General features: G+C 61.4%; 49 protein-coding genes, 1 tRNA gene, 2 pseudogenes and 1 riboswitch (1 of these 53 running past the window's edge). Of the genes and pseudogenes, 25 read left to right on the top strand and 27 right to left on the bottom strand.

Annotated features, from left to right (window positions below):
- Positions 1–444: 444 nt before the first annotated feature.
- The 17 genes from HJB84_RS16165 to HJB84_RS16245 all read left to right on the top strand — a co-directional run bounded on the left by HJB84_RS16165 (position 445) and on the right by HJB84_RS16245 (position 20,127).
- The gene (locus tag HJB84_RS16165) at positions 445–783 is read left to right on the top strand and encodes a hypothetical protein (RefSeq protein WP_164007994.1); all 339 of its coding nucleotides are present in this window, start codon (positions 445–447) and stop codon (positions 781–783) included.
- Between the two features lie 139 nt (positions 784–922).
- A complete protein-coding gene (locus HJB84_RS16170; protein ID WP_007631295.1) occupies positions 923–1,129 on the top strand; it encodes a hypothetical protein in 207 nt (68 codons plus the stop codon).
- 152 nt (positions 1,130–1,281) lie between these two features.
- Positions 1,282–2,088 (top strand): pseudouridine synthase, encoded by an 807-nt coding sequence (locus HJB84_RS16175; RefSeq protein ID WP_207581619.1) that lies wholly within the window; start codon positions 1,282–1,284, stop codon positions 2,086–2,088.
- 14 nt (positions 2,089–2,102) lie between these two features.
- On the top strand, positions 2,103–2,789 hold the full coding sequence (locus HJB84_RS16180; RefSeq protein WP_221116435.1) for a phosphoribosyltransferase: 687 nt from the start codon (positions 2,103–2,105) through the stop codon (positions 2,787–2,789).
- 102 nt (positions 2,790–2,891) lie between these two features.
- Positions 2,892–4,634 (top strand): SLC13 family permease, encoded by a 1,743-nt coding sequence (locus tag HJB84_RS16185; RefSeq protein ID WP_221116347.1) that lies wholly within the window; start codon positions 2,892–2,894, stop codon positions 4,632–4,634.
- Positions 4,635–4,716: 82 nt separating this feature from the next.
- Positions 4,717–5,661 (top strand): phosphoribosylaminoimidazolesuccinocarboxamide synthase, encoded by a 945-nt coding sequence (locus HJB84_RS16190; protein ID WP_207584367.1) that lies wholly within the window; start codon positions 4,717–4,719, stop codon positions 5,659–5,661.
- Positions 5,662–5,767: 106 nt separating this feature from the next.
- Entirely contained in the window at positions 5,768–6,370 is a 603-nt protein-coding gene (locus HJB84_RS16195) for a TetR family transcriptional regulator (RefSeq protein WP_207581620.1), read from the top strand.
- Between the two features lie 157 nt (positions 6,371–6,527).
- Positions 6,528–7,739, top strand: a complete 1,212-nt coding sequence (locus HJB84_RS16200) for an efflux RND transporter periplasmic adaptor subunit (protein WP_221116348.1) — start codon at positions 6,528–6,530, stop codon at positions 7,737–7,739.
- Between the two features lie 47 nt (positions 7,740–7,786).
- Positions 7,787–10,897: an efflux RND transporter permease subunit gene (locus tag HJB84_RS16205; RefSeq protein WP_221116349.1), complete on the top strand. Its 3,111-nt coding sequence runs from the start codon at positions 7,787–7,789 to the stop codon at positions 10,895–10,897.
- Between the two features lie 151 nt (positions 10,898–11,048).
- Positions 11,049–12,488: an efflux transporter outer membrane subunit gene (locus HJB84_RS16210; protein ID WP_221116350.1), complete on the top strand. Its 1,440-nt coding sequence runs from the start codon at positions 11,049–11,051 to the stop codon at positions 12,486–12,488.
- 173 nt (positions 12,489–12,661) lie between these two features.
- Positions 12,662–13,705: a LacI family DNA-binding transcriptional regulator gene (locus tag HJB84_RS16215; RefSeq protein ID WP_221116351.1), complete on the top strand. Its 1,044-nt coding sequence runs from the start codon at positions 12,662–12,664 to the stop codon at positions 13,703–13,705.
- Between the two features lies 1 nt (position 13,706).
- On the top strand, positions 13,707–14,729 hold the full coding sequence (locus tag HJB84_RS16220; protein ID WP_221116352.1) for an ABC transporter substrate-binding protein: 1,023 nt from the start codon (positions 13,707–13,709) through the stop codon (positions 14,727–14,729).
- A 67-nt stretch (positions 14,730–14,796) separates the two neighbouring features.
- Complete coding sequence (locus HJB84_RS16225; protein WP_221116353.1) at positions 14,797–15,624, top strand: ABC transporter permease; 828 nt, start codon at positions 14,797–14,799, stop codon at positions 15,622–15,624.
- On the top strand, positions 15,621–16,400 hold the full coding sequence (locus tag HJB84_RS16230) for an ABC transporter permease (protein WP_221116355.1): 780 nt from the start codon (positions 15,621–15,623) through the stop codon (positions 16,398–16,400). The genes HJB84_RS16225 and HJB84_RS16230 overlap by 4 nt, the downstream gene beginning before the upstream one ends.
- Positions 16,393–17,418 carry an ABC transporter ATP-binding protein gene (locus HJB84_RS16235; protein WP_221116356.1) on the top strand — a complete coding sequence of 342 codons (1,026 nt, stop codon included), beginning with the start codon at positions 16,393–16,395 and terminating at the stop codon, positions 17,416–17,418. Before HJB84_RS16230 ends, HJB84_RS16235 begins: the two co-directional genes overlap by 8 nt.
- Positions 17,419–17,422: 4 nt before the next feature.
- Entirely contained in the window at positions 17,423–18,343 is a 921-nt protein-coding gene (locus tag HJB84_RS16240; protein WP_221116357.1) for a nucleoside hydrolase, read from the top strand.
- Positions 18,340–20,127 carry an adenine deaminase gene (locus HJB84_RS16245; protein ID WP_221116358.1) on the top strand — a complete coding sequence of 596 codons (1,788 nt, stop codon included), beginning with the start codon at positions 18,340–18,342 and terminating at the stop codon, positions 20,125–20,127. The genes HJB84_RS16240 and HJB84_RS16245 overlap by 4 nt, the downstream gene beginning before the upstream one ends.
- A gap of 144 nt (positions 20,128–20,271) precedes the next feature.
- On the opposite strand, the gene HJB84_RS16250 is transcribed toward HJB84_RS16245, so the two are convergent.
- The 8 genes from HJB84_RS16250 to HJB84_RS16285 all read right to left on the bottom strand — a co-directional run bounded on the left by HJB84_RS16250 (position 20,272) and on the right by HJB84_RS16285 (position 29,163).
- Positions 20,272–21,441: a M20 aminoacylase family protein gene (locus HJB84_RS16250; protein ID WP_221116360.1), complete on the bottom strand. Its 1,170-nt coding sequence runs from the start codon at positions 21,439–21,441 to the stop codon at positions 20,272–20,274.
- A gap of 92 nt (positions 21,442–21,533) precedes the next feature.
- The gene (locus HJB84_RS16255) at positions 21,534–23,039 is read right to left on the bottom strand and encodes a tripartite tricarboxylate transporter permease (RefSeq protein ID WP_221116361.1); all 1,506 of its coding nucleotides are present in this window, start codon (positions 23,037–23,039) and stop codon (positions 21,534–21,536) included.
- A 9-nt stretch (positions 23,040–23,048) separates the two neighbouring features.
- A complete protein-coding gene (locus tag HJB84_RS16260) occupies positions 23,049–23,510 on the bottom strand; it encodes a tripartite tricarboxylate transporter TctB family protein (RefSeq protein ID WP_221116363.1) in 462 nt (153 codons plus the stop codon).
- A gap of 212 nt (positions 23,511–23,722) precedes the next feature.
- Positions 23,723–24,706 carry a tripartite tricarboxylate transporter substrate-binding protein gene (locus HJB84_RS16265; protein WP_221116364.1) on the bottom strand — a complete coding sequence of 328 codons (984 nt, stop codon included), beginning with the start codon at positions 24,704–24,706 and terminating at the stop codon, positions 23,723–23,725.
- A gap of 211 nt (positions 24,707–24,917) precedes the next feature.
- A complete protein-coding gene (locus tag HJB84_RS16270; protein WP_207581635.1) occupies positions 24,918–25,367 on the bottom strand; it encodes an SRPBCC family protein in 450 nt (149 codons plus the stop codon).
- A gap of 167 nt (positions 25,368–25,534) precedes the next feature.
- Positions 25,535–25,858: a helix-turn-helix transcriptional regulator gene (locus tag HJB84_RS16275; RefSeq protein ID WP_207584368.1), complete on the bottom strand. Its 324-nt coding sequence runs from the start codon at positions 25,856–25,858 to the stop codon at positions 25,535–25,537.
- Between the two features lie 156 nt (positions 25,859–26,014).
- The gene (locus tag HJB84_RS16280) at positions 26,015–27,373 is read right to left on the bottom strand and encodes a sigma-54 dependent transcriptional regulator (protein WP_221116365.1); all 1,359 of its coding nucleotides are present in this window, start codon (positions 27,371–27,373) and stop codon (positions 26,015–26,017) included.
- On the bottom strand, positions 27,370–29,163 hold the full coding sequence (locus tag HJB84_RS16285) for a sensor histidine kinase (RefSeq protein ID WP_259671108.1): 1,794 nt from the start codon (positions 29,161–29,163) through the stop codon (positions 27,370–27,372). Before HJB84_RS16285 ends, HJB84_RS16280 begins: the two co-directional genes overlap by 4 nt.
- Before the next feature lie 191 nt (positions 29,164–29,354).
- On the opposite strand from HJB84_RS16285, the gene HJB84_RS16290 reads away from it, so the two are divergent.
- Positions 29,355–30,017: a sulfite oxidase-like oxidoreductase gene (locus HJB84_RS16290; RefSeq protein ID WP_207581637.1), complete on the top strand. Its 663-nt coding sequence runs from the start codon at positions 29,355–29,357 to the stop codon at positions 30,015–30,017.
- Here the strand turns inward: HJB84_RS16290 and HJB84_RS16295 are convergent.
- From HJB84_RS16295 to HJB84_RS16305, 3 genes are read right to left on the bottom strand one after another with little or no spacing between them, the layout of a single operon-like run.
- Positions 30,002–30,634 (bottom strand): hypothetical protein, encoded by a 633-nt coding sequence (locus HJB84_RS16295; RefSeq protein ID WP_207581638.1) that lies wholly within the window; start codon positions 30,632–30,634, stop codon positions 30,002–30,004. The two genes, HJB84_RS16290 and HJB84_RS16295, sit on opposite strands and share 16 nt — an antisense overlap.
- A 51-nt stretch (positions 30,635–30,685) precedes the next feature.
- Positions 30,686–31,432 (bottom strand): CbtA family protein, encoded by a 747-nt coding sequence (locus HJB84_RS16300; protein WP_221116366.1) that lies wholly within the window; start codon positions 31,430–31,432, stop codon positions 30,686–30,688.
- A gap of 13 nt (positions 31,433–31,445) precedes the next feature.
- Positions 31,446–31,655, bottom strand: coding sequence for a CbtB domain-containing protein (locus HJB84_RS16305; protein ID WP_065692515.1), 210 nt, complete (start codon positions 31,653–31,655; stop codon positions 31,446–31,448).
- Between the two features lie 13 nt (positions 31,656–31,668).
- A riboswitch (adenosylcobalamin (AdoCbl) riboswitch) is annotated at positions 31,669–31,811 on the bottom strand.
- A 77-nt stretch (positions 31,812–31,888) separates the two neighbouring features.
- Between HJB84_RS16305 and HJB84_RS16310 the strand changes: the two genes are divergently transcribed.
- On the top strand, positions 31,889–32,443 hold the full coding sequence (locus tag HJB84_RS16310) for a histidine phosphatase family protein (protein ID WP_207581640.1): 555 nt from the start codon (positions 31,889–31,891) through the stop codon (positions 32,441–32,443).
- A 452-nt stretch (positions 32,444–32,895) separates the two neighbouring features.
- Positions 32,896–34,467 (top strand): bifunctional diguanylate cyclase/phosphodiesterase, encoded by a 1,572-nt coding sequence (locus tag HJB84_RS16315; RefSeq protein WP_221116367.1) that lies wholly within the window; start codon positions 32,896–32,898, stop codon positions 34,465–34,467.
- Positions 34,468–34,534: 67 nt separating this feature from the next.
- Here HJB84_RS16315 and HJB84_RS16320 read toward each other — a convergent pair whose 3' ends face one another.
- On the bottom strand, positions 34,535–36,136 hold the full coding sequence (locus HJB84_RS16320; protein ID WP_221116368.1) for an inorganic phosphate transporter: 1,602 nt from the start codon (positions 36,134–36,136) through the stop codon (positions 34,535–34,537).
- A gap of 138 nt (positions 36,137–36,274) precedes the next feature.
- Here HJB84_RS16320 and HJB84_RS33605 point away from each other — a divergent pair.
- Positions 36,275–36,592, top strand: a pseudogene (locus HJB84_RS33605) (acetate/propionate family kinase); the annotation flags it as partial.
- A 34-nt stretch (positions 36,593–36,626) separates the two neighbouring features.
- Here HJB84_RS33605 and HJB84_RS16330 read toward each other — a convergent pair.
- The gene (locus tag HJB84_RS16330) at positions 36,627–37,517 is read right to left on the bottom strand and encodes a helix-turn-helix domain-containing protein (protein WP_221116369.1); all 891 of its coding nucleotides are present in this window, start codon (positions 37,515–37,517) and stop codon (positions 36,627–36,629) included.
- A 116-nt stretch (positions 37,518–37,633) separates the two neighbouring features.
- On the opposite strand from HJB84_RS16330, the gene pobA reads away from it, so the two are divergent.
- From pobA to HJB84_RS16340, 3 genes and pseudogenes are all read left to right on the top strand, one after another.
- A complete protein-coding gene (pobA, locus tag HJB84_RS16335; protein ID WP_221116370.1) occupies positions 37,634–38,806 on the top strand; it encodes a 4-hydroxybenzoate 3-monooxygenase in 1,173 nt (390 codons plus the stop codon).
- Positions 38,807–38,858: 52 nt separating this feature from the next.
- Positions 38,859–38,996: pseudogene (locus HJB84_RS34115) on the top strand (ABC transporter ATP-binding protein); the annotation flags it as partial.
- 356 nt (positions 38,997–39,352) lie between these two features.
- On the top strand, positions 39,353–40,186 hold the full coding sequence (locus tag HJB84_RS16340) for a VCBS domain-containing protein (RefSeq protein ID WP_221116371.1): 834 nt from the start codon (positions 39,353–39,355) through the stop codon (positions 40,184–40,186).
- Between the two features lie 104 nt (positions 40,187–40,290).
- Here HJB84_RS16340 and HJB84_RS16345 read toward each other — a convergent pair.
- The 5 genes from HJB84_RS16345 to HJB84_RS16365 form a co-directional block, all read right to left on the bottom strand.
- Positions 40,291–40,367 (bottom strand) — tRNA-Met (locus HJB84_RS16345).
- Between the two features lie 135 nt (positions 40,368–40,502).
- A complete protein-coding gene (gene mnmA, locus HJB84_RS16350) occupies positions 40,503–41,702 on the bottom strand; it encodes a tRNA 2-thiouridine(34) synthase MnmA (protein ID WP_221116372.1) in 1,200 nt (399 codons plus the stop codon).
- A 417-nt stretch (positions 41,703–42,119) separates the two neighbouring features.
- Complete coding sequence (locus tag HJB84_RS16355; RefSeq protein ID WP_221116373.1) at positions 42,120–42,611, bottom strand: SRPBCC family protein; 492 nt, start codon at positions 42,609–42,611, stop codon at positions 42,120–42,122.
- On the bottom strand, positions 42,611–42,961 hold the full coding sequence (locus HJB84_RS16360; protein ID WP_207584371.1) for a helix-turn-helix transcriptional regulator: 351 nt from the start codon (positions 42,959–42,961) through the stop codon (positions 42,611–42,613). The genes HJB84_RS16355 and HJB84_RS16360 overlap by 1 nt, the downstream gene beginning before the upstream one ends.
- 132 nt (positions 42,962–43,093) lie before the next feature.
- A complete protein-coding gene (locus HJB84_RS16365) occupies positions 43,094–45,178 on the bottom strand; it encodes a bifunctional diguanylate cyclase/phosphodiesterase (protein ID WP_221116374.1) in 2,085 nt (694 codons plus the stop codon).
- A gap of 231 nt (positions 45,179–45,409) precedes the next feature.
- Here HJB84_RS16365 and HJB84_RS16370 point away from each other — a divergent pair, with 231 nt between their 5' ends.
- Entirely contained in the window at positions 45,410–45,673 is a 264-nt protein-coding gene (locus tag HJB84_RS16370; protein WP_207581657.1) for a hypothetical protein, read from the top strand.
- A 79-nt stretch (positions 45,674–45,752) separates the two neighbouring features.
- On the opposite strand, the gene serA is transcribed toward HJB84_RS16370, so the two are convergent.
- From serA to tolB, 9 genes are all read right to left on the bottom strand, one after another.
- A complete protein-coding gene (gene serA / locus HJB84_RS16375) occupies positions 45,753–47,348 on the bottom strand; it encodes a phosphoglycerate dehydrogenase (RefSeq protein ID WP_221116375.1) in 1,596 nt (531 codons plus the stop codon).
- Between the two features lie 83 nt (positions 47,349–47,431).
- Complete coding sequence (locus tag HJB84_RS16380; RefSeq protein ID WP_221116376.1) at positions 47,432–48,610, bottom strand: phosphoserine transaminase; 1,179 nt, start codon at positions 48,608–48,610, stop codon at positions 47,432–47,434.
- A gap of 183 nt (positions 48,611–48,793) precedes the next feature.
- The gene (locus tag HJB84_RS16385; protein ID WP_207581660.1) at positions 48,794–49,630 is read right to left on the bottom strand and encodes an outer membrane protein; all 837 of its coding nucleotides are present in this window, start codon (positions 49,628–49,630) and stop codon (positions 48,794–48,796) included.
- A gap of 283 nt (positions 49,631–49,913) precedes the next feature.
- Positions 49,914–51,266, bottom strand: coding sequence for a phosphoglucosamine mutase (gene glmM, locus HJB84_RS16390; RefSeq protein WP_221116377.1), 1,353 nt, complete (start codon positions 51,264–51,266; stop codon positions 49,914–49,916).
- Between the two features lie 243 nt (positions 51,267–51,509).
- Entirely contained in the window at positions 51,510–53,438 is a 1,929-nt protein-coding gene (gene ftsH / locus HJB84_RS16395; RefSeq protein ID WP_207581661.1) for an ATP-dependent zinc metalloprotease FtsH, read from the bottom strand.
- Between the two features lie 97 nt (positions 53,439–53,535).
- Positions 53,536–54,903, bottom strand: a complete 1,368-nt coding sequence (tilS, locus tag HJB84_RS16400) for a tRNA lysidine(34) synthetase TilS (RefSeq protein ID WP_221116378.1) — start codon at positions 54,901–54,903, stop codon at positions 53,536–53,538.
- An 11-nt stretch (positions 54,904–54,914) separates the two neighbouring features.
- Positions 54,915–55,898 carry a tol-pal system protein YbgF gene (gene ybgF, locus HJB84_RS16405; protein ID WP_221116379.1) on the bottom strand — a complete coding sequence of 328 codons (984 nt, stop codon included), beginning with the start codon at positions 55,896–55,898 and terminating at the stop codon, positions 54,915–54,917.
- A 159-nt stretch (positions 55,899–56,057) separates the two neighbouring features.
- On the bottom strand, positions 56,058–56,591 hold the full coding sequence (gene pal / locus HJB84_RS16410; protein ID WP_221116380.1) for a peptidoglycan-associated lipoprotein Pal: 534 nt from the start codon (positions 56,589–56,591) through the stop codon (positions 56,058–56,060).
- Positions 56,592–56,743: 152 nt separating this feature from the next.
- A protein-coding gene (tolB, locus tag HJB84_RS16415) for a Tol-Pal system beta propeller repeat protein TolB (RefSeq protein ID WP_207581665.1) crosses the window boundary here: on the bottom strand, positions 56,744–57,671 show its 3' portion. The gene runs 380 nt beyond the window's last position; the window shows 928 of its 1,308 coding nt (coding positions 381–1,308); its start codon lies off the right edge, out of view; the stop codon is at positions 56,744–56,746.

The following is a 57,671-nucleotide window of genomic DNA, read 5'->3' on the forward strand; positions in this document are numbered from 1 at the left end:
GAACACAAACCAGCAATCGCCAATCCGCTTGAGTTTCTTTAGAACGAAAGACTTCGTCGCCAGCAGCGCCGCCGCCCTCGTTCAGTGAGTGGGCTTATAGAACTAACCCTCCCAAACAGTCAACAGCCATGCCGAAAGTTTTTTGACAATTTTGTAACAGGCTGATTCGGCTGGCATTTTTGTCGGTGGACATTATCCACAAGGGGCTGTCGCGGGGCGGATTCCTGAAAATTTGTTTATCGTCTGGTCAAAAATCCGTCGGAAAGTCGCTTTCAACTGGGGAAAGATAACGAAAAACAGTGGCTTGCGCGAATTTATAGTTAATGAAGGATCAAACGCCCTCAATTGGCGAGCTTTAAATTTCCGTCACAAATCAACGGCGGGCATTTCGGAACCTATCTCCGTCTGAGGTGTTTTCTCTCCCATTGAAGGAAGGAGACCGACATGGCTGCCAACACCGATGATATCAGAGCATCTGTCAGCAAGGACATCGCCGCACTCCAACAGGAAGTCTCGCGCCTGCAGAAGATGATTTCCGCTCAAGGCGCCGAAGCCTATTACGAAGTGCGCGGCCGCGCCGGCAAGGCTTATGAAGAAGCCCTGCCCCGGGCAAAGAACGCCGTCGCACAAATCAAGGCTGAAGGCGTCGCTGCCGCCGACGCCGCCCGCGAGCATCCGGCCGCAACGACCACCGCGCTGGCGCTTGCAGGCGCCATCGGATTCCTCGCCGGATATCTGCTGTCCGGCAGTCAACAGCCGCAACCTCGGCAATGGTGGCGCTAAGTCGCCACATCCACGCATCAACCGGTTCTTTACGCACCCGCCGATCTGTCTTTCGGTCGGGTGCGTAAACGCTTATGTCTTACAAAAACCAATTTTTAATGCCAGCTATGGGAACATAAAAAACGAAGGGAGGACTACCATGGAAAACAAGAGGGCCAACTGCATCATCGAAGTCAGCGTCGACGGCGCCAATGGTCGTCACGCCGTCGGCATCATGAATATGCGCCAGGCACTCGACCTGCCGGAAATGCCAAGCCTGTCATACACACATCCGGACCCGGTCAAGGCCGCCGCCGGCATCGTCGTCAGCCGCAAGGAACTGGCCGGCTTCATGGTCTGCCGCTGAGGCGGTCAGATCCCAGCAAGCCCCCCACGGCGCTTTGCCCTTAAGCGCTGAGGCCTTTTGCGGCATTTCATTCCCTCCGTTTTTCTTTGCGTCGCTGGTATCCGTGCGCCGTTCATGCCAAGAGAGGGCACGAGGAAAGACAAGGACGTCAGATGAGGGAGCGGCGCCCACCGCATAAGACGCGTGAGCGGACAAAGCCCGCCGATAGCGCTGCAGGTAAACGGGTCACTCTTCCCCGCGCCCTCTCCAAGCTCGGTTATTGCTCCCGAACGCAGGCCGAACGGCTGATTGCCGAAAACCGCGTCGCCGTCGACGGCCGCACCATCACCGATATCGCCGCATGGGTTGATCTTGCAACTGCGCGGATCAGCGTCGACGGGCTCGTTGTCGCTGCAGAGGCGAAAATCTATCTGATGCTCAACAAGCCCCGCGGTCTCGTCACGACCCGCCATGATCCCGAAGGCAGGCCGACGGTCTATGATTGCCTCCGGGATTTTGACATCCCGCATCTCTCCCCCGTCGGCCGGCTCGACAAGGCAAGCGAGGGGCTGCTGCTGTTCACCAACGACACCGAATTCGCCCAGATCCTGCTCGATCCGATCACCCATGTCACGAAGACCTACCATGTCCAGATCGGCGGCGTCATGGACGATGAGGGTATCGCCGCCATGACATCGGGCATCCGCGACAACGGCGAATTGCTGACGGCGACCGCCGCGCGGCGCTTGCGCCAGGGTGACAGGAATTCATGGATCGAGGTCGAGCTCGACGAGGGCCGCAATCGCCAGATCCGCCGCATGCTGGAGGCACTCGGAACCGAATGCCTGCGCCTGGTGCGCGTCGCAATCGGCGGGCTCGAACTCGGCGAACTGGCGAAAGGCGCCGTGCGTCCGCTGAGCGAGGCGGAACTGCAGGTGCTGCGTCGTAGAACCGGTGTGGAAAGGTCGAGACGCAATTGACCGATGTGATGGCGATGGCGCCGCATGATTTCTGGCAGGAGATTCATCTTCCCGGCACCTTTCCCGACGACCAGGAATTCACCTCCTTTTATGTCGCCGCGCTGGAGGATGGCCGCCAACTTCGCCTGCCGATCCGCATACTGGCAGATGGCGATCACGCCCTCGCCTCGCTGATCGTCAACCAGGCGAGCTTCGCCGTGCTCGATGCGCTCGCCGAAAGCCTCGTCGAAAAGATCAGGCCCATGCGCATCGATGTTGTCGCCGGCCTGCCGACGCTTGGCCTGACGCTTGCCGCCGCCGTGGCCCAGAAGCTCGGTCATAGCAGGTACGTTCCGCTCGGTACCTCACGCAAATTCTGGTACCGCGACGAGCTCTCCGTTGCCTTGTCCTCGATCACCACGCCGACGCAACAGAAACGGCTCTATATCGATCCGCGAATGCTGCCGCTGCTGACCGGACGGCGCGTCGCTCTGATTGATGACGTCATTTCCAGCGGCGCCTCGATCGCCGCCGGTCTTCACCTGCTGACGGCCTGCGGCATCGAACCCGCCGCCATCGGTGCGGCGATGCTGCAATCGGAGCGCTGGCGCGAGAGCCTTGCGGCCGTCGCACCGCAATGGATCGCGCGCACCGTCGGCGTTTTCGCAACGCCCATTCTGGAGCGGAACGCAGCGGGCCGGTGGCAGGCTTCGCCAGCTTGATGCGAGATATGGGAATTGTCCAATCTTTGCCTGAAGGCACCTCTGTACAGCGCATGAGGAACGATTACAGTCCGCCTCGTCGATGAAACACCGGATCCATGCATGACGTTCGAGCAAGCATCCCTGCTGATCCTTCTGCTGGCGATGCTCGTTCTCTTCTCACTCGATCGCTTCCGCATCGAGGTGGTCTCGATCGCCGGTCTGCTTGCCGGCCATGCACTCGGCCTTTATCCCGCCGATCAGATCTTCACGGGCTTCGCCAGCCCCGTCGTCGTCACCGTCGTCGAGATCCTGCTGATCGTCCAGGTGCTGGCGCGCGCCAGGCTCTTCGACGGTCTTGCTGCCCGTTTCGCGGCCGCGGGCCCCTCGGGTTTCCAGGTCATATCAGGCATTTCTTCTCTTACCGGCGTCATCTCCATCTTTATGAACAATATCGGTGCCTTTGCGATCACCCTGCCGGTGGCGCTGCGGCTCGGCACGGCTCTGGCCATCCCCCGCCGCCAGCTCGTCATGCCGGTCTCATTCGCAGCCCTGCTCGGCGGTCTCGTTTCGCTGATCGGCACGCCGGCCAACCTGCTCGTCAGCGATGCGCTCACTAAAGCGACCGGCGTGAGCTTTCGCTTTTTCGATTTCGCCTATGTTGGCCTGCCGGTCGCAATCGCCGGCATTTTTATCATCGCCTTTCGCGTGCAACGGCTGTTTCCATATCTCGACGAGGCGCCGGCGACGACCTTTCCGGCCACGCGCCGTATCGTCGTCGAGCGTCGCATCCCCGATGTTTCGCCGCTGATCGGCGTGCGGCTTTCCGATTGCCCCCCGCGTTTCGGCATCAAGCCGCATGCGCTGATCCGTGGCGACAATTTCGTCTTCGGACCGCTCGACCAATCGGTGATCGAAGCCGGCGACGTGCTGCTTGCCGAAGGCGGCGATACGGTCTTTGTCGGCCTTGCCGCCGCGCAGGCGCTGATGGCTGATGCCCATCCGCACGGCCTGCAGCCGGATTTTACCCGTGTCGAAGCCGTCGTCATGCCGGAAAGCACGCTGGTCGGATCGCGGATCCGTTCGCTCGAAATCTTTCACAGTCGCGGCGTCGCAGTCACCGCTCTTTCCATGCGCGCGCCGCGCATAGAGGGCCGATTCCTCGACCTGCAGCTGTCGATTGGCGATATACTGACGTTAGAGGGGCCGCGCATAGCGATCGCCGAAGCGCTTGAAGAAAGCGAGTGCCTGCCGCTCGCTTCGGCTGCTTCGAGCGAACCCGCTTCGCTCTCCTGGCGGCCCTTCGCGCTCTTTGCCTGCGGCATCGCCGCCTCCGCGGCCGGCTTGCGTCCTGATGTTTCCTTTGCCGGCGTCGTGCTAGTGCTTGCCCTGCTCAATCATCTGAACATCCGCCAGGCGATGGCCGATCTCAATTGGCCGATCATTATCATGCTGGCGGCAATGATCCCGATCGGTCAGGCGGTGGCAACCACCGGAGCGGCCGAAACCATCGCCGGCTGGCTGAGCCTCGTCGTGCCGATCACCCATCCGCTCTTCGGCATTGCTCTGATCCTCTTCCTCGCGATGGCGCTGACGCCCTTCGTCAACAACGCGACGGTCGCAATCGTCCTGGCCCCGATCGCATTGGAATTCGCGAAAGCCGGCAACCATGCGCCGCACGCCTATCTGATCGCTGTCGCAGCCGGCGCCTCGCTCGATTTCCTGACGCCCTTCGGCCATCATAACAATACGTTGGCAATGGGCATTGGCGGCTACCGTTTCAGCGACTTCCTGCGCGCCGGCTGGCCACTTGCCGTTACAAGTTACGGCCTCGCTTTGTTTCTCCTGGCTCTGTTCTGGCTGTGATGCGATACTTGGGCGCCACCTTGACTTCCCGGCAATGAAACGACAGGAAGCCTTCACCCAATCACAAGGACAGTCGAGCGCCGTGCGAATCCTCTCCGAAGCCCATTTCCCGGAACTGCCGAACTATTATCGCGGCAAGGTGCGAGAGAATTATGATCTTCCGGACGGACGCCGGATTATCATCAGCACCGACCGGTTGAGCGCTTTCGACCGCATTCTCACCTGCATTCCCTATAAGGGCCAGGTGCTCACGCAGACGGCGCGCTACTGGTTCGAGGCGACAAGGGATATCTGCCCGAACCACGTTCTCGACTATCCCGATGCGAATGTCGTCATCGGCACGCGGCTCGACATCCTGCCGGTCGAAATCGTCGTGCGCGGTTATCTCGCTGGCACCACCGGCACGTCGATCCTGACACTCTATAAGAAGGGTGAGCGCGAGATGTACGGCATGCGCCTGCCCGACGGCATGCGCGACAACCAGATCCTGCCCGAACCCGTCATCACCCCGACCAGCAAGGAATTCGATGGCGGCCATGATGAGCCGCTGACCCCTGACGAAATCGTCACGCGTAGCCTTCTGACCAAGGAGCAGTGGCAGACCCTATCGCGATACGCGCTTGCGCTCTTCGCCCGCGGCCAGGAGATGGCCGCGAAACGCGGTCTGATTCTGGTCGACACCAAATATGAATTCGGCACCGATGGCGACGGCAATATCATCCTCGCCGACGAGATCCACACGCCCGACAGCAGCCGCTACTGGCTTGCCGAAAGCTATCCGGCAAGCTTCTCCGCCGGAAAACGTCCGGAAAGTTTCGACAAGGATTTCGTCCGCGCCTGGGTGGCCGAGCGCTGCGATCCCTATAAGGATGAGATCCCTGAAATCCCTGCTGAACTGATTGAGCAGACCTCGGCCGTCTATATCAAGGCGTATGAGGCGATCACCGGCCAGCGCTTTGTGCCCGACGATAGTGGCGAGACGCCGCTTGCCCGTGTCCGAAAGAACCTCGCCCCCTACTTCCTCTGAGATGGCGGCGTGCGAAAGCGGCTGGCTAATCACCGGCTTGCTGCGTTTCGTGCAATCGCGCTAACATCAGCCGAAAGAAGGATCGGGCTCGCCCGGCGGGGGACGGATGGCAAGAAGGCCGAGACGCAAGGCCGAGGAAACGCGAGAAGACATCCTCTCCATGGCGGAGATGCTGTTTCGCGAGCGCGGCTATGTCGCGGTGTCGATTGCCGACATCGCCGGCGCGCTCCACATGTCGCCGGCCAATGTCTTCAAGCATTTCCGTTCCAAGGTCGCGCTGATCGATGCGATTGCCGGGCGCCATCTCGACAATGCGACCGAGCGTTTCGCAGCCTTCGACCAGGACCTGCCGCCGAAGGAGCAACTGCTTCGCTTCGTCCTTCGCCTGCTGGAAGGCCATCTGCAGGACATCCAGAAGAACCCTTACATCTTCGAAATGGTGCTTTCGACAATCGAAGCCAAACTCGAGGCCGGCAACCGTTATCGCGCCCGTATCGAAGAAAAGCTCGGTGAGATCATCCGCGAAGGAATGGCGGAGGGACGTTATCATTGCCGCGATCCCGAGAGCGCGGCACGCACCGTCGCAGACGTGCTCGCCTGCGTGCTGCACCCTATCCTGATCGCCCGCGACGACAAGGAAACACTCGTACACCGCGCCGAGCACATCGTGGGCTTCGTCGATGCCGCACTGCAAAATAACGCTTGCTAAGTGACGATTGCTGACTTACGTCACTTCGTAAAGCTTTTGTTAAATTCGGATGATGGCATTTGAATGCCGAACCAGTCCTGACGCTTATATAAGCCTGCGCTCGGCTGAGCCGAGCCCGTGGATCGAACGGCCATTGCCACCGCACAGGGAATTCAGAATGATACGGCGTGCCCTCCTCATCTCCTCGGCGCTGGCGTTCGGCGCATTGCTCGCAGCCTGCAGCGATGACGCCAGCAAGCCCGCCGGCAATGCAGGTGCCGGCGCGGCCCAGCAGGCCTCGCCCGTCGGTGTGATCACGCTGAAAAAGGGTAGTTTCCCGATTACCACGATCCTTCCCGGCCGCGCCGAGACCTTCCAGACGGCCGATATCCGGCCGCAGGTGAGCGGTCTCATCCGCGAGATCGCCTTTAAAGAAGGCGGCGAGATCAAGAAGGGCGATCTTCTCTACCAGATCGAGGATGCGCCCTATATCGCTGCCGTCGAGCAGGCGAAGGCAGCAATCTCCAAAGCCGAGGCGAGTGTGCCGAGCGCTGAAAGCAATCTCGACCGCTACCAGCGCCTCGTCGGCAGCGGCGCCACCCAGATCGAATTCGAAACAGCCAAGACGACACTTCTCCAGGCCAAGGCCGAAGTCGAGTCGGCAAAGGCAGCGCTGTCCGCCGCACAGATCGATCTCGACCACACCAGAATCATCGCGCCCTTCGACGGCATCAGCGACCAGACGGCCTATAATGTCGGCAACGTCGTTTCAGCCAATCAGACGACGGCGCTGACGACGATCCGCCAACTTGACCCGATCTATATCTCGCTGACGGAATCGAGCACCAACCTACTGAAGCTGCGCGATGCGGTGGCCGCCGGCGACATCAAGGGCGCCGCCAATGTCGTCTTCCACCTGATCCTCGAAGACGGCAAGGAATACAATCAGCAGGGCAAGCTCGACATGTCGAAGCAGGTGGTCAGTGAGACCACAGGCACCTTCATTATCCGCGTACTCTTTCCAAATCCCGACCGTATCGTGCTGCCCGGTATGTATGTCCGGGCAACCGTCGAACTCGGCGCCGAGGCGGGTTATGCGCTGCCGCAGCTGGCGACGAGCCGTGATGCCAATGGCCGGCTGACGGCACAGTTCGTTTCCGCCGATGGCAAGGTCGAAACCCGCGCTTTCGAGAACAGCTCGCCCTCCAACAATTCCTGGCTCGTGACCGAAGGCATCAAGGACGGCGATCAGCTGATCGTCAGTGGCCTGCAATCGATCACCTCAGGCATGCCGGTGAAGCCGGTTCCGATGAAGATCACCGACAACGGCGTGGTCGTGGCTGCCGACCAGCCCGCGGCCGGTGACGCACAGAAGCCCGCAGCGAAGTAATCGCTTCGAGCCCCTACGTCACCGTCTCAGCCGCACAGGAACAACCGATGGCCAAGTTTTTCATCCGACGTCCGATTTTCGCCTGGGTCATTGCGATCACCATCATGCTCGCCGGCCTGCTGGCGATCTCCACCCTGTCGATCTCGCAATATCCCGACATCGCGCCGACGACGGTCCGTATCAATGCCACCTATCGGGGCGCGAGTGCTGAGACCGTCGAGAAATCGGTGACGACGATTATCGAGGACGGCATGACCGGCCTCGACGATCTCACCTATATGACCTCAACCTCGTCGACGGGTTCGGCCAGCATCCAGCTGACCTTCGGGACGAGTGCCGACCCTGATATCGCCCAGGTACAGGTGCAGAACAAGCTGCAGCTGGTTCAGTCGCAGCTTCCGAGCGACGTCATCGATGCCGGGATCAGCGTCACCCGCTCGACCTCGAGCATTCTTCTCGTCGGCTCGCTCGTTTCCACCGACGGCAAGCGCAATTCGGTCGACCTCGGCAACATCGTGTCGACCTCGATCGAGGACCAGATCCAGCGCCTGGAAGGCGTCGGCAGCATCAACGTCTTCGGCTCAGGATACGCCATGCGCGTCTGGCTCGACCCCTTCAAGCTGCTGAAATACCAGTTGACGCCGAGCGACGTCACCGCAGCCATCCAGGCGCAGAACACCCAGGTCTCGGTCGGTTCGCTCGGTGCCCAGCCGGCGATCCCCGGCCAGCAGATCAACGTTACCATCACTGCGCAAAGTCAGCTGACCACCGTCGCCGATTTTGAGCACATCATCCTGAAGGTCGAAAAGGATGGCGCGACGGTGCGCTTAGGCGATGTCTCGCGCATCGAGATCGGCCAGGAAAGCTACGGCGGCAATTCGCGCTACAATGGCCAGCCCTCGACCGGTTTTGCCGTCAATCTGGCGATCGGCGCCAACGCCATCGATACCGCCGCCCGCGTGCGCTCTGCCCTCGCTGTCATCGGCCGCGGCCTGCCCGCCGGTGTGGAAATCACCTATCCCTACGACACGACGCCCTTTGTCGAGCTGTCTATCGAAAAGGTGGTGCACACGCTGATCGAGGCGATCGTGCTCGTTTTCGCGGTCCTTCTTATCTTCTTGCAGAACCTGCGGGCTACGCTGATCCCGACGATTGCCGTTCCCGTCGTCCTGCTCGGCACCTTCGGGGTGCTGGCGGTCACCGGCTATTCGATCAATACGTTGACGATGTTCGCGATGGTGCTGGCGATCGGCCTTCTCGTCGACGACGCCATCGTCGTCGTCGAAAACGTCGAACGCATCATGTCCGAAGAGAAGCTTTCGCCGCTCGAGGCGACGGAAAAGTCGATGGGCGAAATCACCGGCGCCATTGTTGGCATCGCCCTCGTCCTCACCGCCGTCTTCATTCCGATGGCTTTCTTTGGTGGTTCGACCGGCATCATCTATCGTCAGTTCTCGATCACCATCGTCTCGGCCATGCTGCTGTCGGCGCTCGTCGCCCTCGTGCTGACGCCCGCACTTTGCGCCACGATGCTGAAGCCGGTCGGCGAACACAGGAAACACCGCGTCGGCGACTGGTTCAACCGCAACTTCACGCGCTCGACCAACGGCTATGTCAGCACCATCGGCTATCTCTTGAAGCGGCCGATACGCGTCATGCTGGTCTTCCTGCTCGTCGGCGCCGGCTGCGCCTATCTCTTCACCCGCCTGCCGAGCTCGTTCTTGCCGCAGGAGGACCAGGGCGTGCTGCTGACCATCGTCACCACGCCGCCGGGCTCGACCACTCAGCAGACCCAGGCGGTTGTCGAAAAGGTCGAGAAGTACTATCGGGAAAATGAGAAGGATGCGGTCGAATCCGTGTTCGGCGCGCTCGGCTTCGGCTTTAACGGCTCCGGCCAGAACAGCGCCATCGTCTTCACCAAGCTCAAGGATTTCTCGCAGCGTACCGATCCGGCGCTGAGCGCCCAGTCAGTCGTCAACCGTGCGCTTGGCAGTTTCTTCAAGATCCGCGAGGCGCAGGTTTTCGCGCTTCTGCCGCCGGCGATCCAGGGCCTCGGCGTGTCGAGCGGCTTCTCCATGTATCTCGTCGATACCGGCGGCCACGGCAATGACGCCCTGACGGCCGCCTCCAAGCGGCTGATCCAGATGGGCAACACCTCGGGCAAGATCGTGGCGCTGCGCAGCAGCAACAAGGAAGTCGAGCCGCAGATGCGAATCGTGCTCGATCAGGAAAAGATCGGTGCGATGGGCGTCGACATCGCTGCGGTCAATTCGATGCTGTCGATCATCTTCACCGGCCGCGACGTCAACGATTTCACCCTGAACGGCGAGATCAAGCCCGTCTACGTTGAGGGCGATGCGCCCTTCCGCATGCAGCCGAGTGATCTCGACCACTGGTACGCACGCAACAATGACGGCGAAATGGTGCCATTCTCCGCCTTTACCCGGACTGAGTGGGTGAAAGGTGCGCCCTCGCTTGCCCGCTTCAACGCCGTCAGCGCCATTCCGCTCGACGGAGCTTCCGCACCCGGGATTTCTTCCGGCGATGCAATGAACGAAATGGAAGCGCTGACCGAACAGCTTGGCGGCGGTTATACCGTCGCCTGGCAGGGCATTTCCTATCAAGAGCGCCTTTCCGGTTCGCAGGCGCCGATGCTCTATGCGATCTCCGTTCTCGTCGTCTTCCTCTGCCTTGCAGCACTCTACGAAAGCTGGTCGATCCCCTTCTCGGTGATCATGGCGGTGCCTGTCGGTATTCTCGGGGCGCTGACGGCAGCAACCTTGTTCGGTCAGGCCAACGACGTCTATTTCAAGGTCGGCCTGCTCACAACCATCGGCCTGGCGGCAAAAAACGCGATCCTGATCGTCGAATTCGCCAAGGACCGCATGGAAAGCGGCATGGGCCTCTACGAAGCGACGCTGGAAGCAGCGAGATTGCGCCTGCGGCCGATCATCATGACCTCGCTTGCCTTCATTCTGGGCGTCGTGCCGCTGGCGATCGCGACAGGCGCGGGTTCGGCGGCACAAAACGCCATCGGTATCGGCGTTCTCGGCGGCATGCTGGCGGCGACGATGCTCGGAATCTTCTTCGTACCGTCCTTCTTTGTCGTCATTCGACGCATCTTTGCCACACGCGGAAAAAATGCGGCGGGAGTGTGATATAAATGCACTGTGATAATGCGGTTCTCGTTGCTACATTGCGGCCGACTGCTTCGGCATGGTGTTTTTTGGTAGGGCGAGGCGCGACGGCCGTTAGTGAAGCATGAAGCTTCGGACAAGAATTGACTTGCTCGAGTACAGGAAGAAATGAATGGTATCTCTTCGTATTGCCACACCGGCATTATTGTTATTGTTGTCGGGCTGCGTTGTTGGCCCGGATCATGTTCCTCCTGAGATGCCACTGCCCGCCAAATTCGGAGAGGGCAACACCAAGAGCGACGGCGATGTCACCACTGTGGCCTGGTGGAATGCGTTCAACGACCGCAAGCTGGACGGCTATGTCCAGAGCGGCCTCGACCAGAACCTGTCAATCCAGCAGGCGATCGAACGCATCAATGCGGCTTCCGCCAACGTTACCGTAGCAGGAGCCGGCGGCCTGCCGAACCTGACGGTCGGCGCCTCGCACACGATCAGCGGCCAGAAGGGTGAGTTGCGCACGCAGTTTGACACACGCAACACCAGCGGCGGCGAAGCACAGCTGAGCTGGCTGCTCGATATCTTCGGCCTCTACAAACGCAGCACGGAAGGCGCTCTCGCTTCGCTCGATTCCGCTTACGCATCCGCGGACGTTGCCAAGCTCACTCTCGTGCAGGACATGGTCTCGAGTTATATCGACGTCCGCTATTTCCAGCAGCGCCTGGCGCTTTCCAAGGCTAACCTGAAGTCTCGCCAGGAGACCTACGAACTCACCAAATTCCAGCTTGAAGCTGGTGCCGCCTCGCGTCTCGACGTCGTTCAGGCGGAAGGCTTGGTACAGTCGACGCTCGCCGAAATTCCCGGCCTCGAAACCAATATCCGCATTTCCGCCCATCACATCGCCACGTTGCTCGGCCTGCCGGCATCAGCTCTCGTCGATGAGCTGCTAAGGGGCGCCGGTCAGCCTGTGTTCCGCGGCAGCATCACCTCCGGCATCCCCGCGGACCTGATCCGTAACCGTCCTGATATTCGCGTAGCGGAACGTGACCTCGCTGCCGCAACGGCCAATATCGGCGTTGCCCAGGCGCAGCTTTATCCAAGCATCTCGCTCAGCGGCTCGATTTCGCCGGCCTATATTAATCAGCGCGGCATCCATGGCGGCCTGTCGCCCTGGTCCTTCGGCCCGACCCTCAACCTGCCGATTCTCGATGGCGGCCGCCTGCGCGCCAACGTCAAATCGGCACAGTCGGATGCTGCTACGGCCTATCTCAACTGGAAATCGACCGTGCTGACCGCGATCGAACAGGTCGAGAACGCGCTTTCGGCCGTCCGGCGTGACGCCCGCACGGTCTCGGCACTCCAGGCACAGGTAAAGACCACGCAAGAGACGCTCGAACTTTCCACAGCATCCTACAAGGACGGCGCTTCCTCGCTGCTCGACGTTCTCGACGCCCAGCGCCAGGTTTCGCTTGCCCAAGCAAGCCTTGCCGCAGCCGTCCAGCAGATGGCCAAGGACTATGTCTCGCTGAACGTCGCGGTCGGCGGCGGCTTTGCCCCCGGCGGCAAGACGACCGTAGCCAACACCACGGTCGTGGTGAAGCCCGCGAAGACCTGATCGGCTGCCTTGTGCCGTCTGACATACAGAGCCCCGCGATCGTCTCGCGGGGCTTTTTTCATGTCGACCAAATTTTGTATCCGGATAACCCACATAAGATGAATTGGGAATCGACAAGCGAAAAGAGCTAGGGTAAAGCTTGATTAAACGATTAATCAAGAGCGCCGTCGATCATGGCTTCATCGCGTTCGGGACCGAACCTCAGCAGGATAGCGACGTCGCTCGGCGTGTCCGTCGCCACCGTCTCCAATGCGTTGTCCGGCAAGGGTCGGGTATCGGGCCAACTGGTTGAAAGGATCCGCGAGCATGCGGCCGAACTCGGTTATGTCCCGAGCCAGGCCGGGCGGGCCCTGAGGACCGGCCGCAGCGGCGTTCTCGGCCTGGTGCTGCCCGATATCGCCAATCCGCTGTTCCCGAAGATTGCCCAGGCGATCGAATTCGCCGCTTCCGCCGCCGGTTACGGCGTGCTGATCGCCGATTCCCGCGGCGATGTCGCCAAGCAGACCGAGGCGATCAATCGGCTGGTCGAGCGCGGCGTTGACGGCATGATCATTATTCCCCGCCGCGCCACTCGCATTTCCTCCGCCGCCTGTCCGGTCGCCGTTATCGACACCGCGTCGACGCCAGGCAATACGGTTGCCGCCGACCACTGGCAGGGCGGGTGCGAAATCGCCGGCCATCTCGCCAGCCTCGGCCATCGCCGCATCCTCATCATCGGCAACAATCAGGAATCCAACGTCCAGAATGACCGCGCCGGCGGCATCCGCTCCGGCATGCGTCCGGGCATGCATTCGGAAACACTGTGGATCGAGAGACTGGAGCAGGATGGTGGCAGCGGCTGCCCGCTCGGTCTCGCCGAAAAAGTCAGGCAGGGGTTCACCGCCTTCGCAGCCCTCTCCGACCTGCAGGCGCTACGCGCGCTGACGGAGCTGCAGCAGGCCGGCGTCAACATTCCGGCCGACGTCAGCGTCACCGGCTTCGACGACCTCATTTGGTCGCCGGTCGTCACGCCGTCGCTGACGACGGTTCGTATGGACATGGACGCTATTGCCGGGATTGCCGTGTCGGCGCTGGTGGATACCATAAGAAAAAGCAGCATCCGGCAAGGCATGCTGGTTACCGCCGAAATCGAGCGCGTCGCCATGCAGCTGATCATCCGCCAATCATCCGGGCCTGCGCACCCGGCACCAAAAACCTCAGAGATGGAGAACATGTAAGATGAAAAAAGCTCTCATTGCCTCGGCAGCGCTCGCCGTCCTCTCCCCGCTCGGAGCGGCCGCAGCCGATCGCACGCTGACCATTTCCGTCTATGCCTTTGCGCAGGACGATTTCAAGACGCTGGTCTACGATCCGTTCGAAGCCAAATGCGGCTGCAACCTGGTGGTCGAGACCGGCAACAGCGTCGAGCGTCTGGCCAAGCTGCAAGCCAACAAGGCCAATCCCGTCATAGATCTCGCCGCCGTTTCCATGGCCGATGCGCTGGCCGCCTCACGCGCCGGCCTGATCGACAAGATCGACACTACCAAGCTCGCCAATTTCGCCAAGCTCTACGACATTGCCAAGGACCCGAACGGCGACGGCATGAGTGTCGGTTATACCTTCTACGCCACCTCGATCGCCTATCGGTCCGACAAGATGAAGATCGATTCCTGGACCGATCTCTTGAAGCCGGAATATGTCGGGCACGTCGCCTTTCCGAACGTGACCACCAATCAGGGCCCGCCGGCGCTCTACATGCTGGGCTTGGCGCTTGGTAAGGATACGCCCGATCTGAAGGGACCCATCGAGGCGCTGGGCGAAAAGAAGGACGAGGTCGTCACCTTCTATGAAAAATCCTCGCAACTGGTGCAGCTGATGCAGCAGGAGGAGATCTGGGCAGCGCCGATCGGCCGTTTCTCCTGGGCCAGCTTCACCAAGCTCGACGTGCCGGTCGCCTGGGCGACGCCGAAGGAGGGCCAGACCGGCGGCATGAATGTGCTGGTGCTGACCGAGGGTTCGAAGAACCAGGACCTCGCATTGCAGTTCATGGATTTCTGGCTCTCGACCGACATCCAGACCGAGCTCGCCGAAAAGCTGATCGACAGCCCTGCCAACCGCGAAGTCAAGCTTTCCGAGGCAGCAGCCAACAACCTCACCTATGGCGAGGAAACCGCCAAGAGCCTCAAGCTGATCCCCTCCGCCGTCGCCCTCGATAACCGCGCCGGCTGGCTGAAGACATGGAACGAAAAGGTCGGCCAGTAAGGCCTGTCTGAGAACCGGTCCCGGCGCCTCTGCCGGGACCATCCTCTGTCCGCTCGAAAGGCGCCTCATGTTCCAGAACCGCGCAGAAGCCCTGGCGCTTGCCCTGCCGGCAGCCGTCTTTGCAACCCTGGTCTTCCTGGTGCCCGTCGCGATCCTGCTGTCGGAGGGCTTGCATGCTGGCGGCGGCTGGACGCTGTCGGCCTATGCCGGTTTCTTCTCTGAGACGCTGAACCGCACCGTTTTCCTGCGCAGCTTCCGGCTCGGCCTTGAAGTCACCGCGGTCTCGGCGGTCATCGGTTATGCCGCGGCCTTCGCCATCGTCAACCTGCCACCGAATGGCAAGGGCCGCATGATCGGCCTCGTCACTTTGCCGCTGATGATCTCTCCGGTGGCGCGCACCTATGCCTGGATCGTCATTCTCGGCCGCACTGGCATCGTCAACCAGGCGATAACGGGCCTGGGTCTCAGCGCCGAGCCGCTGCGGCTGCTGTTCACCGAAACCGCCGTCTTCATCGGTCTCTTGCAACTCTTTCTGCCTTTGATGATCCTTTCCTTAATCAGTGCGCTCGAGAACATGCCGAAGGATGCGATCCCCGCCGCCCGCGTCCTGGGTGCCAACTGGTTCCAGGTCTTCTGGAAGGTCATCCTGCCACTGACCAGGGAAGGCCTCGTCGTCGGCGGCACGCTTGTCTTCACCGGATCGCTGACCGCCTACATCACCCCGGCCGTGCTTGGCGGCTCCAAGGTGCTGATGCTGGAAACGCTGCTGTATCAGCAGGTTTCCGTCGCCAATGATTTCGTCTCGGCAAGCGTCATTGCCTTCATTCTGATCATCATGAGCTTTGCGGCCAACATCCTGCTGAAACGCCTTGCGACGGTGAGGAACCGCCGATGAGCCTGCGCCTGTTTTCGCCCATCGTGCTTTTCCTGCTGCTGGTCTTCCTGATCGGTCCCTTCCTGATCATCATCGCCGCTTCACTATCGGCCGGCGATACGCTGGCCTTTCCCCCACAAGGCCTGTCACTGCGGTGGGTCGTGAAGGTGTTTACCATCGAGAGTTTCCGCGACAGCTTCGCCATGTCGATGTTCCTCGCCGTCTTCGGAACGCTCGCAGCCCTCATCCTTGGCATCCCGGCCGCCTATGCCCTGTCGCGCTACCGGCTGCCGGCGGCCGAGACCGTCCGCACCATCGTCTCGCTGCCGATCATCGTGCCCGGCATCATCGTCGGCCTGTCGCTGCTGCGTTATCTCGTCGTGCCTTTCGGTTTCGACATCACGTTGGCACTCTTCTTCGCCCATACGGCCCTCATACTGCCCTATGCCGTGCGCGTCGTCTCGGCGAGCCTCGACAATCTGCGCTCGGACATCGAGGAGGCTGCCGTCCTGCTCGGCTCCTCCAGGTTCGGCGCTTTCTTCCGCGTGGTAATGCCGAATATCCGCGGCGGCATCCTTGCCGCCTTCATTCTCGGCTTCGTCACCAGCTTCAACCAGGTGCCCGTCTCGCTCTTCCTCTCTGGTCCCGGCGTCCGCACGTTGCCAATCGACATGCTGGGTTACATGGAAACCACCTACGACCCGTCGATCGCGGCGCTTTCCGCCCTCCTCGCCTTTCTCTCGATGGGCATCGTCTTCCTCGCCGAACGTTTCCTGGGATTCTCGCGCTATGTCTGATGCCTATCTTCAACTCGACAAGCTGACGCTTGCCTATGGCGACACGGTCGCAGTCGGTAATCTCGACCTTACGATCGGCAAGGGCGAGCTCGTTGCCCTTCTCGGCCCCTCCGGCTGCGGAAAGACGACGACGATGCGGGCCATCGCCGGCCTGCTGAGGCCTACCTCCGGCCGTATCAGCCTCGATGGAGCCGATATCACTCGCATCTCGGCCAACAAGCGGGCCGTCGGGCTCGTCTTCCAGTCTTACGCCCTCTTCCCGCATCTGACGGTTTATGAGAACGTCGCCTTCGGTCTGCGCCTCAAGGGTATCTCGGGCGCAGATCTCGACGCCCGTGTCGCCTCCGGCTTGAAATCGGTCGGCCTGCCGGCTTTCGCCGGCCGCAAGCCCGCCGAACTCTCCGGCGGCCAGCAGCAGCGCGTGGCGCTCGCCCGCTCGATGGTGATGGAGCCGAAAGTTCTGCTGCTCGACGAGCCGCTTTCCAATCTCGACGCCCGCCTTCGCCTTGAGATGCGCGCCGAATTGCAGCGGGTACAGAAGGAGACGGGCGTCACCATGATCTTCGTCACCCACGACCAGGTGGAGGCCTTGGCGCTTGCCGACCGCATCGTCGTGATGTTGAACGGGGGCATCGAACAAATCGGCACGCCGGAAGAGATCTACAACAATCCGGCCTCTGCCTTCGTCGCCGATTTCGTCGGCTTCGAGAATGTCTTCGCGCTGAAGGATGGAAAGCTTGTGACAACGAACGGCCCGATCGCCCTTTCCGGCCCCGCACCGCAAGCTGCGGCGGGCCTCGCCTGGCGGCCACGCAAAGTGATCCTCGGCTCGGGCACCTTTCAAGGCACCGTGCGCGGCACGTCTTTCGCAGGCAACACACGCGAATATCTCCTCGATACCGCGCTCGGCCCGATCAAGGCCGAGATTGATGCCGGTCTGCCGCCGCATGAGATCGGCAGCGCGCTCGCCTTCGATCTGCCGGTTGCCGGCGCGGCCAGCCTCAAGCGGTTCGGGTGAGATCATGGGCGTCTGGATCGACACCGACATGGGCTTCGACGACATCGCCGCCATTCTGGTGGTGGGTCAATCGGAATTAGAAATCGACGGCGTATCGCTGGTCTTCGGCAATACGCCGCTGCCGCAGGTGAAAACCAATGCCGCCTCCGCTGCCAGTGCCTTCGGCTGGAAATTCCCGATCCACACCGGTCGCGCCATGCCTGTTATCGGCAAGCTCGAAACCGCACAGGCGATCCTCGGCGAAACCGGCATCCCGACCATCGGCAGGAGCCTGCCGGAGGCCCCCGCTCTTGCTGAAAGCGATGCCTTTGCAGCGCTTTGCCGGTGGTTGGAAGATCAGGGCCAGCACCGTATGCTGGCGCTCGGGCCCCTCACCAATATCGCCGCCGTGGCGCTCGCTCGCCCCGATCTTGCCGCCCGTATCAGCGAACTCGTCTGGATGGGCGGCGGCGTCACTTCGGGCAACCATACGGCGTCTGCCGAGTTCAACGCGCTCGCCGATCCGGAAGCGCTGTCGATCGTCATCGCCCATGGCTTGCCGCTGCGCATGGTCGATCTCGATCTCTGCCGCAAGGTGCTGGCAAGGCCGGAGGATGCCGAGCCGGTGCGCAGTGCCGGCGGCACCAATGCCAAGCTGATCGCCGATATATTTGCGGGTTATATCCGCATCGGCACCAGCCGCGGCCGCCCGAGCATGGCGATCTACGATCCCACAGCCGCGGTGGCCTTCGTCGCTCCCGATCTCGTCAGCTTCCGGCCCGCGCGTATCGACGTCGAGCTGCAGGGCGCCTTGACCCGTGGCCGCACCGTCGTCGAGACCCGCGCTACGCATGCAGCCTTCAATGCCCAATTTGCCGCCGACATCGATGCCGACAGGGCGCGTGTCATTATCCTTGAAGCCCTGGTCAACGAGGCCCGGAAATGAACGCCATCCCTCACCAGGAACCCGGCGATCTCAACGATCCCACCATGCGCGCGCGGGCCGTCGCCGCCGCACGCGGTGATGCTCCCTTCGATATGCTAATTACCGGCGGCCGGCTGCTCGACGCGGTGACGGGCCTGATCCGCGAGGCCGATATCGGCCTCGTTGGCGCCCTGATTGCGAGCGTCCACACCTCGGCAAGCCGCACGGATGCGGTCGAGATCATCGATGCGGCAGGCGGCATCGCAACACCCGGTCTGATCGACACCCACATGCATGTCGAAAGTTCGATGGTGACACCGGCGGAATATGCGAGCGCCGTGCTGGCGCGCGGCGTCACCACGGTCGTTTGGGATCCGCATGAATTCGCCAATGTCCATGGCCTTGACGGTGTGCGCTGGGCGATCGAGGCGGCACGCTGCCTGCCGCTGCGCATGATCCTGCTCGCTCCCTCCTGCGTGCCGTCGGCGCCCGGCCTGGAACTTGCCGGCGCCGATTTCGATGCCTCCGTCATCGCCGAGATACTGCGCTCCTCCGCCGTCGGCGGCGTCGCCGAGGTGATGAACATGCGTGGCGTCATCGACGGCGATCCGCGCATGATGGCCATCGTCAATACCGGCCTTGCCTCCGGCAAGCTCGTCTGCGGTCATGCCCGCGGCCTCAAAGGCCCCGAACTCAACGCCTTCATGGCCTCGGGCATCACGTCCGACCACGAACTCACTTCCGGCGGCGACCTCGCGGCCAAGCTTGCCGCCGGCTTGACGATCGAGCTGCGCGGATCGCACGACCATCTGCTCCAGGAATTCGTCGAGGTGCTGAATGGTCTCGGCCACCTGCCCCCGACCGTGACACTCTGCACAGACGACGTCTTTCCCGATGAACTCTACGAAGGCGGCGGCCTTGACGACGTCGCCCGCCGGATGGTGCGCTACGGAATGAAGCCGGAGTGGGCGATCCGTGCCGCAACCTTCAACGCCGCACAGCGGCTGAAGCGATCCGATCTCGGCCTCATCGCCCCCGGCCGCCGCGCCGATATCGTGCTCTTCGAGGACCTTACGGAATTCCGGTCGCGGCTGGTCATCTCAAGCGGTCGCGTCGTCGCCCGCAACGGCAGCATGCAGGTTGACATCCAGCAGCTCGATCCGGCGCCGCTTGAAAATTCGGTGAAGCTCCCGCAATTTGCCGAAGATGATTTCCGCATTCCGTCGAGCTGCGAGCGCGTCCGTGTCGCCACCATCGACCGCCCGCGTTTCACGCAATGGGGTGAGGCGGAGACAGAGGTCAGAGACGGGTTCGTCGTACCGCCGGCCGGCAGCGCCATGATCGCCGTCGCCCATCGCCACGGCAAAGCCGACGGCACCCCGCGCATCGGCTTCCTCACCGGCTGGGGTGAATGGCGCGGCGCCTTCTGCACCACCGTCTCGCATGACAGCCACAACCTCACCGTCTTCGGCGGCAATGCGCGCGACATGGCGCTTGCCGCCAACGCCGTCATATCAGCCGGAGGCGGAATGGCCGTCGCCAAAGACGGAAAGATCGAGGCGCTCCTGCCGCTGCCGCTTTCGGGCCTAGTGACCGACGCATCGCTAAAGGACACCGCTTCGGCCTTTGCCGGCATCCGCAAGGCCATGGAAAAAATCGTCGACTGGAAACCGCCCTATCGGGTCTTCAAGGCCTGCTTCGGCGCAACGCTCGCCTGCAATGTCGGCCCGCACCAGACGGACCGGGGAATTGCCGATGTGGTGACGGGCGAGCTGCTGGAAAGTCCGGTGCTGGAGGTTTTGTAGGGCCGATTGAAGGGAGTGCCGTGCGGCCGCAAGCGCGGGTCTAAAGCGCGTCGGATTAGACTTGATTCATGTGACGCGCTTTAGCTCTTTGTTTTTATGCATGTCGTTATCCCGAAACCGCTGCACACTTCCGGGCGACATGCGTTAAATCCTCAACTCCCGCTCCACTAACGCCACCCAGTAAGCCGCCCCATATCCAAGCGCCCCATCGTTGAAATCATAAGCTGTGTTGTGATGCAGCGCCCCATCCACCGCTGGCCCGTTGCCGAGCCAGACGTAACAGCCCGGCGCATTCTGCGCGAAGAAAGCGAAGTCGTCGCCTGCCGTGGACGGCGGATAGTTTGTCCGCACCTTCCCGCCGAACACCGGGCCGGCGGCTGCGAGCGCCCGCGCTGTCGCATCCGCATCGTTGATAACAGGCGGAATCCGCCGCTCGAATACGTAGTCGACGGCAACCGCGTACATAGCCGCAGTGCCATGAGCCAACCGACCGATCTCAGTCTCCAGCTGATCGCGTACCTCGGGTGAATAGGCCCGCGCCGTCCCGCCGATCTCCACGATATCGGGAATGACATTCAGCGCCTTCGGGTCACCGGCCTGCAGGGAACACGCGCTGACGACGGCCGGCTGCAGCGGATCGACCACCCGTCCGACGATGGTCTGCAGCGATGACAGGAAGGTGCCGGCGGCCGTGATCGGATCGCGGCCGAGATGCGGCTTGGCGCCGTGGGTGCCGATGCCGCGAAAAGAGATGCGCCAGCTGTCGGAAGAGGCGAGCTGCGGCCCCTCGACCACGGCGATCTGGTCAATCGCAAGTCCAGGCATGTTATGCAGCCCGTAGACGGCATCGCAGGGGAAAAGTTTGAACAGCCCCTCCTCGACCATGCGCCTTGCCCCGCCTCGCCCTTCTTCCGCCGGCTGGAAGATGAAATGCACCGTGCCGGAGAAGCCTCGCGTCGCCGCAAGATGCCGCGCGGCACCGAGCAGCATCGCCGTATGACCGTCATGGCCGCAGGCATGCATCTTGCCGGGCACCGTCGATCTATAGGGCCGCTCCGCCGTTTCAGGCATGGCGAGCGCATCCATATCGGCCCTGAGCCCGATCCGGCGCGTGCCGTTGCCGACCTGCAACGTGCCGACCACACCGGTACCGGCCAGCCCGCGATGCACGGCGATGCCAGCCTCTTCGAGAAGTCGCGCGACGATACCGGCAGTGCGCTCCTCCTCGAAACCGAGTTCGGGATGGGCATGAAGATCGCGGCGCAAGGCCGTGAGGAACGGCAGATCGTCCTTGATCCGGGCGGGAATGCTCATGGGCCTGGAAATCCCTTCATGCGAAACGGGCCCCCAACCGGCGCCCGCGTCAGATCATCCCTTGTTTATCAAACGGTTCGCAAATTCAATCATCAAGTCTCTTCGACGAACACCTCTTCGCGCTTCTTCTTCACGCTTGGCAGGAAGACGATGATAAGCACGGCAAGCGCGATGGCCAGAAGAGTGGCGCTGATCGGCCGTGTGACGAAGGTCGTTGGATCGCCGCGCGACAGGATCATCGCACGTCGCAAATTCTCCTCGAGCAGCGGTCCGAGCACGAAGCCGAGCAAAAGCGGCGCCGGCTCACAGCGAAGCTTTGCCAGCACATAACCGATGAGCCCGAAGAAGGCGACGGCATAGAGGTCATAAACATTGGCGTTGACGCTGTAGACCCCGATCGAGCAGAAGGCCATGATGATTGGGAAGAGCACGTAATAAGGCACGGTCAGGAGTTTCACCCAGAGCCCGATCAGTGGCAGGTTGAGGATGACCAGCATCAGGTTGCCGATCCACATCGAGGCGATGATGCCCCAGAACAGCGCCGGCTGCTCGGTGGCGACGTTCGGGCCCGGCACGATGCCCTGGATGATCATCGCGCCGACCATCAGCGCCATGACGGGATTGGCGGGAATGCCGAGCGTCAGCAGCGGAATGAATGAGGTCTGCGCCCCGGCATTATTCGCCGATTCCGGTCCGGCGACACCGGCAACCGCGCCCTTGCCGAATTCCGCCGGCGTCTTCGAAATCCGCTTTTCCACCGTATAGGAGGCGAAGGAGGCTAGGATCGCGCCGCCGCCCGGCAGAATGCCGAGCGCCGAGCCGATCACCGTGCCGCGAATAATCGGCGCGATCATCTCCTTGAATTCCTGGCGAGAGGGCAAAAGGCTGGACACCTTGGCCATCAGTACCGTGCGTGTCGACTCGCCCTCGAGGTTGCGCAGGATTTCCGCCAGCCCGAAGACCCCGACCGCGAGCGCCACAAAGTTCAACCCGTCCGCATATTCACGGATGCCGAGCGTGAAGCGCGGCGTGCCGGTATAGATGTCGGTGCCGACGAGACCGAGCAGCAGCCCGAGTGCCACCATCGCCAGCGCCTTGACGACCGAGCCATGCGCGAGAGCAATCGATGAAACGAGGCCGACGATCATCAGCGAGAAATATTCCGCCGAGCCGAATTGCAGCGCGATCGCGGTCAGCGGCGGCGCGAAGATCGCAACGAGGAAGGTCGAGACCGTGCCAGCGAAGAACGAACCGAGCGCCGCGATCGCAAGCGCTGCCCCCGCCCGTCCCTTGCGCGCCATCTGGTAACCGTCGATCGCGGTTACGGCGGAGGAGGATTCACCCGGCATGTTGATGAGGATCGCCGTGGTTGAGCCGCCATACTGCGCGCCGTAATAGATGCCGGCGAGCATGATCAGCGAGGAGACCGGTTCGAGCTGGAAGGTGATAGGCAAGAGCATGGCGATCGTCGCCGTTGCGCCGATGCCGGGCAGCACGCCGATCAGCGTGCCGAGCAGCACGCCGATCAGGCAGAAGAGCAGGTTTTCCGGAGTGCCGGCTGTCGCAAAACCGAGCGCGAGATTGCTGAAAAGATCCATCATCGCCTCCTAGAACCGGACCCAGGGGCCGAAGCGCTCGAACGGCAGCCCGAGCCCGTAGCTGAAGACCGCCACCGAAAAAACCGTCAGCAGCAGCGAAAGAATGATAGCGAGCAACACATTCATCTTTTGCGATGCGAAGCAGGCGACGAATGCGGTGAAGAACAGCGCCGGCGCAAATCCGAGCCCGCGCACCGTCAACCCGAAGAACACCGGCGCCGGCAGGATGAAAAGCATGCCGCGCCAGGCGAAGGGATCGATCGGCTCACCCTCGACCCGGAGGGCCTGAATGAAGATGACGGCGCCGAGAAGCACGAGCACGCAGGCAAGCACCAGCGGAAAATAACCCGGCCCCATTCGCACTGCCGTGCCGAGGTCGAGCTCCAGCGACTGGAGGGCGAAGAAGGCGCCGGTCGCGACGAAGAGCGCTCCGCAGATCGCATTGGTGGTATCGAAACTGATGGATTTCATGGTGTCTCCTGGAGTTGGAGATGGAGCGTCGTTACTGCAGCAATTACCGCTCATCCGCCTTCCGACACCTTCTCCCCGCAAGCGGAGAGAAGGGGATATGCCGCAAACCTCTCAGCTTTGCCACCATTGTAATGGGCAAGTCCCCTCTCCCCGCGTGCGGGCAGAGGATTAGGGTGAGGGGCTCATCCGGCATGTCCTGGACGAGACAAGTCTCAGTCCGCATATTCGCCGGCAGCCTCGATCACCGGCTTCCAGCGGGCAATCTCGCTTTCGAGCTTGGCCTTCAGCGCAGCCGGCGTCGCATCGGCATCCGAGGATGGCGCCGTGCCGAGTTCGGCGAAGCGTGCGGCGACATTCGCGTTCTTCAGAGCGACCTGCAGCGACTTCGACAGACGTTCGTTGATCGCGGCCGGCGTGCCCTTCGGCGTGTAGATGCCGTGCCAGATGCCGACTTCAAAACCCGGAAGGCCGGCTTCGACTGCAGTCGGAACGTCCTTCAGCACGTCGAGGCGGTTGGGCGAGGTCACGGCATAGGCCTTGATGGTGCCGCCCTGGATCTGCTTCGTCGTGTTGGTCGTCTGGTCGCACATGACGTCGACCTGGCCGCCGAGCAGATCGGTCATGGCAGGGCCGGTGCCTTTGTAGGGCACGGTCGTCAGCGGTGTCTGGATGGCGCTCATCAGCATCATACCGCAGAGATGCGAGGCCGCACCGATGCCGGCATTGGCGACCGTCACCTTGTCCTTGTTGGCCTTGATATAATCGATCAGCCCCTTGAGGTCAGTGGGCTCCATATCCTTGCGTGCAACGATTGTCATCGGCACCTCGGTGACGAGGCCGACATAATCGAAGGCGCCGAGCGTGTCATAGGCGAGCTTGCGGTAGAGCGTGGCGCTGGTCGCCATGCCGATATGGTGCAGCAGGATGGTGTAGCCGTCGGGATCGGCACTCGCCACCCGGCCGGCGCCGAGCGTGCCGCCGGCGCCGCCGACATTTTCGACGACGATCTGCTGGCCGAGATCCTTCGACATGGATTCGGCGACGAGGCGCGCCACGGTGTCCGTCGGGCCGCCGGCCGCAAACGGCACGACCATGGTGATGGTGCGCTCGGGATAGGTCTGCGCCGAAGCGACGCTGACGAGAAGAGAGACCGCGGCAGCCGCGGTCAGGCCGAGCATGGCCTTCTGGATTTTCATCGTTTCCTCCCTGATGAAATAAGCAAGCCCGCCGCCGCATCCTCCGCGCCGGTTCGGATCACTCATTTGCCGCCAGGAAAAATCGACCTGCAATCATCGCCAACGCTTTCGAAAGACGATTTTGCGATAGTGCGATGCGGCATGGGTCCATTTGGAAACAAACGGCCTGCGCAATGGGTGGAAATCCACCCATTGCACCATGACCACCGGCTTATTTTTTGGGAGGCAGCACGACTTCACCGGTCTCGATCAGCGACTTGAGGTTGGAGAGAATGCGTGGCCAGCCGCCGGAAACGGCATCGATGAGCTTGGAGTTCTCGACTGCGATGGAATGGGTGACCGTCAACTTGGTGGCCGTATCATTGACCGGCTCGATCTCCATCACGCATTGCGAATAGCCCTCGGCCTTCAGCTCGGGCATGAACTCGTTCCGCCACTTCAATACGAGCCGTTTCGGCGGATCGCATTCCAGGATCTCGCCGGTGTCGGCGACCGATCCGTCCTCAAACAGAAGCTTCCAGGCAGCGCCTGCCCTCCACTCGGTGTCGAAATGTGCGCCGAGCCAGAATTTCTTCATGAATTCGGCTGTCGTCAACGCCGCCCAAAGCTGCTCGGGCGTCGTGCGGATAAAGGTGACATAGTTGTATGTACTGCCAGCCATGATGATACTCCCTTGTGGCCAGGACAAGAACAGGATGATTCTAGGCCGGGTCGGCCTAAAATCTGAATCCTGCTCTCAATTAGATAGTTAGAGCATGATGTCGTCCGAAAACCGCTCACACTTTTCGGCATCGTGGTCTAAGTACTCCCGATGGCCAGGCCGCGGATCTAGTTGCCGCCCTTGCCTTCGAGGGTCTTCTTCAGATCGGCGAGCGCATTCAGCTGCTGCCGCTCGAATTTGTTGATCCAGCGTTGCGCGATCTCGTTGATCGGCACGGGATTAATGAAATGCAGCTTCTCCCGACCTTGGCGCTGCGACGAAACGAGGCTCGCCTCCTCCAGGATCGCGACATGTTTGGCCACTGCCTGGCGCGTCATGGCGAGCCCTTGGCAGAGCTCGGCCAGCGTCTGGCCGCTTCTGGCATGCAGCCGGTCGAGCAATTGCCGCCGGCTCGCATCCGCCAGAGCCCGAAAAACCGCATCGTCATCCATGTCTTTATACGGAACCATCTGGTTGCCTGTTATTGTTTATAGGCAACCAAACAGTTGCCTGTCAAGCGGCGATTTATCGATTGCGAACCACCCGCCGACGCTGGACAGTGAAATTGAAATCGGGAAACCTCGTCCGGCAACCACGCCGCGCTCGGCTCAAGGCTCGCGCTGGACTTCGCCGGATATCTCCGTCGCCAACAGCTTCTTGTCGAGCCCGTATTTCTGCATCTTCTCGTAGAGAGTCTTCCGCGAGATGCTGAGCGATTCATAAACAGGTCTCAGGCTTCCGCCATGAGCAACGAGAGCGCTGGCGATCACGCCGCGCTCGAATTCGGCGACGCGCTCGGCCAGCCCCACCGCCTCGCCCGCCTGCCGCCCACCGCCATCGAGGCCGAGCACCAGACGATCGGCGGCATTTCTCAATTCGCGCACATTGCCCGGCCAGTCGCGCTGGGCGATGTCGGCGATCACATCAGGCAGCACGACCATCTCGTCGCGGCCGTAGCGAGCAGCTGCCTCCCGCACCAGCTGCAGGAAGAGCAGCGGAACATCCGCCCGCCGCTGCGACAGTGATGGCACATGCAGCGTCGCGACATTCAGCCGATAGAAGAGGTCGGCCCGGAAGCGTCCGGCCGCCACCTCCGCCTCCAAGTCGACCTTGCTCGTGGCGATGAAGCGTACGTCAAGCGCCACGACCTCGTTCGAGCCCAGCCGCGAAATCACCCGCTCCTGCAGCACCCGCAGGAACTTCGCCTGCAGGTCGATGGGCATCGAGCCGATCTCGTCAAGCAGGATCGTGCCACCGCGCCCGTGTTCGAATTTTCCGCAACGCGGCCTCACCGCGCCCGGAAAGGCCCCCACCTCATGGCCGAAAAGCTCACTCTCGATCAGGTTCGCCGGCAGCGCGGCACAATTGATAGCGATGAACGGCCGGCTCGCCCTGGCGCTGATATCATGGAGCGCCCGCGCCACCACCTCCTTGCCGGCCCCGGTCTCGCCGACGATAAGGGTATCGGCATCGGTCGCCCCGATCGCGCGAATGCGGTAGCGCAGATCCACGATCACCTGCGTGCGCCCCGGCAGCCGCGCCTCGATATCGTCGCGCTTGCCGGCGACCGCCTTCAGCAGCCGGTTTTCGAGCACGAGGCCGCGCCGCTCCATCGCCCGGCGGATGACGCCGGCGAGCATCTCGGGGGTGAACGGCTTCTCGATGAAATCATAGGCGCCTTCGCGCATCGCTTTCACCGCAAGCTGAACGTCGCCGTGGCCGGTGACGAGAATGACCGGCACCTCTGGGTCGAGTTCGCGGATCTTCTGCATCAGCGTCATGCCGTCCATGCCGGGCATGCGGATATCGCTGACGACGACGCCGGGAAAGCTGTAGCCGATCAGCTCCAGCACATGATCGCCGTTCGAAAAGGTCTCGACACTAAAGCCGGAAAGCTCCAGCGCCTGCGCTGTCGAGCGGCGCAGTTCCTCCTCATCGTCGACCAAAAGGATCTTCGCATCGTTCATTCCGCCGCCTCCGGCATCAGCCGTGCCGCCGATTGTAGCTCGATGCGGAATACCGCGCCTCCTTCGGGATGATCGGCAGCAGTAAGGCTGCCGCCGAAATCCTTGATGATGTTGTAGGAGATCGAAAGCCCGAGACCGAGCCCTTTGCCAACGCCCTTCGTCGTGAAGAAGGGATCGAAGATGCGCTCGGCGATGGCCGCCGGTACACCTGGCCCATGGTCCCGCACGGTCAGTACCACTTTGCCGGCCGCCTCGAAGGCCGAAACCTCGATGCGTCTGTCATCCAGCCCTTCGACCGCATCGGCCGCGTTGGAAATCACATTCACCAGCACCTGCTGCAGCCGCACCGAACCGGCGCGCACGATCGGCGGTCGGCTACCCAAATCAAGCCTGAGTTCGGCATCGGCCGCCTTCAGCCGCCAGGCGATGATCTCGAGCGTATCATGCATCGCCTCGTCGAGAGAAACCGACCCGAGCTTCTCGTTCGGTTTGCGCGCAAAATTGCGCAGGTGCCGGCTGATTGCGGCCATGCGGTCGATCAACCCGCCGATCCGCCGGATATTGTCCCCCGCCTCCTCCGTCCGACCGCGATCGATGAGAACGGAGGCGCTGTCCGTATAGGTCTTGGCGGCGGCGAGCGGCTGGTTGAACTCGTGCGACAGCGCAGCTGACATCTGCCCGAGGCCGGCAAGCTTGCCCGCCTGGATGAGATCGGCTTGTGTCTGACGGAGCTGCTGCTCGGTCAGACGCCGTTCGGCAATCTCTTCTTCTATGCGGCTGTTGACGCGGGCAAGATCGGCCGTGCGTTCCTCGACGCGCCGCTCCAGCTCGTTGCGAGCTTCAGCCTGCATCTGCATGCGCTCGGCCAAGCGCGCCCTCCGCTGCCGCAGAACAGCAACCGCGAGCCCGGCAATGCAGAGGACGAGAAAAACCGCCGCAAGCGCGGTGCGCGCCTGGGTGCGGATGGAACTCGTCTCCATCAGCACGTTCACCGTCCAGTCCTCGGCCGGCATGTAGTGCGACAGCACCAGATATTCGCTCGAACCGCGCTCGCCAGTGAGCGTCATCAGCTCGTGCGGCTCAAGGCGCTGGCGGGTCACTGGCAGTGCCGTCAGCCTGGCATTGGCATAACGCCGCGACGCTTCCGTTCGCGCTATGCGGTCGGCCGTCAGCGGCAGGATTGCACCGTAGAGCCATTCCGGGCTGCCGGACATGAAGATGATGCCCTCCGGATCGGAGACGAAGATCTTGTATTCGCCGCCGCCCCAGGAGGATTCGATCATGTCGATATCGACCTTGAAGACGATGACGCCGCGAATATCCGCGCCGGCCCGGATCGGCGCAGCGAAATAATAGCCCCGCTTCAGCGAGGTGGTGCCGAGCGCATAGAACCGCGCCTGCCGGCCTTCGATCGCCTCCTGGAAATAGGGCCGATAGCTGAAATTCTGTCCGACGAAGCTTCCCGGTCCATCGTAATTGCTCGCCGCGATCGTCTCTCCGTCCGGCTTGACCACATAAATGTCGGAGGATTTCAGCAGCCCGTTGATCTCCTTGAGATAGAGATTGGCCGCGCCGCGCAGTGCTGCATCTTCAGGCGCACTCACCAGTTCCTTGATATCGTCGTGATCGGCGATCAGCGCCGGAAGCGCCTCGTAGCGGTTGAGATGACCGCTGAGCGCCGAGACGGCAAGGCGCAGCGCCGTTTTCGCCTGCGCCGAAGCTTCCCCCATATAGGCGCGCGTCGCGATCGCGCCTCCATAGGTGAAGAAGACGAAGATGATCAGCGGCATCACCAGCAGCGCCGCTATCGCACGATATCTCGAAGACAGATCCTGCTCCTCCCCTTTCTGCCTCCACTCCCCAGTGAGGCATACCCGACGGCACAAGTCTAATAATACCCACAGTGATTTCCAAGGGCCCGTCGAAACTTGACACCCGGCAAAGGCCGATGTCCTATTGCGGCATCGTAGGGAACCCGATCATGAGCGACGACCAGACGCCCGCCGACAGCAAGCTCACCAGCTCCAAGCGTCGATGGGCGGCTGAAGGTAAATTCCTGACCGGCCGCATCAGCCGTCCCGAAGCTGAGCGCCTGCCGCCCGGCCAGCACCTCGTCAAAAACTGGCCGGTGCTCGATCTCGGCCAGCAGCCCGTCATCTCCACGAATAGCTGGCGTCTCGAGCTGCGCGGCCTCGTCGAAACGCCGCTCACCCTAACCTGGACCGACTTCCAGGCGATCGAGCAGAGCACCAAGGTCAGCGATATCCACTGCGTCACCACCTGGTCGCGCTACGACAACAAATGGAAAGGCGTTTCGACCCGCGATCTGCTCGATCGCGCCATGCCAAAGCCCGAAGCCGGTTACGTCATGCTGACGAGTTATGACGGCTATACCACCAACCTGCCGCTTGCCGATTTCGCCGCCGAGGATGCGATCCTTGCGACATCGTGGGAATGCCTGCCGCTGACGCCGGATCACGGCGGCCCGATGCGCCTCGTCGTACCGCATCTCTATTTCTGGAAAAGCGCCAAATGGCTGCGCCGCATCGAGCTGATGCCCGCCGACCAGGCCGGCTTTTGGGAAAAGAACGGTTACCACATCTATGGCGATCCGTGGCGCGAGCAGCGCTATTCCGACGATTGAGCCTTCGGCCGCAGAAAGCGGCCCAGCGCAAACGTCACAAGGGCGAACAGAGCGGCGAGCCCCGTCAGCGACGCCATGCTGGCGGGATGAAACGGCACTTTGCTCCAGCGCGGCTTGACGACATCGGCTGTGTTGAAGGCCTCGCCGCTGAACCTGCAAGTGATGAGCGCCAGGCTGCGCCGCACCATGTCGGCATCGACCGCGGAAATGATTTCATTAGCCGCAACGGCCTCCCGCGGCATCTCACGCATCTCAAGCAATACCGCCTTGGCCGCCGCGAGATAAGCATGAGCACATTCGTTGAACGGGCTCTCCTCGTCGCTCACGCTGCCCGGCATCCGCCCCCAGAGACAATAGGAATATTGGATTTCGGCATAGTTCAGAACGCGCCGGAACAGCTCGTTTGTATCAGTCGCGCGTGACGCCAACCCGATAATTTCGCCGCGGTAGTCTGAAATCACCGCCATCTCGCCATGCGAGATTTCCGGGATATCGAGGCCGGTATCGCTGCCGCCGACGCTGCGGCTATGGGCAAGCGCGTTTTCGCCAACCGCACAAAACCAAGCGGCGGCGGCAAACGCCGTCGACAGAATCGATATGGTTTTGCTGCTTTTCATACTCGCTCGAAAAACTTGAGGGCGCCGGCAAGGCGGCGCCCCTCGATGCGTTCAGTGAAATGCCGGTGCCGGTCGAGCCCGCTGCCCGCCCTTCACGGCAAGCAGCTTTTCCGCCAGCGCTCCGAAGCCAAGACCGAGCGTTGCCCAGAGGATCACCTGCATGCCGAGCGAGGTCGTGCGGAAACGCCAGAGCACCATCGCCGAGAACTTCTCCGGCACTTCGTTGATCGACGGCAGCAAATAGAACACCAGGCCCATGAAGACGAGATAGGTGATGCCGGCGATGATCGCCCCGTTCCACAGACCGAAACGCTCGGAAAGGCGCCGCGACAGCGCCACCGCGGCAATCAAAGCAGCGATCGAGACGACGATCATCAGGAAGAACAGCTCGGTCCTGACGCCGATCGTATCGGGATTGCCGACCGCCGGCGGATTGGCCGGATACTTGATACCGGGAACGACGACGATCGCCACGAAGGCGGCAAGGGCGATGACCGCCGAGGTGCCGCGTGCCGAAAGCCTGCTGATGCGGCCGTGCACGAAAGCGAAAGCGAGCGCGAAAAGCCCGCCGACGGCAATGCTGTAGGCCATGACGCCGGTGAAGAGGCCAAGACCGGCCTGCGTGGCACGGCTGACGATCTCAGGTTCGGCAGCTTCGCCCGCCGCCTGGGCGCTCGCCTCCTCGAAGGCGATCGCCGCATCGACCAGCGGCTCGCCGAAGATATGCGCGAAAGCAAAAACCAGAATACCAGCGATCAACCCCGCGAGCATGCCGCGAAGTAGAAGATTTCCGACCATGTCAGGATCCCCCTTAGTGGCAGGGAAAGCCGAGGAGATGACGGCCGTCATGCACGAATTCGTGCACATACATGCCGTTGAACAGCGCCATCGCGCCTTCCTCGGTGCCGACGAAATAGATGGCGATCAGCATCAACAGGCCGCCGAAGATCGCCCAAGGCAGGATTTCTCCTACCGGGATTGGCGCCGGTGCCGCGACGGGCGCAAAAGTGGTGTCAGACATGTATTCCTCCGGGAATGACGCGTTCAGTCGAAAGAGTGCTTATGCGGCAGGGTCTGACTTCCAGCGCGAAGAACCTTCGACACGCTGGTCACAGCGGCGCGACCGTGCCGGATTTACACCGGCTTCCAAACCCGCAACAGCACGGTTATATCTGCAGGCCGAAGAGCCTGTCAACGAAACTTCATGAAGCGGCGAAGGGCTGTTCCCACCGCTATCCGGAGATCGCAACGACCGTGAATACGCGACTTATCTGGATCTGCCACGGCGCGACGGCAGCGAGCCGCAAGGCCCTGTTCCCGCTCGATGAACCGCTGGACAACAAGGCCGCGGAAGAAGCGGCCAGGATGACCGCCCTGCCCCGCGCCGATCGTATTGTCACCAGCCCGGCTTTGCGCGCCCGCCAGACGGCCGAAGCCCTCGGCCTCGACGCCCGGATAGATCAGGCGCTTCGCGACTGCGATCACAGGCGCTGGGCCGGCAGGTCGATCGCAGCGATCGAGGCAGAAGAGCCGGAGAACCTCATGGCCTGGATGTGCGATCCTGAAGCGGCTCCGCACGGGGGCGAGAGCCTTGTTGATCTCAGAACACGTGTCGGCGGTTGGATGGACAATGAATCCGCTCTCGGCGGCCATGTGATCGCCGTCAGCCACGCGGCCGTCATCCGAGCGGCGATCGCGTACGTACTTCAGGCGCCGCTCTCCTCCTTCTGGCTCGTCGACGTCGAGCCGCTTGGCATTGTTCGCATGACCAGCAATGGACGGCGCTGGTCTCTGCGATTCCAGCATTAGCGATCCCTCATTTTATCCAGCCTTACACAAGCAAATCGCGTCATCTCTATTGAACCCGGTTCTACCGGGACTACTTCCTTGTCCCAAGGAGATGGAAGACATGACATATGACTGGAGTGGGGAGCGCACGCGGCGCCTGCGTTTGGTGCGTGTCGCCACAATTGCGGTTCTGGTCGGTCTCATCGTCAGCGTACCGCTGCTGATCGTTACCGCCTGAAGCACGAAAAGGGCGAGCGGTGCCACGGCACGCTCGCCTTCGTTCTTTCCCCCGCCTGCCGGTCTGCAACCACGACGACGATCGCGCTCAGCGTTTTACCCGGTTCCGCGAAAGCGCCCTCAGTCCCTCCACGGCACAGCCATAGGCTGCCCCTCTGATAATTCGCCTTCTGGTTTCAACGAACATTTCAGACTTTCATGATTACTTCGGCGCGGGTGGAGTCGGAGAAGACCATATGCCGGTGTTTTTCCAAAGCAAGGCCGGAAGGCAATGCGTGTCGATTGTCGGGCTTGGGATAACCCTCTGGCTCCTCGGCGCGCTGTTGCAGCTTGACGACAGCCTTGTCTTCTTCATGACCGGTTTCGGCGAATACGGCGCCGACAAGCTCGTTCTGGCGCTCGGTATCGCCGGCGCCATGAGCTTCATCTATTCGGTGCTGCGCATCGCCGACCTGCGCAAGGAAACCGAACTGCGCGCCGCCGCTCAGGCGAAGGCCGATTGGACCGCCACCCACGACCATCTGACCAAACTGCCGAACCGCTACGCCTTCGAGCGCAAGATTCTCTCACGGCCAGTCAAGGACGACGAGTACGAGGTCGAAGAGTGGAGCCGCAACGTCACCATCTTCTCCGTCGATCTCGACGGCTTCAAGAAGGTCAACGATCTCGTCGGTCACAAGGGCGGCGACGTTCTGTTGATCGAGGTTGCCAGACGGATCTGCGCGCTCGGCAACGCCGATTGCGTCTATCGCTTCGGCGGCGACGAATTCATCATTGTCGCCTTTGCTCTGACGGCGCAGCGCGAGGAGCGTTTTGCCAGGCTGCTGATCCAAGCCGTCACCCGGCCGATCCATATCGATGGTTTTGCCGTCGAAGTCGGCGCCAGCGTCGGCTATGACCGTTGGGCCGAGCGAGCCGAACCGCTGGAAGATGCCGCTCATCGTGCCGACCTCGCCATGTACGAGGCGAAATCTCGAGGACCCAACCACTATTTCGTTTTCGAACCTGCAATGCAGGACAAGGTAACGGAACGCGCTGCACTGGAAACCCGGCTGCGCGGGGCAATCGCCAATAAGGCGATCAAACCCTTCTATCAGCCGCTGATCGACCTGAAGACCGGTCAGCTCTGCGGCTTCGAGGCGTTGGCGCGTTGGATCGGCGACGATGGCGTCAACATTCCGCCTCCGGTCTTCATCGATATCGCCGAGGAAACCGGCATGATCACTGCGCTGTTCGAGGATCTCCTTGCTCAGGCCTGCAGCGATGCACTCACCTGGCCCGAGCATGTGACATTGTCTTTCAACGTCTCGCCGGTCCAGATGGAAGACAGGCTGTTGACCTCGCGCATTCTCAAGGTGCTTTCGGCAAGCCGGCTGCCGCCGCAGCGCCTGGAAGTCGAGATCACCGAGAACGCGCTGATCCAGGATCCGGCCATCGCCGCCGTGATTCTCGACGAACTGCACGCCGCCGGCATCCAGATCGCACTCGACGATTTCGGCACGGGCTATTCGAGCCTGGCCCAGCTCGCCCGCTATCGTTTCGACAAGATCAAGATCGACAAAAGCTTCATCGCCACCTATCGCGACGACGAACGTCAGGAAAAAATCGTCCGCGCCATGCTCGGACTCGGCAGGAGCCTCAACATCAAGACGACCGCTGAGGGCGTCGAGGAGCACGGCCAGCTCGCCTTCCTGCTGCAGCTCGGCTGCGACATCGGCCAAGGCTATCTTTTCGGTAAGGCGATGCCCGCCGCCGAGGCGGGCATCTTCATCAGCGATCGTAATGCCAGTCTAGCCTCAACGGCCTGACGTTATGCCTACCTTTTTGACGCAATTCCGGACGGAAAACTGCTTCGCACTTTTCCTGGAATTTGCTCTAAAAGACCTGACGCAGGATTACGAAGAGCACGAAGGCGATTGCGATCGAGGCCGGCAGCGTCAGCACCCAGGCCATCAGCATGTTGCGCACGGTCGACCATTGCAGGCCGGAACCGTTCGCCGCCATGGTGCCGGCGACGCCCGACGACAGCACATGCGTGGTCGAGACCGGCAGGCCGAGTTGATCGGCCGAGGCGATGGTGATCATCGCGACGACTTCGGCTGCCGCTCCCTGCCCGTAGGTCAGATGCGTCTTGCCGATCTTCTCGCCGACGGTGACGACGATACGCTTCCAGCCCACCATCGTGCCGAGGCCAAGCGCGATCGCGACCGCCACCTTTACCCAGAGCGGGATGAACTTCGTCGCGTTGTCGACCGCCTTGTGATAGTTCGTCACCGCGAGGAGATCGCCGGCATCCATCGGCAACAGCTTCTGCTTGTCAATCAGCTTCAGCGCCTCGCCAATCAAGTAGATGTCATTGCGGACGTTGCCGACGAGATTGGTCGGCACCGCTTCGAGCGTCGGGAAGCCAGCGACTTCGGCGCTCGTCTGATGAATATATTGCTGCAGGGCCGGCGTCGTCGCATCCGTCCAGGTCTTGTTCTTGACGGCGTTGCTGACTTCGGCCTTGTAGTCGGTGACGGTCACGCCTGGCTTCACATATTTGCCGAGCGCGGCTTCCACCTGGACCGATGCCGACTTGTAGGCTTCAAGATAGTTGACATCGGGCGTGCGGTTTAGTGCGAAAGCTGTCGGCACGAGGCCGATCAGGATGAGCATGATGAGGCCCATGCCCTTCTGGCCGTCATTGGAACCGTGGGCGAAGCTGACGCCGGTGCAGGTGAAGATCAGGATCGCACGGATCCAGAGCGGCGGCGGCTGGTTGCCCTTCGGTTCGGCATAGAGCGCCTTGTTGCGCACCAGAAGCTTCATGACCAGCAGAAGCACCGCGGAGAGACCGAAGCCGATCAGCGGCGAGATCAGCAGCGACAGGCCGATATTGGTCGCCTGCGACCAGTCGACGCCGCTGGTCGCAGTGCCGGCTGGTGCCAGGAACTGGTTTGCTAGGCCGACGCCGATGATCGATCCCACCAGCGTATGCGAACTCGACGACGGCAGGCCGAGATACCAAGTGCCGAGATTCCAGACGATCGCGGCGATCAGCAGCGCAAACACCATGGCAAGGCCAGAGCCGGAGCCCACCTGCAGGATCAGTTCCACCGGCAGCAGCGCCAGAATGCCGAAGGCGACGGCGCCGCTCGAGGTCAGTACGCCGAGAAAGTTGAAGAAGCCGGACCAGATGACGGCGAATTCCGCCGGCATGGAACGGGTGTAGATGACAGTGGCGACGGCATTGGCCGTATCGTGGAAACCGTTGACAAATTCGAAGCCGAGCGCAATCAGCAGTGCAAGGCCCAAGAGAATCCAGGGAACGGCAACTGCGGTTGTCAGGTCGCGTCCGAGTGCATAGGCGACATATCCGAGGCCGCAGACCAGAACCAGCCCGAATACCGGCAAGAACCATTTGCCGGCCGAATTCGAACTGTGGAGCGGGTGGGAAGCGTCGCTATGAACCTGGCTGGGGGCAATATCGGCCATGGCATAGTTCCTTATTCCGTTTTGCAAATTTGCCTTTTGTTAATAATTCCGCCGCGTGAAGCTCTCATGACGCCTGTCTGGCCCGTGAGCCACTGACATCGGACGATAGACCGTCACCGATATCCGGCCGGCGCGTCCATGAACATGCGGCGTCACAATCCCAGCAAGATCGATATCTTCGCGATTGATGGCGCCAAAGCGGGGCGCCTCGGCAAGGGCGTGATCGATTTCCGCGCCGAGCCGCTCTTACTCGGACTAAACCGGGGATCGCAGACATTCGACATGCCGTTGAAGGCCGAGGTGATGAAAGACCTGCACGGCGTCATCGATGAGACCTTTGCGCATCTCGGCGATCATTTCGACATGGCCGCCACCCGCGCCGCCGGCCACCGCGTCGTGCACGGCGGCAACTGTTTCACCCGCGCAATCACCCTCGACGATGCCGTCAATGATTCCGAGACCTGCGATTGCGTAGCCGAATGCCGAAACCCTACGCGCGTTCAAGCCGAACCTTCTCCCTCATGCGCCAGACCCGCGGCGTTTCTCCCGTATATTTCAGGAAGAAGCGCGAGAAATAGGCGGGGTCGGCAAAGCCGAGCCGAAATCCGATTTCCTGAACGCTGCCAAGCGTGAAAACGAGCTGGCGTTTCGCCTCGTCGACGAGTTTGCCGGCGATCAAAGCGTGCGGGGTGCTGCCAGTCATCGACCGGACGATCCGGGTGAGATGTGCCGGCGAAACTCCGAGTTCTCTGGCGTAGAAGGAAGCGGGCTTGTGCGATCGAAAATGCTGCTGAAGAAGCTCGTTTAGCTTTTCCATGCGCCGCTCGTTCTCATTCGACGCAAGTTCGTCACTGTTTCCCTCCTGTGAAATCCTCGCCGTCAGCCGCAGCACCAGAGCCACGTAGGCGCCCAGCGTCTCGTTGCGGCCGCTGCGGCGATTTTCGAATTCGTCGCCCAGTCGCCGCACCGTCTGCATGACATACACAGCTTCGGCATTATCAGGATCGAGGGGCGTCAGATGCGGCGTCGCCAGCCATTCGCCGAGCTGGCTCCGCTCGCCGGGCAGATGGCTGAGATGGGATCGCAATAGGGTGATCACAATGCCGTCGATATCGCGTGAAAACCGAAAGCCGTGATTGAGCCCGGGCGGTACGGTGACGATTGCCGGCGGCCGGATGGCATGCCTCTCCTCGCCGAAGATCGCATCGCCGGAACCCGCTTTGATGTACAATATCTGAAAGAAACTCTCGTGACGGTGCGGGCGTATTTCCCATTGATGCAAGCTGCTGCGGGAGCGAACTGTTTCGCAATGCAACCAAAAATCCGGCTCTCGCCCAGTATTCTCACCGTAGAGCTCGTAGGTCGGGACATGTCTGCTCATCGGGCTCTCCCGCACTAATGTTCGATTAGTGCAATTTTAAGGCCGGGATGTCCATTGCTGCAGCAAGGGCGACGGGGCAGAATCTGGCAAAACGCAAAAATGCAGGGAGGACGCATTTGCGAACCAAGGTCGCCATCATCGGCTCGGGGCCATCCGGCCTGCTGCTCGGTCAGCTTCTGACCGAGGCCGGCATCGACAATGTCATTCTCGATCGCGTGAACAAGGATTACATCCTCGGCCGGGTTCGCGCCGGCGTTCTGGAGGAAGGCACCGTCGGACTGCTGGATCAAGCCAAAGCGGCAGCGAGGCTGCATGCCGAAGGCCTGCCGCATGACGGTTTCTCACTCGCCTTCGACGGACGCGACCATCGCATCGACCTGCATGAACTGACAGGCGGCCGGCGCGTGACGGTCTACGGTCAGACCGAGGTGACGCGCGATCTCATGGAGCGGCGCGAAGCAAGCGGCGCCCTGTCGATCTACGATGCCGCCGATGTCGCGCCGCATGATTTCGACGGCCGCGCTCCCTTCCTCACCTACACAAAGGACGGCGCTGCCGGGCGCATCGATTGCGACTTCATCGCCGGCTGTGACGGCTTTCACGGCGCCAGCCGCAAGGCCGTCCCCGAACGGGCGATCCGGCGTTTCGAGAAGGTCTATCCCTTCGGCTGGTTGGGCGTTCTTGCCGACGTGGCGCCTGTCAGCCATGAGCTGATCTACGCCAACCATCCAAGGGGCTTCGCGCTCTGTTCGATGCGCTCGGCCACGCGCAGCCGCTATTATATCCAATGCTCGCGCGACGAGAAGGCGGAAGACTGGAGCGACGACCGCTTCTGGGACGAGTTGAGACGGCGCCTGCCGGCGCATCACGCCGAGGCGTTGACGACTGCGCCGTCCTTCGAGAAATCAATCGCTCCTTTACGCTCTTTCGTTGCCGAGCCGATGCGTTTCGGCCGGCTTTTCCTGGTCGGCGACGCCGCCCATATCGTTCCGCCGACCGGCGCCAAGGGGCTGAACCTTGCAGCCAGCGACGTCCATTATCTATTCTCCGGGCTGATCGAGCATTATCGCGAAGGCTCGGATGACGGCATCGACGCCTACTCGCAGAAAGCACTCGCCCGTGTGTGGAAAGCCGTGCGGTTTTCCTGGTGGATGACGACGATGATGCATCGTTTTCCCGATACCGGCGATTTCGACCAGAAGATCCAGGAGGCGGAACTCGATTATCTCACTCATTCCCGCGCCGCCTCGACGGCGCTCGCGGAGAACTATGTGGGATTGCCATTCTGATATGAAGATTTGAGACTGGTGCGCGAGCCATAGAGGTCTGCGTTTTGAAGGCATCCGGAGCGCGCTCGATTTCGCCGATCAGGTCGTCATTCTCGAGCGAGGCAGACTGGCCTGGACGGGAACATTGGAAAGTCTCTTCAGCGCTCATGATGCTGTCGAGACATTGCTCGTGGTCGGCGGGCTGCACTAATGAGACGATCGCAGAACCGTAGGCCCTCCCGGTTATTCCCTCGTTCCGTCACAAAGGTTGCGCTTCGTACGTCAGCAACTCATTCGGTATATCGTCATGACGACGTCATTGTTGGCCGGTCATTATTTCCTGCCAGGAATGCTTCTGCCACGGCCGACGAGACCGCAGCAGCACCAACACTTGAATTACGAGCAGGACCGACGTCATCGCCGCCTTCTTTATTTGGTGCCGGGAGCTGCAGCCAGTCGAATTTGCCGGCTGGAGTAGACGAATTAATCTCATGCTCCGGCAATTTACATTGCCAAGCCACCCGACAGGGTTGCATAGTCGAACACAACATCACAAGGGAGGTAGAAATGGCAAACCACAAGCCGGTCGCAGTTGACGTATACTTGCCTGTTTTCGATATCAACGATCCGATCAGTGGCGACATCCTCGAAAATACCAGTTCCACCGATGTCGATGGAGATCGGGTGCGCCTGAACTTCGTCAATGGACAACGAATTCCCCAACCCGCCGATCCGAACGGGCCCGCCACGAGCACGACGATCGAGGGGAAATACGGCACGCTGACTGTCTATTCCGACGGTGGTTACACTTATGCGCTCGATCATTCCAACCCGGTGGTATCAGCGCTCGGCCCAGGGGATCAACTCGTCGACCAGTTCAATTTCAAGATTTCCGATGGCAAAGGCGCCACGGACTTCGGCTTGCTCAATATCGCTGTCGACTTGCCGGAACGTGGCGACGTATTCGTCAATTTTGAGGATGTCGGCAAATACGACTTCCCGACCGGCTATAAAGGCTTCGATTGGGGCGCCTGGCGAGATGGTGACGACGCCACGGTTCAGAAAGAAGCCGACGGCAACCATGTTCTGTCGGGCGGCGTGTTCTGGACACCCATTCTATCCGCCGATGGCGGAACCTTCCAGATCGAGCAATTCAGCGTCGCAAACGGCACGTCGGACTATGACAACGTTCTGACGATCGAAGGTCATCTCAATGGCAATATCGTGTTCTCGACCACGGTTAACGTGACCGCCGACAGCATGGACGCACCACAAGTGATCGATCTCAGCGCCTGGGGCAAAATCGACTATCTTGTGCTCGACACCGAGCCCGTCATTACAGAAACGAGCGGTCCGGATTATTATGGTGCGCGATACGACGATTTTCATTTCATCGTTTGACTGGTGCCTGGACGGCGCGGGGTTTCCCGCGCCGGAAAGCTGAGACCAAAACGAGACCGAGCAAAGCGCTCCTGTCCAGCCTGTCGAAATGTCCGTGATAAGACTGGTAGCGGAGGAGGGATTTGAACCCCCGACACAAGGATTATGATTCCTCTGCTCTGACCTACTGAGCTACTCCGCCACTGGCCAAACGACACCTGCTCGCGAAGCGCAGCGGGCTCGTGGGATGAGCGGCTTATAAGGTGCGCTTCGGCTTTGTGTCAAGCGCATGATCGAGAAAAACGGTGGGTTTACCACCTGTTGTTCCCTATCGGTTTCAGGCGGCGACGGGGCTGGTCAAGAGGGCCTTCAGCGAAGCTTCCGCCGAAGGTTCGCGTTCGGAGCGCTCGATGAAACCCCCGCCGAAAACGCGGGCGTTGTCGCCGGGTGCGGAATAAAGCGCGCAGGCCTGGCCGGGGGCGATACCCGCCTCACCGACTGTGAGGTCGACATAAGTGCCGTTCGCATTGATATGCAGCACGGCGGGTGCCGGCGCCCGTGTCGAGCGAACCTTGGCGTAACAGGCGAAGCCTTTACCGGAGGCGGCTTGCGCAAGCGTCTCGTCGCCCAGCCAATTGACGTCGCGCAGGTAGACGCGGTGCGTTTCCAGCGCCTCTTTCGGCCCGACGATGACGCGGCGCGAACGGGCGTCGAGAAAGACCACGTAGAGCGGCTCGCCGGTGGCGATGCCGATGCCGCGGCGTTGGCCGATCGTGAAGTGCAGGATGCCCTCATGGCTTCCGAGCACGCGGCCGTCGAGATGGACGATTTCACCGGCGAGTGCCGCATTCGGCTTCAGCTTGGTGATGATGTCGGAATATTTGCCCTGCGGCACGAAGCAGATGTCCTGGCTGTCGGCCTTCTTGGCGACGACGAGGCCCATTTCTTCGGCGAGCCTGCGGGTCTCGGCCTTCGGCAGGCCGCCCAAGGGAAAGCGGAGGTAGTCGATCTGTTCCTGGGTCGTGGCGAACAGGAAATAGCTCTGGTCACGATCGGCGTCGGCCGGGCGGAAAAGCGCGCGGCGGCCGGGATTTTCGGGCGAAGGGTTCAGGCCCGAGCGGATATAGTGGCCGGTCGCCAGCGCATCGGCGCCAAGCTCCTTGGCGGTTGCCAGAAGATCGGCGAACTTGACGGTCTGGTTGCAGGAAACGCAAGGAATCGGCGTTTCGCCCGCCACATAGCTTTCGGCGAAGGGATTGATCACCGTCTCGCGAAAGCGCTTTTCGTAATCGAGCACGTAATGCGGAATGCCGAGCGTTTCGCAGACGCGACGCGCATCGTCGATATCCTGGCCGGCGCAGCAGGAACCGGCGCGGTGAACGGCGGCGCCATGATCATAAAGCTGCAGCGTAATGCCGAGCACGTCGTAACCCTGGCGTTTGAGAAGGCCGGCGACGACCGATGAATCGACGCCGCCCGACATGGCGACGACGACACGGGTATCTTCCGGCTGCTTGTCAAAATCCAGTGTGTTCAACGGTGGTGCCAAATTCTGCTTGGGTCACGATCCGCCCTTGCGCTGCAATTGCGGCGGATTTGCCGATATTCGGCGGGATCGGCCGCCGTCTCTCGATGAAGGACCGATATAGAAAGGATTGTCCGTGGACGCAAGGGGCAGCCTTCGGGTACCGATATTTCGCATTCCCGCCTGAAGAGAAGGCGCAGCCGAAGCCGCGCCTTGGAGCGGGGGTGCGGCTCAGGTGCCGATCAGCTTGTTGCAGGCGAATGCGATGCTCGGATTGGCGATGATGGCGGTTACGAACGCCAGTCCGATCGTCGAGAATGAAAAGTGTTTCATACACATCCTCCTATCCAGCCCACGACAATTATGCGGCTTCGCCCGCCTTTCTCAAAATGACGAATGCTTGATGGCATCCGGCCGCATGCCTGCTTCTCAGGCGGCCACATCAAGTTCCCTTGCTAGGGCCTCCATCAGCTCGCTGCAGCCGATTTCGCGGTTGGCGCCCGCCGAGGCATCGTCGAAATAGACGCCTTGCTCCGTATAGGTCATGACTGTGCCCCTGCCGGAGGGACTGAATTCGATGGTCGCCAGCGAGACCGAGATCGGCACTCCGCCCACTGCCATCCGGTAGGAGATGACGATGCGCTCGTCCGGCACGATATTCTGGTATTGCGTGTCGTTGGTGATCTCCGGTCCATCACCGAAGCGGAAGCGCGAAAACTCGGCGCCGCCGACACTGAAATCCGAGGTGAATTCCAGCACCTCCCACCCTTCGCCTTCGGCGAACCAGCGCCGCTTGCTGTCAAGATCAGCAAATGCGAAGAAGACGCGCTCAGGTGGCACGGGATAGGCACGCTCCACGGCGAAGGTGGCGTGGGAAACGGCTGGTTCGGCGGCCGTCGATTGCGTGGACTGCTCGGTCATCACTCTTTTCCCTCTCGTTGGTTATTTACGGCCGGCTGTGAAAGCATGTCGCCCAGGCGATCGAACCGCCGCTCCATCAGGCTTCTGCGCTCGGCCACCCAGCCGGCGATCCGATCGAGGCCGGATGGCTCGATGCGGCAGGTGCGAACCCGTCCGATCTTCTCGCTGCGGATGAGGCCGCTTTCCTCCAGCACCTGTAAATGCTGGACGATCGCCGCAAGCGACATGTCGAAGGGTTGCGCCAGCTCGCTGACACTGGCCGGGCCACGGCTCAGCCGCTCGACGATCTGCCGCCGCGTCGGCTCGACGAGGGCTTTCAGAATATCGTCAATGGTCGAATAGTTAAGCATGGGCTTGAGTATTGCGTCGTGACGTTCAATTGTCAAGTCATCACTTAACTATTCACACAGACGCTGAACCACGCCCTATCGAGCGCGGCGAGATTTGCAAATGTCGCGGCGTCATCGAAGCCTGCTTGGAAATCATGAACGTGACGAAGCGGCCCTCAGCGCGCGGCCGTGGATCAGCACCTCGGCGTCGTGCTGCGGCATCGGCCGGCCCAACAGATAACCCTGCACCTCACTGAAACCTTCGGCGCGCAGTTTCTGCAACTGCTCTTCCGTCTCGATCCCTTCGGCCAGCGTCGTCGCGTTGAAGCCGGAACCGATACCGACGACGGCGCGGACGATGGCGAGATTACCGGCATCCGTCTCAATGCCCGAAACGAAGCTGCGGTCGAGCTTGATCTTGTCGAACGGAAACGACCTGAGATAGCTCAGCGACGAATAACCGGTGCCGAAATCGTCGATGGCGATGCGTACGCCAAGCTCTTTCAGTGCGCGCAGCAGCGGCAGGCTTTGATCGGCATCAGCCAGGAACACGGACTCGGTGATTTCGATTTCAAGCCGGTCGGCATTGAGGCCCGTTTCGTTGAGCGCCGCGACCACTGTCGAAAGCAGGCTTGCATGTCGAAACTGGCTGACGGAGAGATTGACGGCGATCCTCAAATGGGTCGGCCAGCCGGCTGCCGCGCGGCAGGCTTCCCGGATCACCCAGTCGCCGATCGGCACGATGAGGCCGGTCTCCTCGGCGATCGGAATGAATTCCATCGGCGCAACCAACCCACGCTTGGGGTGGCGCCAGCGGATCAGTGCCTCGAAGCCGGCGATGTCGTCATTGTCGAGCTGTACGATCGGCTGGTAGTACAGCTCGAACTGGCGCTTCTCCAGCGCCTCCCACAGCTCGGCGGTCATCATATGCCGGCGCTCGGCGGCAAGCCGCATCTCCGTCTCGTAGAAACGATAGGTCGAACGCCCGTTCTCCTTGGCGGCATAGAGCGCCAGATCCGCGTGTCGCATCAGCACGTCTGCATCGCGGGCATGAGCGGGCGCCAGGGCGATACCGACGCTACAGGTGACATGCTCCCGGACGCCATCGAGATCGAAGGCGCCGGCAAGCGTCTGCAACAGCCCTTGCGCGAAACGCCCGGCCCGCTCCGGTTCGCCGAACTCCAGCACGATGGCGAATTCATCGCCGCCGAGACGGGCGACAAGATCGCCCTCCTCAGCCAGCCGCAGCAGCCGCTCCGACACTTGGCAAAGCAGCGCGTCGCCGGCGGCATGTCCCTTGCTGTCGTTGATAAGCTTGAAATGATCGACGTCGATATAGAGCAGCGCGATCGGGCTGTCGGCGGTCGCTTCGACCGCGCGCTGGCTGATATGATTGGAAAAGGCTGCCCGGTTCGGCAGGCCGGTCAGGGAATCATGCATGGCAAGATGGGCAAGCTTTGCCTCGACGGCGCGCTCCTCCGTCACGTCCTGCGAGATGCCGAGCAGGTAGCGCGGTGCACGGCCCTCCGGCGTCGGCAAGGCGCGTTTGACGGTGCGCAGGATGCGTGGCACGCCATCGGCGCGCAGCATAGTCTCCTCGAAGCTGATCGTCGTATCGGCGTCGAAGGCCCGGCGATCCTGCTCGCGAAAGGCATCTGTCTGACCGGCGGGAAACAGCGCCCGGTCGGTTCGGCCGACCACCTCCTGCGCCCTCATGCCGACAATTTCACCGCAGGCCTCGTTGAAAAGAAGGTAAAGCCCGTCCGCTTCCATGTCCTTGACAAAAACGCCGACCGGCAAGTTGTCGACGATGCTGTCGAGAAGCGAGCGCGTATCGCTGATCTGACGTCTGGCTGCGTTGACCTCGGTGCGGTCCTGCACGATCGCCAGGATCGCGGCTCGGCCCTCGAAACGCACTTCGCGGCCATAGGTCAGCACGTCAAAGGTCTCGCCGCTCGCCTTGAGGTGAGCCCAACGCTCTGCCTTTTCCATGTCGGTACGGCCATTGACGGCGTCGATCATCCGCTCCCGCTCATGCTGGGGGCGGATATCGAGCACCGTCATGTGCCGGTACTCGTCTGCGCCGTAGCCGTAGAGTGCTGCCGCCGCCTCGTTGACGCTGAGAAAATGCAGCGATATCGGATCGTAGACCCACATCGGCGACGGATGCGTTGCAAACAATGACCGGAAGTCGTCGTTCAGTACTTCGATCTGCTCGGTCTTCTGCAAGGGGGCCATGGAATTCGCACGCGGTTGATGCCGATGCCAAGCGCATACCAGGAAAAGTTAAATAAAATCAGAATCATACTAGACTTAAACTTTGGGCTTCCGCCTGCAGCATGTGCAAAGCCGAGGGTTTACCATCGCGGTTTCCGCCTTCGATAAACTTACTTGAATGAACCGGAACAATTCCGCCGATCGTGCGTTGCAGATGATCTAAGTTGCAATTGCGTTGCTGAGGAGGATTTCATGGGCAGGTTGGGCGCAACGACGGATTACAGCAGGATCAGACATTGGATCGAAGAACGCGGCGGCCATCCCGCCCGTATCAAGAACGCACCGGACAGCGAAACCGTCCGCGTCGATTTTTCCTCGGAATCGCAGGAAGAAATTTCCTGGGACGAATTCTTCCAGGGTTTTGACGGCAGCCGGCTCGCTTTCCTTCATCGCACCAAGGCTGAAGACGATGCCGCCCGTCTCGGCAGGATCGTCCGCCGTCGCCGGTACCACTAAGCCTCATCCGTTCCTGATAAGGAAAACCCGGCGCGATTTATGCGCCGGGTTTTCCGTGTCTTGCCTTGGGAGGGCGAACTCAGTCGATGTTGAAGGTGAGCAGCTTTGCCTGGCGGATCGCCTGGTTGGCCGTCAACTGCGCAAGCACGGCGTCTTCAACCTTGCCATCGACATAGAGCAGCGCGATGGCGTCACCGCCCTGCTTGTCACGCCCGAGCTGGAAGTTTGCGATGTTGACGCCGGCACCGCCAAGCGTCGTGCCGATGAAGCCGATCATGCCGGGGACGTCGGTATTGGTGATATAGATCATGTGCGAGCCGACATCGGCATCGAGGTTGATGCCCTTGATCTGGATGAACCGCGGCTTGCCATCCGAAAACACGGTGCCGGCGACCGAACGCGTCATGCTTTCGGTCGTCACCGTCAGCTTGATATAGCCATCGAAGACACCGGTCTTGTCGCGCTTGACCTCGGAAAGCACGACGCCTTTTTCCTTGACCATGATTGGCGCCGAAACCATGTTGACGTCGGCGACCTGTGGGCGGATGAGACCGGCAAGCACCGCACTCGTCAGCGCCCGTGTGTTCATGTTGGCGGTGATGCCGTCGTAGAGGATCTCGATTTCCTTGATCGGCTCTTCGGTGACTTGCCCGACGAAGGCGCCGAGAACGTCGGCAAGGCGGATGAAGGGCTTCAGGATCGGCGCTTCCTCAGCGGTGATCGACGGCATGTTGATGGCGTTGGAGACCGCACCCTTGACGAGGTAATCCGCCATCTGTTCGGCCACCTGCAGGGCGACGTTTTCCTGAGCCTCGGTCGTCGAGGCGCCGAGATGTGGCGTGCAGACGACGTTCGGCAGGCCGAAGAGCGGGCTTTCCTTGGCGGGCTCGACCTCGAACACGTCGAAGGCGGCACCGGCGACATGGCCGGACTTGATGGCTTCGGCAAGCGCTGCTTCATCGACCAGGCCGCCACGGGCGCAGTTGATGATACGCACCCCCGGCTTAGTCTTTGCCAGCGCTTCCTTGTTGAGGATGCCGCGCGTCTTGTCGGTCATCGGCACATGCAGCGTGATGAAGTCGGCGCGGGCGAAAAGCTCCTCCAGCTCGACCTTGGTGACGCCCATCTCCTCGGCGCGCTCCTTGGAGAGGAACGGGTCATAGGCGACGACATGCATCTTCAGGCCGATGGCACGGGCGCAGACGATCGAGCCGATATTGCCGGCACCGATGACGCCGAGCGTCTTGCCGGTGATCTCGACGCCCATGAACTTCGACTTTTCCCATTTGCCGGCCTGCGTCGAGGTATCGGCTGCCGGAAGCTGGCGAGCGACGGCAAACATCAGCGCAATCGCGTGTTCGGCTGTCGTAATCGAGTTGCCGAAGGGCGTGTTCATGACGATGATGCCGCGGCGCGAGGCAGCCGGGATATCGACATTGTCGACGCCGATGCCAGCGCGGCCGACGACCTTGAGGTTCGTCGCCCCCTGGATGATCTTTTCCGTCACCTTGGTGGCGGAGCGGATGGCCAGACCATCATACTTGCCGATGACTTCGAGCAGACGGTCCTTATCCTTGCCGAGCTGCGGTTCGAAATCGACTTCGACGCCGCGGTCGCGGAAGATCTGGACGGCGGTTTCCGACAATTCGTCGGATACGAGAACGCGAGGTGCCATTGTGGCCTCCTTCAAAAGTGTTCAGCGATGGATGAAATTAGAATGCTGGGCTCCGCCCTGGGGCGGAGCCGGATGCGATCACGTCAGGCGGCAGCCTGGCCGAGCTGCGCCTTCTGCGTTTCGAAGGCCCAGGAAAGCCAGGGCATCAGCTTCTGCATGTCGGATGCCTCGATCGTAGCGCCGGCCCAGATACGCAGGCCGGACGGCGCGTCGCGGTAATGGCCGACGTCATAGGCGACGCCTTCCTTTTCGAGCAGGCCGACCAGCCCCTTGGCGAAATTCGCCTGACCGTCGTCGTCGAGCGCTGCGATATCCTTGTCGACGATCTTCAGGCAGACCGAGGTGTTGGAGGCCGTTTCCGCCTTGACGGCGAGATTGGCAATCCAGTCGTTTGCCGCGACGAAGTCATGAATGACCTTGGCATTGGCATCGGCGCGCGCAATCAGTGCCTTGAGGCCGCCAAGGCCCTTGGCCCAGACAAGCGCGTCGATATAGTCCTCGACGCAGAGCATCGACGGCGTGTTGATCGTTTCGCCCTGGAAGATGCCTTCGGTCAGCTTGCCGCCAGAGGTCATGCGGAAGATCTTCGGCAGCGGCCATGCCGGCGTATAGGCGACCAGACGCTCGACGGCGCGCGGCGAAAGGATGATGACGCCGTGGGCGCCCTCGCCGCCCAGAACCTTCTGCCAGGAGAAGGTGACGACATCGAGCTTGGCGAAATCGAGTTCCTGCGCGAAAGCGGCCGAAGTGGCGTCGCAGATCGTCAGGCCCTTGCGGTCGGCAGAGATGAAATCGGCGTTAGGCACGCGCACGCCCGAAGTAGTGCCGTTCCAGGTGAAGACCACATCGCGATCGAAATCGACGGCGGAGAGATCGGGAAGCTCGCCGTAACCAGCCTCGAGCTTGCGCACGTCCTTGAGCTTCAGCTGCTTGACGACATCGGTGACCCAGCCGGCGCCGAAGCTTTCCCAGGTGAGCATGTCGACGCCGCGTTCGCCGAGCAGCGACCAGAGCGCCATTTCGACGGCACCCGTATCGGACGCCGGAACGATGCCGATGCGGTAATCCGCCGGCACGTCGAGAATTTCACGGGTAAGGTCGATGGCCTGCTTGAGCTTGGCCTTGCCGACCTTCGCGCGATGCGAACGGCCAAGAGCCGCGTCGGAAAGGGCGTCGAGCGACCAACCGGGGCGCTTCGAGCAAGGGCCAGACGAAAAATGAGTATTGTGCGGACGGATGTCCGGCTTTGCGGTCTTCGCCATGATGCTATCCTCTCAGATAGAAAGCCCTTCGTTGGGGAAGGGTGTCCCGCCGCCGTGTCTATGGGTAGCAGGCGTCATAGTCAAGATAGAAGTGTCGCAGAGAGAGGATATTTTGACGCAGACACGCTTGACGCAGCAAAAAGCCGCCCGGATGGGCGGCTCTCTGATCTAGGCGAATTGCGCTTACTTGTAGACCGCCGGCTGCAGCGGGATTTCCGGCGGAGGTTCATAGCTCGCCTGGGCGCAGCCGCCGAACAGATAGCGGGCGCCGACGCGGGCTTCGTGGACGCTGAGACCCTTGTCGCGGCCGGGGCCGCCGTTTTCGGCATAACCGAACATGTTGCCGCCGTCGATATGCAGGTAGCGGTAGCCGACATCGGCCTTGACGTTGCAGGTGACGTCGATCGAGGCGCCGGCCATGAGAGCGTAGGTGAAGCGCCAGTTGCCCTTGCCGCCATGGGTGACCTGGTCGTCGCAGAAGCTGCCGTCATCGGCGCAGGCGACGTTACGCAGGTTCTTCCACTTCACATAGGAACCGCCGATACCGGCACCGACATAAGGCGTGACGTAACCATAGGTGCCAAGATCGACGTAAGCGTTGGCGAGCAGCGTGTAGGCAGTCAGCGAAGAGCGGTCGCTGGAAGTGCAATCCACCAAGGGGAAGCCGCACTGCCCGACCGTCGAGCCCTTGAAATCAGCCTGCGTCAGATAGTCGAACGTCAGATCGGTGCGCAGATAGCTGTTGATCTGATAACCGACACCGCCGCCGACCGTCCATGCATCGTCCAGGTCGGCACGGTCGAAATCGACCTCGCTGGCATTGCTGCCCTGGAAATAGCGTGCTCCGCGCAGATCGGTGAAGGCATAACCGACATCGCCGCGCAGATACCAGCCGGTCGCTTCGCTGACCGTCACTTCGGGCGGCTGTTCCGGGATAGGCTCGGCAGGGGCGAGGTCGGCGGAATAGGCGTTTGTCGCGATCAATAATGCGGCGAAGATGCCGGACAAGCTTCTTTTCATGGATCCCACTCCAAAATTCGTTGAGTCGGCAGGCTCAAGTCGCTGCCAAACCGATACGCTTCGGATGGATAATGAATGGGAAACGTTAAAAGCTACTTAACCACGATTATTTACCGGAGATCTTGAAGCTTCCGGTAGAGGAAACATGGATTGCCGCAGTAAAAGTCTCTGAAGTGATCTGACGAGACGATTTGGCTGGGTTGCGCACTCGTCGCCCATTCTCCGAGCATCGGCCCAACCATGTCGCCAAGCTTGCCGTCGAGCCCGATATGTCCACAAAGAATCAGGCGGCGGTTCGAACGTTCGAGATCGTGCCGATCAGCTCGTTGACGATGCGCTCGATCTGAGCGCGGTCGTCGCCCTCGGCCATGACGCGGATCAGTGGCTCGGTGCCCGAGGGGCGAATGACGAGGCGGCCGTTTTTGGCGAGTTCGGCTTCGGCATCGGCGATCGCCTTCTGCACCTGGATATCCTCCAGCGGCTTGCCGCCGCTGATGCGGACATTGCGCAGGAGCTGCGGCACCGGCTCGAAGCGGCGGCAGACCTCGCTGACGGTCCGGCCGGTGCGCTTGACCGCGGCCAGGATCTGCAGCGCTGCGACCAGACCATCACCCGTCGTACCGTAGTCCGAAAGCACGATGTGGCCCGACTGCTCGCCGCCGACATTGTAATTGTGCTGGCGCATATGCTCGACGACGTAACGATCGCCGACCCGCGTGCGGGCAAGCGCCATACCGCGCTCGTCGAGGAAGCGCTCGAGGCCGAGATTGGACATCACCGTGGCGACGATGCCGTTGCCGCGCAGTTGGTGGCTCTCGGCCCAGCTCTCGGCGATGACGGCCATCAGTTGGTCGCCGTCGACGATCGAACCGTTTTCGTCGACGATGATGACGCGGTCCGCATCGCCGTCGAGCGCGATGCCGATATCGGCGCGCACCTCGTCGACCTTCTTCTGCAGAGCGACCGGGCTGGTGGAGCCACAATTGAGATTGATGTTGGTGCCGTTCGGCTCGTTGCCGATGGTGACGACCTCGGCACCGAGCTCCCAGAGCACGGCGGGCGCCACCTTGTAGGCAGCACCATTGGCACAGTCGATCGCGATCCTCAGGCCCTGCAGCGTCACGTCGCGTGGCAGCGTGCGCTTGGCATGTTCGATATAGCGGTCATGCACGCCGTCGACGCGCTTGGCGCGGCCGATATCGTCGGATTTGGCGAGCTGGGCGTTCAGGTCCTTTTCCAGCAGGTCCTCGATCTCGGCTTCGAGGTCGTCGGAAAGCTTGTAACCATCCGGACCGAAGAGCTTGATGCCGTTATCCTCGTAAGGATTGTGCGAGGCCGAGATCATCACGCCGATATCGCAGCGCAGCGAGCGCGTCAGCATGGCGACGGCCGGTGTCGGAATCGGGCCGAGAATAAAGGCATCGAGACCGGCAGCCGTGAAGCCCGCGACCATGGCGTTCTCAAGCATATAACCGGAAAGACGCGTATCCTTGCCGATGACGACACGGTGGCGATGGTTGCCGCGGCGGAAGATCGTGCCGGCGGCAATGCCGACCCGCATAGCGAGATCTGGCGTCATCGGGAAGACGTTGGATTGGCCACGAATGCCGTCCGTACCGAAATAGCGTCTTTTCATCTGCACTCCTGCGTTTTTCCGCGCGCCAGTCAAGGCAGCGCACCGTTCCAAGCGAATCCGGCTTCCATGGAATGTCGTTCATTCAGGAGCGTGATTCACGCTTGCCTCAATTCAGCGGAATGCCACAAAATGAGGCTATCAGCACGTAAATTAGCAAGAAAAATGATTATATCCCGTTACCAATGGAAAAGGCCGGGTCTCCCGTTTGGGAAATCCGGCCTTGTTCAAGATGGTGCTAGCCGCTCAATGCGGCTGCGGTTCAAGGCCGCCTTCGGGCTCATCACCCTTGGTGGCAGGCCGTGCGCCGGCCTTCGGAACAGCCGAGCGGCTTGGCGGTGAATCATCGCCAAGATCGCGAGACGGCTTCTCACCGCGGATCAACGCTTTGATTTCTTCGCCGGTCAGCGTCTCGTATTCGAGCAGACCTTCGGCAAGAGCAACGAATTCGTCGTGCTTTTCTGTTAGGATCGTACGGGCCTGGGTATAGGCTTCGTCGATTAGGCGGCGCACTTCATTGTCGATCTTCTGCGCGGTTGCTTCCGAAACGTTCTTCGACTGCGAAACCGAGTGGCCGAGGAAGACTTCCTGCTGGTTCTCGCCATAAGCGACCTGACCGAGCTGGTCAGAGAATCCCCATTGCGTGACCATCGCGCGGGCAAGCTTGGTCGCCTGTTCGATGTCGGAGGAGGCACCTGACGTGATGTTCTCCTTGCCGAAGGTAAGCTCTTCGGCGACGCGGCCACCCATCATGATGCAAAGACGCGAAACCATCCACTTGTAGCTCATCGAGTAGCGGTCGCCCTCGGGAAGCTGCATGACCATGCCGAGTGCACGGCCGCGCGGAATGATCGTCGCCTTGTGCAGCGGATCGGCGACCGCGACATTGAGCGCGGTAATGGCGTGTCCGGCCTCATGGTAAGCGGTGAGCTTCTTCTCCGCCTCGGTCATTGCCGAGGAACGGCGCTCGGCGCCCATCATGATCTTGTCCTTGGCGTCTTCGAATTCCTGCATGGTGACGACGCGCTTGTTGCGGCGGGCGGCCATGAGTGCGGCTTCGTTGACGAGGTTCATCAGGTCGGCGCCGGAAAACCCGGGCGTGCCGCGGGCAAGAATCTTGAGATCGACATTGGGTGCCAACGGAACGTTGCGGGCATGTACCTTGAGGATGCGCTCGCGACCGACGATGTCTGGGTTCGGCACGACGACCTGACGGTCGAAACGGCCGGGACGCAGCAGCGCCGGGTCGAGGACGTCAGGGCGGTTGGTGGCGGCAATCAGGATCACGCCTTCATTTGCCTCGAAGCCGTCCATCTCGACCAGCAGCTGGTTGAGCGTCTGCTCGCGTTCGTCATTGCCGCCGCCGAGACCGGCGCCGCGATGACGGCCGACGGCATCGATTTCGTCGATGAAGATGATGCAGGGCGCATTCTTCTTCGCCTGCTCGAACATGTCTCGTACACGGCTGGCGCCGACGCCGACGAACATTTCGACGAAGTCGGAACCTGAAATGGTGAAGAACGGCACGTTGGCTTCGCCGGCAACCGAGCGGGCGAGCAGCGTCTTACCGGTGCCCGGAGGACCGACGAGCAGCACGCCGCGCGGGATCTTGCCGCCGAGACGCTGGAACTTCTGCGGATCGCGCAGGAATTCGACGATTTCCTCGAGATCCTGCTTGGCTTCGTCGACACCGGCGACGTCGTCGAAGGTCACACGGCCATGCGCTTCGGTGAGCAGTTTGGCCTTCGACTTGCCGAAGCCCATCGCGCCGCGCGAGCCGCCCTGCATCTGCCGCATGAAGAACAGCCAGACGCCGAGAATCAGAAGCATCGGCAAAAGCGTGCCGAGATAGCTGAGGAAACCCGATGAACCGTCCGTTTCAGGACGGGCCGAAACCAGGACGTTCTTAGACTGCAGGCGATCAAGCAAGCTGTCGTCGATTACGGGCGAATAGGTCTGGAAGGTGGTGCCATTTTCAACATAGCTTCCGGAGAGACGGTTCCCCGTGACCACGACTTCCTTCACGCGGCCCGCATCGACCTCACGCAGAAACTGCGAATAAGGGATTTCGCGGGAGCCCGTCTGCGCCGGCGCCGTCTGGAACATACTGAAAAGGGCGATCAGCAGAAGCGCTATGATCGCCCACAAGGCGAAATTACGTAAGTTAGGGTTCATTGAACTCCCCAGCACTGGAACAGCCGCCTCATGGCGACCGTCTTATTCGCTTCTAACATAGGGTTGCGCCGTGCGATTGCCAAGGCGATCCCCCAGGTCAGATGGTTTTTCCGTCAATACTTCTTAAAGGCGGCCTCGGATAGGGCGCCGTTACGAAAACCGCCGAAAGCCTATCGGCAAAGATGAAATCAAATCGTGTCAAAAAGCGGTCGAACGGTGCGAAATAGGGCGTGAGGTCGACCATGCGGGCATATTCCTGAGATAAAAGCGCTCCTTCGGCGGATAAAGCCGGTGCTGAGGCTATGGCGCGGTTCCATGCCGCCTTGGGAAGGTGCTCAAAATGATGTTCCCTCATTCCTGTCCTCGGGCTTGACCCGAGGGACAGGAATGAGGGGGAGTGTGATGCGGCCTCGACGACGATTGGTCTGGCCACTCCGTTGCGCACAAAAAACCTCCCATCCCAAACACCCGCCTCTCCCGGCCGCAACACCAGCGGCAAAATCCCCCGGCTTTCGCGTGTGAGATAAAGCCCGTCACGCCTGAGATCGAACACCACCCTGCCGGCGGTCATCCGTGCCGGCTGGCTGCCGGTGGCAAATGCAAGGATACGCTCCATATGCGCCCTCCCCGGGGCAAACGGCTGCCCGCCGAAAACGCCTGTCAGACGGCCGAGCGCATAGTCGAGGACTGCCCGATCCCGCCGCAACCCGTCAGGCATCACCTGCCCGAGCAGGCCGCCGTGAAGCCTGAAATGACGGTCCAGCCATTCCGCGGCCTTGGCCGAAAGCGCCAGTCGCTCTTCCCAGGCCCTGCGGATATTTTTCTCCGGACCCGCACCGGCCGACAGCTGCCGGCGGATTCGCACGCGCTCGTACTTCACATCCTCATTGCTCGGATCGTCGATCCACGGCACGCCCCGCTCTTTCAGGAAAGAGCGGATATCCGCCCGGCTGGAAAAGAGAAGCGGCCGCAGGACCCAAAAATGCCGGTTGAAGAGCACCGCATCGGCAATGCCGGTCGAGGCCTGGTCCGTTCGCATGCCGCGCATGGCAAGTGTTTCGCGCTGATCGCCGAGCGTATGGGCGGTAACGATGAGATCGGCGCCAAGCGCTGCCGCCGCTTCGGCCAGAAGGCTGTAACGTGCCTCGCGGGCCGCGGCCATGATGCCGGTTCTCGGCTTGTCGCCCTGCCAGGTCGCGATGGTGTGGGGAATGCCGCGCGAAGTGCAGAGGGCTGCGACTGCATGCGCCTCGTCTTCGGAGCCGGCGCGCAATGCATGGTCGACGGTCGCAGCGCACAGGGAAATTTTGAGATGAGGCGCGGCCTTCACGGCTTCGTCGAGGAGGAGAAGCAGGCCGGTGGAATCACTGCCGCCCGATATCGCGACGAGAATGCGTGCGGGGCTTTGAAGCGAGGTGAGAAACTGGAGGATCGCCTCTTGCGGCGATCGGGCTTCCGGAGACATGCCGGAAGACCTTAGCAGGCGAGGCGCTTCTGTTCGCTCGCAACCTTGCTTATGACGGCGCGCGAAGCCTTGGGATAACGCTTCGAGACTTCGCGCAGCGTCGCACAGGCCGTCTCGGTATTGTCGAGCGCAGCAAGCGACATGCCGAGCTTCAACAGCATTTCAGGCGCCTTTTCTGACGTGCCGTATTTCTGGTGCGCATTGAGGAAGGTTTTGGCCGCCTCATTGTACTTGCCCTGCGAATAGAGCGCTTCGCCAAGCCAGAAATTGGCGTCCGCCGCCCGCGCACTGCTCGGGTAGCGGGTGATGTACTGGGTGAATTCCTGTTCGGCCGTGCTGTAATCGCCGGACAAGACGTGACCATAGGCCGACTTGTACTGGTCCGCTTCACCACCGAGCGAAGCGGTCTGCTGCGGATTAGCGGTATTGGGAACCGGGCCGGAGCCGATTCCCGCATTTTCATCGACAGTTCCGCCGATCGCATTGCCCTTCTGATCGAAATCGATCGAGCCGAGCTCCTTCGGCGGTTGGCCGAGGCGGCTATTGGCAGGCACGTTGGTGGAGGGAGCCGTTTCGGCTCCCTGCGGTGCTTGGATCACCTTGGCGATGTCATCGCCGCCGGAGGCTGCCGGAGCGACATCGGTCTCGCTCTTCTTGACAGGAGCCTTGGCACCGCCGCCGCTGGCACCCGTCTTTTCCAACTGCTGGAAGCGGAATTCATTGTCTTCCTGCTGCTTGCGGATCGTCTCCTGCATCTGCAACAGCTGGAAGCTCATCTCCTCGATCCGGCCGTTTAGCTGTCGCAGCTGCTCTTCGAGCTGCTGCACGCGGACCTCGGCATCGCCGCTCTGCACCTTGATGACGGGCGGTGCCGGCTGGTTTTCCGCGGATCGGCCGCCAAGATGCAGCCCGAACAACGAGGCCGAATAGGCCGTCCGCTCGCTCCCGGTCACGGCCGCGAGGCACAGCATGCCTGCCACGACAAGTTTCTTCATATGTATCGTCCTGTCCCAGTGATTCTTCGCGCCTCGATGACACGAACAGGAGATTTTTCCAATTGCTGTCAAAAAGCAACGGAGTCTGGCCAAAGTGTGGTCAAAAAGAAAAGGCGGCCCCTGATGGGACCGCCTTCCGAAAGCGAACTAAGTCGGCAATTACATGCCGGCGCCGCCGAGAACCGTGACTGCGCGGCGGTTCTGTGACCAGCAGGAAATATCGTCGCAGACGGCAACCGGACGTTCCTTACCGTAGGAGATCGTCTTCAGGCGCTGCGCCGGAACGCCGCGCGAAGCGAGATAATCCTTGGCGGCAGCCGCACGGCGGGCACCGAGTGCGAGGTTATATTCGCGTGTACCGCGTTCGTCGGCATGGCCTTCGACGGTGATCTGGTAGTTCGGGTAGCGGCCGAGCCACTGGGCCTGACGGTCGAGCGTCTGCGAAGCATCGGCGCGGATCGACGAGGAGTCGGTATCGAAGAAGATGCGGTCGCCGACATTGACCGTGAAGTCCTGGGCAGAGCCCGGCGTTGCAGCGCCACCCGCGCCACCACCGAGGCCAATATCGCCGGGGCTGTTCGGCGGCTTCTTGGCGCAGCTCGCGAGCGCGAGACCGGCGATAAGCGCGATCATGACGGGATTGCGGGCGAAATTCTGCATGCGGCTCATTGCCGGGGTATGAATTCGGCTCATGGCCGGTCTCCTTGCGGGTTCATCAGGGTTTCCGGACAGTAACCGCACTCGGTTAACCGCCCCTCAAAAATTATGGTTAACGAATTACTGATTTGTCCCTTGGTCGCTCGATTCCATGACTTTGGGACGACATGAAGGCAGAAGCGCATTGCCTACTCCATAAGCGGCGACCAAGCGGGGTCGGAACCGTAGCTCGGCGTCTTCACAAGCTGCTCGTTGTAACCGGTCAGATCGATCGAATAGAGCTGCGGACCACCTGCGCCTGCCGCCTGGCGGAAGAACATCAGCACGCGGCCGTTCGGCGCCCAGGTCGGGCCCTCATTGTGGAAGCCGGTCGTCAGAATACGCTCGCCGGAACCATCCGGTTTCATCACGCCGATTGAGAACTTGCCGCCGGCCTGCTTGGTGAAGGCGATGAGATCGCCGCGCGGCGACCAGACCGGCGTCGAATAGGAACCGTCACCGAAGGAAATGCGGGTCTGGCCCGAGCCATCGGCATTCATCACATAGATCTGCGGTTTTCCGCCGCGGTCGCTTTCGAAGCTGACGCGCGCGCCGTCAGGCGAATAGGACGGCGAAGTGTCGATCGCAGCCGTCGAGGTCAGGCGCGTCGTCGTGCGCGAGCGCAGGTCCATTGTATAGATGTTGGAATTGGCGTCCTGCTGCAGGCTCATGATCACCTTTTGGCCATCCGGCGAAAAGCGCGGCGAGAAGGTCATGCCGGGAAAATTGCCGACGACCTCACGCTGCCCGGTTTCCAGCTGCAGCAGATAGACCCGCGGCTGCTGGTTGGCAAAGGACATGTAGGTGACTTCCTGCCGGCTCGGCGAGAAGCGCGGCGTCAGCACGAGATCGCTGCCATCCGTCAGCATACGCACGTTGAAGCCGTCCTGATCCATGATCGCCAGCTGGCGTTTGCGCTGCTGCTTGGTGCCGGATTCGGAGACGAAGACGACGCGGGTATCGAAATAACCTTCTTCCCCGGTGATCTGCTTGTAGATCGCGTCGGCGATGATGTGAGCCACGCGGCGCCAGTTCTCCGGCTGCGTATAGAACTGCTGACCGGTCATCTGCTGCCCG

Origin of the sequence: Rhizobium sp. NZLR1b (genome assembly GCF_019685155.1) — a bacterium.
Lineage (GTDB): Bacteria > Pseudomonadota > Alphaproteobacteria > Rhizobiales > Rhizobiaceae > Rhizobium.

What these genes read in the sequence shown, in the direction of transcription:
- HJB84_RS16380 (WP_221116376.1), bottom strand. Translation starts at nt 48,610, where the DNA reads ATGGCGAAGACCGCAAAGCCGGACATCCGTCCGCACAATACTCATTTT.
- HJB84_RS16270 (WP_207581635.1), bottom strand. Translation starts at nt 25,367, where the DNA reads ATGGCTGGCAGTACATACAACTATGTCACCTTTATCCGCACGACGCCC.
- tilS (WP_221116378.1), bottom strand. Translation starts at nt 54,903, where the DNA reads ATGTCTCCGGAAGCCCGATCGCCGCAAGAGGCGATCCTCCAGTTTCTC.
- serA (WP_221116375.1), bottom strand. Translation starts at nt 47,348, where the DNA reads ATGGCACCTCGCGTTCTCGTATCCGACGAATTGTCGGAAACCGCCGTC.
- HJB84_RS16295 (WP_207581638.1), bottom strand. Translation starts at nt 30,634, where the DNA reads ATGAAAAGCAGCAAAACCATATCGATTCTGTCGACGGCGTTTGCCGCC.
- HJB84_RS16370 (WP_207581657.1), top strand. Translation starts at nt 45,410, where the DNA reads ATGGGCAGGTTGGGCGCAACGACGGATTACAGCAGGATCAGACATTGG.
- HJB84_RS16260 (WP_221116363.1), bottom strand. Translation starts at nt 23,510, where the DNA reads ATGAAATCCATCAGTTTCGATACCACCAATGCGATCTGCGGAGCGCTC.
- HJB84_RS16290 (WP_207581637.1), top strand. Translation starts at nt 29,355, where the DNA reads ATGAGCGACGACCAGACGCCCGCCGACAGCAAGCTCACCAGCTCCAAG.
- HJB84_RS16210 (WP_221116350.1), top strand. Translation starts at nt 11,049, where the DNA reads ATGGTATCTCTTCGTATTGCCACACCGGCATTATTGTTATTGTTGTCG.
- HJB84_RS16285 (WP_259671108.1), bottom strand. Translation starts at nt 29,163, where the DNA reads ATGCCGCTGATCATCTTCGTCTTCTTCACCTATGGAGGCGCGATCGCG.
- HJB84_RS16240 (WP_221116357.1), top strand. Translation starts at nt 17,423, where the DNA reads ATGGGCGTCTGGATCGACACCGACATGGGCTTCGACGACATCGCCGCC.
- HJB84_RS16230 (WP_221116355.1), top strand. Translation starts at nt 15,621, where the DNA reads ATGAGCCTGCGCCTGTTTTCGCCCATCGTGCTTTTCCTGCTGCTGGTC.
- HJB84_RS16300 (WP_221116366.1), bottom strand. Translation starts at nt 31,432, where the DNA reads ATGGTCGGAAATCTTCTACTTCGCGGCATGCTCGCGGGGTTGATCGCT.
- HJB84_RS16255 (WP_221116361.1), bottom strand. Translation starts at nt 23,039, where the DNA reads ATGGATCTTTTCAGCAATCTCGCGCTCGGTTTTGCGACAGCCGGCACT.
- HJB84_RS16180 (WP_221116435.1), top strand. Translation starts at nt 2,103, where the DNA reads ATGGCGCCGCATGATTTCTGGCAGGAGATTCATCTTCCCGGCACCTTT.
- HJB84_RS16205 (WP_221116349.1), top strand. Translation starts at nt 7,787, where the DNA reads ATGGCCAAGTTTTTCATCCGACGTCCGATTTTCGCCTGGGTCATTGCG.
- HJB84_RS16225 (WP_221116353.1), top strand. Translation starts at nt 14,797, where the DNA reads ATGTTCCAGAACCGCGCAGAAGCCCTGGCGCTTGCCCTGCCGGCAGCC.
- HJB84_RS16200 (WP_221116348.1), top strand. Translation starts at nt 6,528, where the DNA reads ATGATACGGCGTGCCCTCCTCATCTCCTCGGCGCTGGCGTTCGGCGCA.
- HJB84_RS16220 (WP_221116352.1), top strand. Translation starts at nt 13,707, where the DNA reads ATGAAAAAAGCTCTCATTGCCTCGGCAGCGCTCGCCGTCCTCTCCCCG.
- HJB84_RS16235 (WP_221116356.1), top strand. Translation starts at nt 16,393, where the DNA reads ATGTCTGATGCCTATCTTCAACTCGACAAGCTGACGCTTGCCTATGGC.
- ybgF (WP_221116379.1), bottom strand. Translation starts at nt 55,898, where the DNA reads ATGAAGAAACTTGTCGTGGCAGGCATGCTGTGCCTCGCGGCCGTGACC.
- HJB84_RS16170 (WP_007631295.1), top strand. Translation starts at nt 923, where the DNA reads ATGGAAAACAAGAGGGCCAACTGCATCATCGAAGTCAGCGTCGACGGC.
- HJB84_RS16195 (WP_207581620.1), top strand. Translation starts at nt 5,768, where the DNA reads ATGGCAAGAAGGCCGAGACGCAAGGCCGAGGAAACGCGAGAAGACATC.
- ftsH (WP_207581661.1), bottom strand. Translation starts at nt 53,438, where the DNA reads ATGAACCCTAACTTACGTAATTTCGCCTTGTGGGCGATCATAGCGCTT.
- HJB84_RS16355 (WP_221116373.1), bottom strand. Translation starts at nt 42,611, where the DNA reads ATGACCGAGCAGTCCACGCAATCGACGGCCGCCGAACCAGCCGTTTCC.
- HJB84_RS16320 (WP_221116368.1), bottom strand. Translation starts at nt 36,136, where the DNA reads ATGGCCGATATTGCCCCCAGCCAGGTTCATAGCGACGCTTCCCACCCG.
- glmM (WP_221116377.1), bottom strand. Translation starts at nt 51,266, where the DNA reads ATGAAAAGACGCTATTTCGGTACGGACGGCATTCGTGGCCAATCCAAC.
- HJB84_RS16165 (WP_164007994.1), top strand. Translation starts at nt 445, where the DNA reads ATGGCTGCCAACACCGATGATATCAGAGCATCTGTCAGCAAGGACATC.
- HJB84_RS16245 (WP_221116358.1), top strand. Translation starts at nt 18,340, where the DNA reads ATGAACGCCATCCCTCACCAGGAACCCGGCGATCTCAACGATCCCACC.
- HJB84_RS16275 (WP_207584368.1), bottom strand. Translation starts at nt 25,858, where the DNA reads ATGGATGACGATGCGGTTTTTCGGGCTCTGGCGGATGCGAGCCGGCGG.
- HJB84_RS16175 (WP_207581619.1), top strand. Translation starts at nt 1,282, where the DNA reads ATGAGGGAGCGGCGCCCACCGCATAAGACGCGTGAGCGGACAAAGCCC.
- HJB84_RS16280 (WP_221116365.1), bottom strand. Translation starts at nt 27,373, where the DNA reads ATGAACGATGCGAAGATCCTTTTGGTCGACGATGAGGAGGAACTGCGC.
- HJB84_RS16360 (WP_207584371.1), bottom strand. Translation starts at nt 42,961, where the DNA reads ATGCTTAACTATTCGACCATTGACGATATTCTGAAAGCCCTCGTCGAG.
- HJB84_RS16250 (WP_221116360.1), bottom strand. Translation starts at nt 21,441, where the DNA reads ATGAGCATTCCCGCCCGGATCAAGGACGATCTGCCGTTCCTCACGGCC.
- HJB84_RS16315 (WP_221116367.1), top strand. Translation starts at nt 32,896, where the DNA reads ATGCCGGTGTTTTTCCAAAGCAAGGCCGGAAGGCAATGCGTGTCGATT.
- HJB84_RS16215 (WP_221116351.1), top strand. Translation starts at nt 12,662, where the DNA reads ATGGCTTCATCGCGTTCGGGACCGAACCTCAGCAGGATAGCGACGTCG.
- HJB84_RS16305 (WP_065692515.1), bottom strand. Translation starts at nt 31,655, where the DNA reads ATGTCTGACACCACTTTTGCGCCCGTCGCGGCACCGGCGCCAATCCCG.
- HJB84_RS16365 (WP_221116374.1), bottom strand. Translation starts at nt 45,178, where the DNA reads ATGGCCCCCTTGCAGAAGACCGAGCAGATCGAAGTACTGAACGACGAC.
- HJB84_RS16330 (WP_221116369.1), bottom strand. Translation starts at nt 37,517, where the DNA reads ATGAGCAGACATGTCCCGACCTACGAGCTCTACGGTGAGAATACTGGG.
- HJB84_RS16185 (WP_221116347.1), top strand. Translation starts at nt 2,892, where the DNA reads ATGACGTTCGAGCAAGCATCCCTGCTGATCCTTCTGCTGGCGATGCTC.
- HJB84_RS16265 (WP_221116364.1), bottom strand. Translation starts at nt 24,706, where the DNA reads ATGAAAATCCAGAAGGCCATGCTCGGCCTGACCGCGGCTGCCGCGGTC.
- pal (WP_221116380.1), bottom strand. Translation starts at nt 56,591, where the DNA reads ATGAGCCGAATTCATACCCCGGCAATGAGCCGCATGCAGAATTTCGCC.
- HJB84_RS16385 (WP_207581660.1), bottom strand. Translation starts at nt 49,630, where the DNA reads ATGAAAAGAAGCTTGTCCGGCATCTTCGCCGCATTATTGATCGCGACA.
- HJB84_RS16340 (WP_221116371.1), top strand. Translation starts at nt 39,353, where the DNA reads ATGGCAAACCACAAGCCGGTCGCAGTTGACGTATACTTGCCTGTTTTC.